At 63.5% G+C, this 57,236-nt stretch carries 49 protein-coding genes, 5 pseudogenes and 2 riboswitches (1 of these 56 running past the window's edge); of the genes and pseudogenes, 28 read left to right on the plus strand and 26 right to left on the minus strand.

Annotated elements, in window-relative coordinates:
* Positions 1-362: 362 nt before the first annotated feature.
* The 3 genes from CO664_RS26060 to CO664_RS26070 all read right to left on the minus strand — a co-directional run bounded on the left by CO664_RS26060 (position 363) and on the right by CO664_RS26070 (position 2,713).
* On the minus strand, positions 363-956 hold the full coding sequence (locus CO664_RS26060; RefSeq protein WP_272939083.1) for a dienelactone hydrolase family protein: 594 nt from the start codon (positions 954-956) through the stop codon (positions 363-365).
* A gap of 27 nt (positions 957-983) precedes the next feature.
* Complete coding sequence (locus tag CO664_RS26065; RefSeq protein ID WP_097527036.1) at positions 984-1,556, minus strand: DinB family protein; 573 nt, start codon at positions 1,554-1,556, stop codon at positions 984-986.
* A gap of 107 nt (positions 1,557-1,663) precedes the next feature.
* On the minus strand, positions 1,664-2,713 hold the full coding sequence (locus CO664_RS26070) for a helix-turn-helix domain-containing protein (RefSeq protein WP_097526977.1): 1,050 nt from the start codon (positions 2,711-2,713) through the stop codon (positions 1,664-1,666).
* A 156-nt stretch (positions 2,714-2,869) separates the two neighbouring features.
* On the opposite strand from CO664_RS26070, the gene CO664_RS26075 reads away from it, so the two are divergent.
* Together CO664_RS26075 and CO664_RS26080 are read left to right on the plus strand one after the other, a co-directional pair.
* Positions 2,870-3,946, plus strand: coding sequence for a class I SAM-dependent methyltransferase (locus CO664_RS26075; protein ID WP_037421498.1), 1,077 nt, complete (start codon positions 2,870-2,872; stop codon positions 3,944-3,946).
* 156 nt (positions 3,947-4,102) lie between these two features.
* On the plus strand, positions 4,103-5,176 hold the full coding sequence (locus tag CO664_RS26080; protein ID WP_234820012.1) for a flavodoxin family protein: 1,074 nt from the start codon (positions 4,103-4,105) through the stop codon (positions 5,174-5,176).
* Between the two features lie 54 nt (positions 5,177-5,230).
* Here the strand turns inward: CO664_RS26080 and CO664_RS26085 are convergent, their stop codons facing one another.
* Positions 5,231-6,103, minus strand: a complete 873-nt coding sequence (locus tag CO664_RS26085; protein WP_097540311.1) for an MBL fold metallo-hydrolase — start codon at positions 6,101-6,103, stop codon at positions 5,231-5,233.
* Between the two features lie 526 nt (positions 6,104-6,629).
* Complete coding sequence (locus tag CO664_RS26090) at positions 6,630-6,884, minus strand: hypothetical protein (RefSeq protein WP_097540312.1); 255 nt, start codon at positions 6,882-6,884, stop codon at positions 6,630-6,632.
* Between the two features lie 150 nt (positions 6,885-7,034).
* Positions 7,035-7,267: riboswitch (cobalamin riboswitch) on the plus strand.
* A 266-nt stretch (positions 7,268-7,533) separates the two neighbouring features.
* Between CO664_RS26090 and CO664_RS30875 the strand changes: the two are divergent.
* The 11 genes and pseudogenes from CO664_RS30875 to CO664_RS26155 form a co-directional block, all read left to right on the plus strand.
* A pseudogene (locus CO664_RS30875) lies at positions 7,534-8,484 on the plus strand (ABC transporter substrate-binding protein); the annotation flags it as partial.
* A complete protein-coding gene (locus CO664_RS26100) occupies positions 8,481-9,509 on the plus strand; it encodes an iron ABC transporter permease (protein ID WP_176536680.1) in 1,029 nt (342 codons plus the stop codon). The pseudogene CO664_RS30875 and the gene CO664_RS26100, both read left to right, overlap by 4 nt.
* On the plus strand, positions 9,506-10,309 hold the full coding sequence (locus CO664_RS26105) for an ABC transporter ATP-binding protein (RefSeq protein WP_097540315.1): 804 nt from the start codon (positions 9,506-9,508) through the stop codon (positions 10,307-10,309). Before CO664_RS26100 ends, CO664_RS26105 begins: the two co-directional genes overlap by 4 nt.
* 43 nt (positions 10,310-10,352) lie before the next feature.
* Positions 10,353-10,739, plus strand: a pseudogene (locus CO664_RS26110) (plastocyanin/azurin family copper-binding protein).
* Positions 10,740-11,345: 606 nt separating this feature from the next.
* Positions 11,346-12,371, plus strand: coding sequence for an ABC transporter substrate-binding protein (locus CO664_RS26125; protein WP_097540317.1), 1,026 nt, complete (start codon positions 11,346-11,348; stop codon positions 12,369-12,371).
* 68 nt (positions 12,372-12,439) lie between these two features.
* A complete protein-coding gene (locus CO664_RS26130) occupies positions 12,440-13,945 on the plus strand; it encodes a sugar ABC transporter ATP-binding protein (RefSeq protein ID WP_097526985.1) in 1,506 nt (501 codons plus the stop codon).
* Positions 13,945-14,937 (plus strand): ABC transporter permease, encoded by a 993-nt coding sequence (locus CO664_RS26135; protein WP_097526986.1) that lies wholly within the window; start codon positions 13,945-13,947, stop codon positions 14,935-14,937. Before CO664_RS26130 ends, CO664_RS26135 begins: the two co-directional genes overlap by 1 nt.
* A complete protein-coding gene (locus CO664_RS26140; RefSeq protein ID WP_097526987.1) occupies positions 14,934-15,890 on the plus strand; it encodes an ABC transporter permease in 957 nt (318 codons plus the stop codon). The genes CO664_RS26135 and CO664_RS26140 overlap by 4 nt, the downstream gene beginning before the upstream one ends.
* On the plus strand, positions 15,887-16,906 hold the full coding sequence (locus CO664_RS26145) for a LacI family DNA-binding transcriptional regulator (RefSeq protein ID WP_097526988.1): 1,020 nt from the start codon (positions 15,887-15,889) through the stop codon (positions 16,904-16,906). The genes CO664_RS26140 and CO664_RS26145 overlap by 4 nt, the downstream gene beginning before the upstream one ends.
* Before the next feature lie 18 nt (positions 16,907-16,924).
* Positions 16,925-18,169 carry a Gfo/Idh/MocA family oxidoreductase gene (locus tag CO664_RS26150; RefSeq protein WP_097540318.1) on the plus strand — a complete coding sequence of 415 codons (1,245 nt, stop codon included), beginning with the start codon at positions 16,925-16,927 and terminating at the stop codon, positions 18,167-18,169.
* Between the two features lie 149 nt (positions 18,170-18,318).
* The gene (locus tag CO664_RS26155; RefSeq protein ID WP_097540319.1) at positions 18,319-19,086 is read left to right on the plus strand and encodes a 3-hydroxyacyl-CoA dehydrogenase; all 768 of its coding nucleotides are present in this window, start codon (positions 18,319-18,321) and stop codon (positions 19,084-19,086) included.
* 48 nt (positions 19,087-19,134) lie between these two features.
* Here the strand turns inward: CO664_RS26155 and CO664_RS31375 are convergent.
* From CO664_RS31375 to CO664_RS26190, 7 genes and pseudogenes are all read right to left on the minus strand, one after another.
* Positions 19,135-19,271: pseudogene (locus CO664_RS31375) on the minus strand (plasmid stabilization protein); the annotation flags it as partial.
* Positions 19,272-19,374: 103 nt separating this feature from the next.
* On the minus strand, positions 19,375-19,962 hold the full coding sequence (locus CO664_RS26165) for an isochorismatase family cysteine hydrolase (RefSeq protein WP_037421540.1): 588 nt from the start codon (positions 19,960-19,962) through the stop codon (positions 19,375-19,377).
* Between the two features lie 724 nt (positions 19,963-20,686).
* Positions 20,687-21,760 (minus strand): sn-glycerol-3-phosphate ABC transporter ATP-binding protein UgpC, encoded by a 1,074-nt coding sequence (gene ugpC, locus CO664_RS26170; protein WP_097540320.1) that lies wholly within the window; start codon positions 21,758-21,760, stop codon positions 20,687-20,689.
* The gene (locus CO664_RS26175; RefSeq protein ID WP_097540432.1) at positions 21,757-24,021 is read right to left on the minus strand and encodes a glycoside hydrolase family 2 TIM barrel-domain containing protein; all 2,265 of its coding nucleotides are present in this window, start codon (positions 24,019-24,021) and stop codon (positions 21,757-21,759) included. Before CO664_RS26175 ends, ugpC begins: the two co-directional genes overlap by 4 nt.
* Positions 24,022-24,029: 8 nt before the next feature.
* On the minus strand, positions 24,030-24,851 hold the full coding sequence (locus tag CO664_RS26180) for a carbohydrate ABC transporter permease (protein ID WP_097540321.1): 822 nt from the start codon (positions 24,849-24,851) through the stop codon (positions 24,030-24,032).
* Entirely contained in the window at positions 24,848-25,747 is a 900-nt protein-coding gene (locus CO664_RS26185) for a sugar ABC transporter permease (protein WP_097540322.1), read from the minus strand. The genes CO664_RS26180 and CO664_RS26185 overlap by 4 nt, the downstream gene beginning before the upstream one ends.
* Before the next feature lie 222 nt (positions 25,748-25,969).
* The gene (locus CO664_RS26190; RefSeq protein ID WP_097540323.1) at positions 25,970-27,244 is read right to left on the minus strand and encodes an extracellular solute-binding protein; all 1,275 of its coding nucleotides are present in this window, start codon (positions 27,242-27,244) and stop codon (positions 25,970-25,972) included.
* Between the two features lie 183 nt (positions 27,245-27,427).
* On the opposite strand from CO664_RS26190, the gene CO664_RS26195 reads away from it, so the two are divergent.
* Positions 27,428-27,676 (plus strand): plasmid stabilization protein, encoded by a 249-nt coding sequence (locus CO664_RS26195; protein WP_097540324.1) that lies wholly within the window; start codon positions 27,428-27,430, stop codon positions 27,674-27,676.
* On the plus strand, positions 27,673-28,086 hold the full coding sequence (locus tag CO664_RS26200) for a type II toxin-antitoxin system VapC family toxin (protein ID WP_097540325.1): 414 nt from the start codon (positions 27,673-27,675) through the stop codon (positions 28,084-28,086). Before CO664_RS26195 ends, CO664_RS26200 begins: the two co-directional genes overlap by 4 nt.
* On the opposite strand, the gene CO664_RS26205 is transcribed toward CO664_RS26200, so the two are convergent.
* Both CO664_RS26205 and CO664_RS26210 read right to left on the minus strand, forming a co-directional pair.
* Positions 28,083-29,129: a LacI family DNA-binding transcriptional regulator gene (locus CO664_RS26205; protein ID WP_097540326.1), complete on the minus strand. Its 1,047-nt coding sequence runs from the start codon at positions 29,127-29,129 to the stop codon at positions 28,083-28,085. The genes CO664_RS26200 and CO664_RS26205 overlap by 4 nt on opposite strands.
* Positions 29,130-29,197: 68 nt before the next feature.
* A pseudogene (locus CO664_RS26210) lies at positions 29,198-30,132 on the minus strand (AraC family transcriptional regulator).
* Between the two features lie 196 nt (positions 30,133-30,328).
* Here CO664_RS26210 and CO664_RS26215 point away from each other — a divergent pair.
* The 7 genes from CO664_RS26215 to CO664_RS26245 all read left to right on the plus strand — a co-directional run bounded on the left by CO664_RS26215 (position 30,329) and on the right by CO664_RS26245 (position 39,686).
* Positions 30,329-31,801, plus strand: coding sequence for an alpha-glucosidase/alpha-galactosidase (locus CO664_RS26215; protein ID WP_097540327.1), 1,473 nt, complete (start codon positions 30,329-30,331; stop codon positions 31,799-31,801).
* Positions 31,802-31,939: 138 nt separating this feature from the next.
* Positions 31,940-34,021, plus strand: a complete 2,082-nt coding sequence (locus CO664_RS26220) for an ABC transporter substrate-binding protein (RefSeq protein WP_097540328.1) — start codon at positions 31,940-31,942, stop codon at positions 34,019-34,021.
* Between the two features lie 114 nt (positions 34,022-34,135).
* A complete protein-coding gene (locus CO664_RS26225) occupies positions 34,136-35,149 on the plus strand; it encodes an ABC transporter permease (protein WP_037421567.1) in 1,014 nt (337 codons plus the stop codon).
* Complete coding sequence (locus CO664_RS26230) at positions 35,146-36,273, plus strand: ABC transporter permease (RefSeq protein ID WP_097540329.1); 1,128 nt, start codon at positions 35,146-35,148, stop codon at positions 36,271-36,273. Before CO664_RS26225 ends, CO664_RS26230 begins: the two co-directional genes overlap by 4 nt.
* 11 nt (positions 36,274-36,284) lie before the next feature.
* Positions 36,285-37,955: an ABC transporter ATP-binding protein gene (locus CO664_RS26235; RefSeq protein ID WP_097540330.1), complete on the plus strand. Its 1,671-nt coding sequence runs from the start codon at positions 36,285-36,287 to the stop codon at positions 37,953-37,955.
* Positions 37,956-37,977: 22 nt separating this feature from the next.
* Complete coding sequence (locus CO664_RS26240; RefSeq protein ID WP_097540331.1) at positions 37,978-39,351, plus strand: alpha-glucosidase/alpha-galactosidase; 1,374 nt, start codon at positions 37,978-37,980, stop codon at positions 39,349-39,351.
* A 149-nt stretch (positions 39,352-39,500) separates the two neighbouring features.
* The gene (locus tag CO664_RS26245) at positions 39,501-39,686 is read left to right on the plus strand and encodes a hypothetical protein (protein WP_097527002.1); all 186 of its coding nucleotides are present in this window, start codon (positions 39,501-39,503) and stop codon (positions 39,684-39,686) included.
* A gap of 297 nt (positions 39,687-39,983) precedes the next feature.
* On the opposite strand, the gene CO664_RS26250 is transcribed toward CO664_RS26245, so the two are convergent.
* From CO664_RS26250 to CO664_RS26270, 5 genes are all read right to left on the minus strand, one after another.
* Complete coding sequence (locus tag CO664_RS26250) at positions 39,984-40,388, minus strand: GFA family protein (protein ID WP_037421583.1); 405 nt, start codon at positions 40,386-40,388, stop codon at positions 39,984-39,986.
* Positions 40,389-40,399: 11 nt separating this feature from the next.
* Complete coding sequence (locus CO664_RS26255; RefSeq protein ID WP_097540332.1) at positions 40,400-41,131, minus strand: hypothetical protein; 732 nt, start codon at positions 41,129-41,131, stop codon at positions 40,400-40,402.
* 118 nt (positions 41,132-41,249) lie between these two features.
* Entirely contained in the window at positions 41,250-42,596 is a 1,347-nt protein-coding gene (locus CO664_RS26260) for an SLC13 family permease (RefSeq protein ID WP_097540333.1), read from the minus strand.
* Between the two features lie 91 nt (positions 42,597-42,687).
* Positions 42,688-44,202, minus strand: coding sequence for a malonyl-CoA synthase (locus CO664_RS26265; RefSeq protein ID WP_097540334.1), 1,515 nt, complete (start codon positions 44,200-44,202; stop codon positions 42,688-42,690).
* Positions 44,199-45,617, minus strand: coding sequence for a malonyl-CoA decarboxylase (locus CO664_RS26270; RefSeq protein WP_037421590.1), 1,419 nt, complete (start codon positions 45,615-45,617; stop codon positions 44,199-44,201). Before CO664_RS26270 ends, CO664_RS26265 begins: the two co-directional genes overlap by 4 nt.
* Before the next feature lie 164 nt (positions 45,618-45,781).
* Here CO664_RS26270 and CO664_RS26275 point away from each other — a divergent pair, with 164 nt between their 5' ends.
* From CO664_RS26275 to CO664_RS26290, 3 genes and pseudogenes are all read left to right on the plus strand, one after another.
* On the plus strand, positions 45,782-46,432 hold the full coding sequence (locus CO664_RS26275; RefSeq protein ID WP_097540335.1) for a GntR family transcriptional regulator: 651 nt from the start codon (positions 45,782-45,784) through the stop codon (positions 46,430-46,432).
* Positions 46,433-46,737: 305 nt separating this feature from the next.
* Complete coding sequence (locus CO664_RS26285) at positions 46,738-47,040, plus strand: type II toxin-antitoxin system Phd/YefM family antitoxin (RefSeq protein ID WP_097540336.1); 303 nt, start codon at positions 46,738-46,740, stop codon at positions 47,038-47,040.
* A pseudogene (locus CO664_RS26290) lies at positions 47,037-47,518 on the plus strand (type II toxin-antitoxin system VapC family toxin). Before CO664_RS26285 ends, CO664_RS26290 begins: the two are co-directional and overlap by 4 nt.
* Positions 47,519-47,559: 41 nt before the next feature.
* Here the strand turns inward: CO664_RS26290 and CO664_RS26295 are convergent.
* The 6 genes from CO664_RS26295 to CO664_RS26320 form a co-directional block, all read right to left on the minus strand.
* Positions 47,560-48,165, minus strand: a complete 606-nt coding sequence (locus tag CO664_RS26295) for a thiamine phosphate synthase (protein WP_097540337.1) — start codon at positions 48,163-48,165, stop codon at positions 47,560-47,562.
* Positions 48,162-48,935 (minus strand): thiazole synthase, encoded by a 774-nt coding sequence (locus CO664_RS26300; protein ID WP_095678053.1) that lies wholly within the window; start codon positions 48,933-48,935, stop codon positions 48,162-48,164. Before CO664_RS26300 ends, CO664_RS26295 begins: the two co-directional genes overlap by 4 nt.
* 2 nt (positions 48,936-48,937) lie before the next feature.
* The gene (gene thiS, locus CO664_RS26305) at positions 48,938-49,135 is read right to left on the minus strand and encodes a sulfur carrier protein ThiS (RefSeq protein WP_037421613.1); all 198 of its coding nucleotides are present in this window, start codon (positions 49,133-49,135) and stop codon (positions 48,938-48,940) included.
* On the minus strand, positions 49,132-50,109 hold the full coding sequence (thiO, locus tag CO664_RS26310) for a glycine oxidase ThiO (RefSeq protein WP_097540338.1): 978 nt from the start codon (positions 50,107-50,109) through the stop codon (positions 49,132-49,134). Before thiO ends, thiS begins: the two co-directional genes overlap by 4 nt.
* Position 50,110: 1 nt before the next feature.
* A complete protein-coding gene (gene thiC, locus CO664_RS26315; RefSeq protein WP_097540339.1) occupies positions 50,111-51,943 on the minus strand; it encodes a phosphomethylpyrimidine synthase ThiC in 1,833 nt (610 codons plus the stop codon).
* A gap of 97 nt (positions 51,944-52,040) precedes the next feature.
* A riboswitch (TPP riboswitch) is annotated at positions 52,041-52,152 on the minus strand.
* A 773-nt stretch (positions 52,153-52,925) separates the two neighbouring features.
* Positions 52,926-54,224: a hypothetical protein gene (locus tag CO664_RS26320; RefSeq protein ID WP_234820005.1), complete on the minus strand. Its 1,299-nt coding sequence runs from the start codon at positions 54,222-54,224 to the stop codon at positions 52,926-52,928.
* Between the two features lie 74 nt (positions 54,225-54,298).
* Here CO664_RS26320 and CO664_RS30880 point away from each other — a divergent pair, with 74 nt between their 5' ends.
* Positions 54,299-54,793, plus strand: a complete 495-nt coding sequence (locus CO664_RS30880) for a hypothetical protein (RefSeq protein ID WP_158254899.1) — start codon at positions 54,299-54,301, stop codon at positions 54,791-54,793.
* Between the two features lie 53 nt (positions 54,794-54,846).
* On the opposite strand, the gene CO664_RS26330 is transcribed toward CO664_RS30880, so the two are convergent.
* The gene (locus CO664_RS26330; protein ID WP_097540341.1) at positions 54,847-55,401 is read right to left on the minus strand and encodes a hypothetical protein; all 555 of its coding nucleotides are present in this window, start codon (positions 55,399-55,401) and stop codon (positions 54,847-54,849) included.
* Between the two features lie 95 nt (positions 55,402-55,496).
* On the opposite strand from CO664_RS26330, the gene CO664_RS26335 reads away from it, so the two are divergent.
* Positions 55,497-56,129, plus strand: coding sequence for a hypothetical protein (locus CO664_RS26335; protein WP_097540343.1), 633 nt, complete (start codon positions 55,497-55,499; stop codon positions 56,127-56,129).
* Between the two features lie 18 nt (positions 56,130-56,147).
* Positions 56,148-57,236, plus strand: the beginning of a protein-coding gene (locus CO664_RS26340) for a TrlF family AAA-like ATPase (RefSeq protein ID WP_097540345.1). Its footprint extends 1,890 nt past the window's final position; only the first 1,089 of its 2,979 coding nucleotides appear in the window; the start codon lies at positions 56,148-56,150; its stop codon lies beyond the right edge, outside the window.

Here is a 57,236-nt window from a genome sequence, read left to right on the forward strand (position 1 = left end):
GAAGAGCTCGGCTGGTCGCCGAAAATCGTCGGAACAACCAGTCGTCCCGAAGGGGTGTTTTTCCGGTGCGGGGACACCGAGCTTCAACGGCACTTCGGGCTCGCGCCGCAAGTTAGCCTTAAAGACGGAATCAGGCGTTCGCTGGACGTTCTCCGTGCGCGGGCGACCCACCGATAGGGGCAGGATAAGAGCCGATCAACATCCTGCTGCGATCGAACGTATTGTAAACATGACTCAGCTCGGAATGACCTTGCCGGATCTTGCTGCCTCTGGCGCAAAGTACGACAGCTTCAGGCCGGACGCAGTCATTGGCAGTATCTGCCATCTCTCTGGCCCAAAGGGCACTCGCGTTGATCGCGATCCTACAAGCGGGCGAGGAAACGCTCGACACGATCCCATGTCAGTCTTGCGGCCACGGCGTCGTGGTCAGCGAGGGTGGGGTCGGTGTAGATATGGCCGGCACCGGGATAGGTGAAGATTTCGAGGGCGATCGGCGTTTCTGCCGCGGCAGCCCTCCAGGCAGCAACCTCCTCGGCCGGCTCGAAGGGGTCCGGATCGGCAAGGTGCAGCTGCAAAGGCACGCCGGTTCGGGCATTGGCGGGGAGTTCGGCGATGCTGTGCAGGAAGAGCAGTCCGGCGGTTTTGGGACGCTTTGCCCAGAGGGTTGCGGCGACGGCTGCGCCCATAGAAAATCCGCCGAGCACTGCCGTTGCCGGCAGGTCGGCGACTGCCCGTTCGGCTCGCTCGAAAAGCGTTCGCCAGCCGATCCCGTCCCTCAGGGCGACAGCCTCGCCGATCGAGCCGGCAACGCGGCCATCGTAAAGATCCGGCGTTACCACCTGGTGACCGGCCGCGGCCAGGCGCTCGGCAGCATCGCGCTCGAGCGGGCGCAGACCGTAGGCAGAATGGAAGAGGATTACGGTCGCCATTCTCATATCTCTCGTGCTGGTGGCAATGTCGGTGCAGCAAACCGGGCGGTCAGCCTATCGCATCAGTAGGGTCTCGCTCCAGTCCAGCGCGGCGAGGTCCTCCACCCGCGCTTCAGCATTGTCCGCCAGGATGAATTCGTCGATCTGCGGCGGCGGAACGCTGGTGCCGGAGAGCATCGAATGGATTTGGCCGCGATGGTGCTGGCCGTGCAGGAAGACGTGCAGCAGGGTGTCGGCGACGGTCTCGGTCAGCGTCCGGTCCGGCCAAGGGATACTTATCTTCCGCGACAGTACCTCGAGGGTCAGCGTCTCGCAGAAATCGACCAGCCAGTCGTCGACCTCCGCCCGCTCGGCCGCGAATTCGGCGGGGGTGGCGCGGCTGCCGGGCGGGTTCGGCGGGCCCGCCAGATCGCCCCGCAGCGTGTCGATATAGTAGCGATCGGCATTCAGGAGGTGCACCATGGTTTCCTTCAGCGAAGGAAAGAAGGAGGTCCGCGCCGCCTCCCATTCGCCGGGCTGCAGTGCCATGCAGGCGCGGTCGAGGCGCGCATTGGCAAGGCGCGCATTGCGGGCCAGCTGGCGATAGGGCCGGCAGACGAGATCCGGTGAGAAGGTCGTTCTGTCCATGATTGCCTCGTTTTCATGCGTCGACACTTTTGTGGCGGCTGCTGCGGTCGAGGTCAACGAGAAGATGCGGGCAAGGGCTTCATGCAAGCTCAGGAGTCCGATGCGCCTCAGCTCTCCCGGCGCGGCTGCGCGAATTCCGGGATCTTGAAGCGGCGGCGATAGCTTCCCGGCGTCACCCCCGTCAGCCGCTTGAAAAGACGGCGGAAGAAGGCCGGTTCCTCATAGCCCACCTGCCAGCTGATCTCGTCGACCGGGGCCTCCGTCCGCTCGAGCCGGCGCTTGGCTTCCTCGATCCTCAGCCGCTGCACATAGGAGATCGGGCTCAAGCCCGTCGCGCCGGTGAACCTGCGCTTGAAGGTGCGCTCGCTCAGCCCGGTGAGGCGGATCATCTCTTCCAGCGGATTGGCGACCGGGAAATGCGTGGCAAGCCAATCCTGCGCGGCGCTGATGGCGAGATCGTGATGGTCCTTGCGTCCCTCGAAGGTCATATAGGGGGCGAGCCCGTCTTGGTGCCATTGCAGCGCGAAGAGCCGCGCAACGGCCTGCGCTGCGGTCGCGCCGGCATGGCGGGCGATCAGATAGAGTACCAGATCGTGCCAGGTCATCGAGGCGCCCGAGCTGATCAGTTCCTCGCGTTTGCCGGAGACGACCAGCACCTGTTCGGGCCGAATCGGCACCCTGGGAAAGGCAGACTCGAAGGCGCGTGCGTAGCCGAAATGCACCGTTGCGTCGACGCCGTCGAAGAGCCCGGTTTCGGCGAGCAGAAAGATGCCGGAGCAGGCGGAGCAGAGAAGCGCGCCGCGCCGGTGCATCGCCTGGAGCCAGTCGACCAGCTCTGTGTGCAGGCCCTTTTTCCAGCCTTCCGGTCCGAGCAGGACCGAGGGGACAATGACGATATCAGTCGCCACGAGCGAGGCGACGCTGCGCTGGACGGAAATCGGCACGTGGCTGGCGAGCTGCAGCGGTCCCTGCTCCAGTCCGACGATCTCGACCCGGAAGGGCGGCGGGTCGAGCGGTGCATGGCCGAGCGGCGCCATCACAGCGAAGGCGTTCATAACGTCAAAGATGCCGGTCAGCGTCGAGACCACCGCCTCGGGGATGGCGACGAGGCTGACGTGGATGGGCTGCGTGCCGGTCTCGGCTCTCTGGCCTGGCATCTCGAATTCCCCGGTTGGTTAACGACGACGCGCAAACAGACGGCCTGTGGCGCAAACGGCCCGATTGTGGACCGATCGGCTCTGCCGCTCAACCGCGATTGCTGCGATCCTCGACCATCGCCGAAATTCATCGGCGCCCATGGAGGAGAGACGAATATGCAACAGACCCGGAAAGGAAGCGTGGACGCCGCCAAGCTCGACGCGTTCGTCGCCCGCGCGATCGGCGACCTCTCGGCTGGCTATGGCGGCGTGATGGTGAGTCTCGGCCACCGGCTCGGCCTATACAAGGCGATGGCGGAAGCCGGCCCGCTCACCTCGCGGGAGCTCGCGGGCCGCGCCGGCTGCGCCGAGCGCTATGTGCGCGAATGGCTGGGCTCGCAGCTTGCCGGCGGCTATGTCGGCTATCATGCGGTGAGTGATACCTATGAGCTGGCGCCGGAGCAGGCGCTTGTGCTGGCCGACGAGGACAGTCCCTACTTCATCCCGAACGCCTGGGCGGTGCCAGCGTCCATGTGGACGGACGAGGAGAAGGCGCTCGAGGCCTTCCGAACCGGCAGGGGCATTGCCTGGGGCGACCATGACGGGAAGCTCTTCTGCGGGGTCGCGGCCTTCTACCGCAATGCCTACAAGGCGAGCCTGGTTTCCGAATGGCTGCCGGCGCTCGACGGCGTCGTCGAGAAGCTCAAAGCCGGCGCACGCGTCGCCGATGTTGGCTGCGGCCACGGCCACTCGACGGTGCTGATGGCCGAGGCGTTCCCGGCCTCCGAGTTCCGCGGTTTCGACAACCACCTGGATTCGGTGGCGGAGGCCTGGAAGATCGCGGCGTTGGCAGGCGTTGCCGAGCGGACAAGCTTTGCGACCGCCTGCGCCGACGATTACCCGGCTACCGGCTACGATCTCATCTGCTTCTTTGATTGCCTGCACGATATGGGCGATCCGGTCGCCGCGGCCTCGCATGCCGCGAAAGCCATCGCACCGGGCGGCACCGTGATGCTGGTCGAGCCCTTCGCCAAGGACCGGGTCGAGGACAATGTCTCGCCGGTGGCGCGAATCTACTATGCCGCCTCGACGACGATCTGCTGCGCCCATGCGATCGCCGACGGCGGCCGCCTGGTGCTCGGCGCCCAGGCCGGCGAAGCGCGCCTTGAGGACGTGTTCCGCAAGGCCGGCTTCAGCCGCTTCAGGCGCGCGCTGGAAACGCCGTTCAACCTGATCCTTGAGGCGCGTCTCTAGAGCGGCGTGCTCCGTGATCCATCAACCTGAATATCCGGGCAGTACCTTACTGCCCGGAACAATCGTTGCCGAGCTCGATTACAGATTGCAGGTATAAAGAGAACGAACCGCAGCTGGACGTGCGCCATGACGAAAAGCCCTGAGACAAAACCGACGATGATTGAGCCGCGCAAGGGCACGCCAAGCCCGAGGCTCCTGGAGAGCGAATTTCGCCGCCGCTTTCTCAACCGGTTCCAGGACAAGGCCTTCGACGCGCTTCGCCCGGAACTGGACAGGATCGCTGCCGCGGCATGGGATGCCTACGAGCATCAGCGAAAGGCGCCGCGTACCCGCAAGGCCGGAGCCGCCTTCAAGGATCCGAACTACGAACTGTCGGTCGATTGGCTCGCCGCGCGCGATGCGATACATGCGGCGCAGATGCGCCACGACGACCCGGACGGGCCGGCGCGTATCCTGTTGATCAGCGGCTCGTCGCGCAGCGAGCACACCTGTCCGGGCGAGATGTCGAAGTCCTATAGACTGACGCGGATCGCGCAGGACGCTTTGGACCGAACGGACGGGGTGAAGACGACCGTTCTCGAACTGCATCGCCTCGCTTCCGAATATGGTCGCGTGATTCATCCGTGCAAGGCCTGCTTTTCCACCTCGCCGGCTCTGTGCCATTGGCCGTGTTCCTGCTACCCCAACTATTCGCTCGGCCAGGTCGACGACTGGATGAACGAGATCTATCCGATGTGGGTCGAGGCGCATGGCATCATGATCGTCACGCCGGTCAACTGGTATCAGGTGAGCTCCCCGATCAAGCTGATGATGGACCGGCTCGTCTGCGCCGATGGCGGCAATGCCGATCCGACCTTGACGAAGGGCAAGGATGCTGCACTTGCCAAGGCACTCGAACTCGAGGGCTGGAGCTATCCGCGGCATCTTGCCGGGCGGCTCTTTTCCGTCATCGTGCATGGAGACGTGGAAGGGGTCGAGAACGTTCGGCGCAGCCTGTCGGACTGGCTCTGCTACATGCATCTCGAACCGGCTGGCGCCTTGGCGGAACTGGATCGCTATATCGGCTATTGGAAGCCCTATGCGCTGAGCCATGCGGAGCTCGATGCCGACGAGGCGGTGCAGGAAGAGGTCCGCAACGCGGCGCGGACTCTCTTGGAGGCAGTGATGCTCAAGCGAAACGGACAGTGGGTCTCTGCCGGCAAGGAGCTCTCGCAGCCACGCCAGAAGTGATCGAAGCTCACGGCAAGCGATGCCCGTAAACCACGGTCGAGGCGGTGGACAAGCTCATAGCGCGGAGAGGGCGGCGATGTTCTTCCGATGCACGGCCTCATAGGGCTCGAAATACGAGACGGCCCCCGTTGCCAGGTCCTCGGCGATAAAGTCCTTGAGGGATGCGGCTCGGCCCTGTTTGACCGCCTGCATCAACTGCTCGAGGTAGCGCCGGTTGGCGTCGATGAGCCACGCTTCATATCCGCCTGCCGCGATCCGATCCGGATCGCCGTGGTTCGGCAGGATGCGATTGATCGGCCAGGTCGCCAGGCGCGCGAGCTCGCGAATGTGTTTCTCGGTGTTCTCCGCTTCGGAAACATAGGTGACGGTGTCTTCGAGCGTATCGCCGGCCAGAAGAATTTTCTCGTCCGGCAACCAGAGGATGGTCCCGTCGGCGCTGTGGATGTCGAAATGGTGGAGCTCGACACGGCGACTTCCGACCTCAAGGTCCCGCCTCGTTTCAAAGAGACGATTGGGCATGACGAGCGGGCTGATGGGCGGGACGCGTGTGGCGAGTTGATCGCGATTGGCATGAAGCAGATGGGCGGTCAGCTTCAGCGCGATGATTTCGCAATCGGCAAAGACCGCATTGCCGGCGACATGGTCATTGTGCCAATGGCTGAGGACGACCCGGATGGTCCTTGCGCCGAGCCCCTCGAGATGGCGCCTGATGGCTTGCGCATGGGCAAGCGAGATATGCGTGTCGTAGACGATCGCCTCGCCTGCATTAAAGACCGCATAGGAGGCGACCCCCAAGCAGTAGGCACCGTCATCGAGCCAATTCGGCTCCGCGCCATGAAGTCTCCGCCCCTCGATGCGGCCGTCGTAGTAGGCAAAGACGCCGTGATGCGGTTCAAGGATTCTCAGTGTCGAGGTCATGTCTGGCATGCGAGGCTCTCGAGCAAATTGGCTTCAATCTCTGCCGCGGCGGTCGGCGGGCTCGGCAGCGCAGAACTATCACACCCTGACCGCCGCTCACATCGGTTTGCGCATGATTTGGCTCTAGCCCTGCGTGGCCGGAATTAGGAAACCCGCGTTGTGGTGCCATAAATCATTGAAAGGTTGTATTTTTGTCAATTCATTAACAAATCCCTACATTCCTGCGTCTTTCGGGATCGGCCGGCTGTTGTCGGCAGGCGAACCGCAGCCAGCAGGAGTTTGCCCGATGGCTGGAAGAGGGCCGGGCGAGGGGACTGCTCGACATCGGCGAGCCGCTGCCCACCGCGCGCATCCTCATGGACCTGATCTTCGGCGCCGCGGCGCTTGAGACCGGCCAGGGACCCGAATGGCCGGGCTGACCGGAATGGCCGGGCTGACCGGACAGGCCGGGCTTCATGCGCAGCTGCATCCGCCTGATCGTCAACGGCATTGCGCAGGGGCCCGCGCAAGGCGATTGATCGTCTTCTGCGGATCGTCAGGTCATCATGCGAACCACCCAGAGAGACCGGCCCGCATGGGCTATACCCGAGACGAGCCGCAGGCGAGGGTCGTCCTTGAGCCGCTCGGCCTCGGCCGCATCGAGAAGCAGCGCCTGCCGATCGGTCTCGTTAGCGTTCGGCGTAATCCAGCAGCGCCGGTCCTCGCAGCAGAGGCCTGCTTCCGGATGCTCCTGCAGGTATTCGATCGCGTATCCGGCCTCGACTTTTTGCAGTTCCGCGTCGATCGACATCGTCCTTCCTCCCGACCTGAAATCGCTCGGGATTATACCTGATTGTGGCGGCCCAGGGAGCGGCGGCCTTGGCATCGGGGTCCGCACTGTGTGGAGGCATCGCCGAAATGTTGGTAGGCAGCACTGGCCTTGACCAGTCAAGATCAACGACTTAAGGAAGCCAGCGACGGTTCCCCTACGATGAAGCGAAGGGGATTAATAGGGAACACGGTGCGGACGACCCAACAGGGACCAAGACCGTGGCTGCCCCCGCAACTGTAAGCGGATTGCCGCCCATCCTCGTGACGCGAGAAGCGTCATGCCACTGCGAAATTGTCGCGGGAAGGCAGGTGGACGGCAGATATCCGCAAGCCAGGAGACCTGCCGTCATGCGTTCACTCCAATCACGGGCGGGGATGCCCGGAACAGGACACAGCATGACCTCTCCTTGCGCCGACCCGCGCCTTGCCTCTGGTCTTTCCCGTTCCGCGACGCCGCCGAACTGTCGGCAGGCGGGCTGACTCCGTCCGTTCGCGCCGCGACCGGCCGCATCCTTTCGGCCGTTTCATCGAATCCGGGAAATAGACTTATGAAAATCCTGTTTGCGAAATCGAAACACGGCATCCTGTGCGCAGCCGCCGGTCTTATGGCTATCGGCATGGAGGCGAAAGCCGCCGAAACCAGCTATCCGCTGATGCTCACCAATTGCGGCCGTCAGGTCACCTTTCAGAAGGCGCCCGAACGGGCCGTCTCGATCGGCCAGAGCAGCACCGAAATCCTTTACCTGCTCGGCCTCCAGGATCGGATGGTCGGCACCGCCGTTTGGATCGGGCCGGCCATCAAGGGCTACGAGGAGGTGAATGCCAAGGTCGAACGGCTCGCCGACAACGATCCGAGCTTCGAAAGCGTCGTCGCCAAGAAGCCGGATCTCGTGACCGCTCAGTTCCAGTGGCATGTCGGCCCGGAGGGCATCGTCGCCAAGCCGGAGCAGTTCGAGGAGCTCGGAATACCGGTCTATACGTCGCCGGCCGATTGCGTCGGCAAGGACAATACCGGCGGCGGCGACGGCGTTCGCCATTCGGTGTTCACGATGGACCTGATCTATCAGGAAATCACCGAACTCGCGCAGATCTTCAACGTCCAGGAGCGCGGCGAGACGCTGGTTGCCGAACTGAAGACGCGTGAGGAAGCGGCGAAGAAGAAGATCGCTTCGGCGGACGGCAAGCTTTCCGCAGTGTTCTGGTTCTCGAGCGCCGAGCTCGACATCGATCCCTATGTCGCCGGCAAGAACGGCGCGCCGGGTTACATCATGCGCTCGCTCGGCATCAGGAATGTCATCGACAGCGAAGAGGAATGGCCGACGGTGGGGTGGGAAACCATCGCCAAGTCCGGCCCGACGCTGATCGTCGCGGGCAAGATGGAGCGCCGTCGTTTCCCCGCCGACGACGTCGCCGTCAAGCACAAGTTCCTCGAGTCCGATCCGGTCACGAGCCTGATGCCTGCGGTGAAGGACGGCCATGTGGTCGAGATGGACGCCCAGGCGATGAACCCGACGATCCGGACCATCGAGGGCATCGAGGTGCTTGCCGATGCCGTCGAGAAATCCGGCCTGAACAAGTGATCGGCAGCGCACCATCCCTGTCCCGGACGAGCGCCAGCCTGCTGGCGCTCGTCGTGCTGTTCGTCGCGCTCTGGCTGGGTGCGGCGATCGGCGAGACGGCCATACCCATGAGCGTGGTGGCCAAGACGGTCGCCAACCGCCTGTGGGATGCCGGCTACGGCGTCGATGCGCTCGACGAGGGCATCATCTGGAACTACCGGGTGAGCCGCGCCATCGCTGCTGCCAGCTGCGGTGCGGCGCTGGCGCTTTCCGGCGTCGTGCTGCAGTCGCTGCTGCGCAATCCGCTGGCCGACCCCTATATCCTCGGCATCTCCGCGGGCGCATCGACCGGCGCTGTCGGCGTCGCCGTCCTCGGCATCGGCGCCGGGCTGTTGACGCTGCCGGTCGGCGCCTTCGGCGGGGCGCTACTTGCCTTCGGGCTCGTCAGCCTGCTGGCGGTGCGGGCGGGCAGGGGTCATGGCGCGATCGTTCTGGCCGGCGTCGCCGGCTCGCAGCTCTTCAACGCGCTCACTTCCTTGATCGTCACCAAGGCGGCGAATGCGGAACAGGCGCGGGCAATCATGTTCTGGCTGCTCGGCAATCTCTCCGGCGTCCGCTGGCCGGATGTCTGGCTCGCAGTGCCTGTTGCCCTGGTCGGCCTCATTGTCTGTCTCTGGCACGCACGCGCCCTCGACGCATTCACCTTCGGCTCCGAATCCGCCGCCTCGCTCGGCATCCCGGTTCGCCGGGTCTATGCCGTGCTGATCGGCGTATCGGCGATGATGACGGCGACCATGGTCAGCATGGTCGGGTCGATCGGCTTCGTCGGCCTCGTCATCCCCCATATCGCCCGTATGATCGTCGGCGTCCGGCACGGGCTGCTACTGCCGGTCTCCGCCTTGGTGGGAGCGGTGTTCATGATCGCCGCCGACATCGTATCGCGCATCATCATTCCCGGGCAGGTGCTGCCGATCGGCGTCGTCACCGCGCTGGTCGGCGCGCCCGCCTTCGCCGCCATTCTCAGCCAGCGCAGGACGGTTCGATGACGCTTTCGGCTTGCAACGTCTCATGGTCGGCCGGCGGCGCCTCGATCCTCGAGGACGTCTCGCTCGACGTCGTCGCGGGCGAGTTTCTCGGCATCGTCGGTCCGAACGGTTCCGGCAAGACCAGCCTGATGGCGCTACTGGCCGGCCTCAGGCGGCCGCGAATCGGCCGGGTTCTGCTCGACGGAGAGAGCGTCGACAGCCTGAGCCGGAAGGAGATCGCCAAGCGCATCGCGCTGGTCGAGCAGCAGGCGGAAACGGGCGAGCGCATCTCGGCGCGCCAGGCGGTGGAACTCGGCCGCACGCCGCATCTCGGGCCGTTCAGCCCGTGGTCGGCCCTGGATGAGGCCATCGTCGACGAGGCAATCCACCATGTCGGCATGGCGCAGCTCGCCGCGCGGATGTGGCACACGCTGTCGGGCGGCGAGCGGCAGCGCCTGCACATCGCCCGGGCGCTGGCACAGCAGCCGCAAATCCTCCTCCTCGACGAGCCGACCAACCATCTCGACGTCGGCCATCAGATCGGTCTCCTGCACCTGGTGCGCCAGCAGCAGCTGACGGCGGTCGCGGCACTGCACGATCTCAACCATGCCGCCACGTTCTGCGACCGGATCGCGCTGATGAGCGGCGGCCGCATCGCCGCCTTGGGACGCCCGTACGAGGTCCTCACCGAAGAGCGGATCCGCACCGTCTTCGGTGTCGACGTCGACGTCGAGCACCGAAGCGAGGGCCGCTGTCATATCCGTTACCGCGCGCCCGGGTTACCGGCTACCGGAAAGCCGATGCTGAAGAGGATTTCATGATCAATCTTACCAGGCGCTGCTCTTCGCCCTGATCGTGATCTCGATGCCCGCCATGGCCAGCGCCGAGACCGGCGAGGTCAATGCTGAACCGCGGCGAAAAGGTTTCGATGGTCTTCGAACCGGATTTCCTGGCGCTGCAGCCCGCCGACAGCGTCAAGTACATCGCCGCCAACAAAAGCCACAATGCCGCGACGATCGACTGCATGCTCCCGGACGGCAGATCAACGAGGAGATCGTCGTCACCTTCGATCGGCCGGGATTCTACGGCATCAAATGCTCGCCGGACTACGGCATGGGCATGGTGATGCTGATCAAGGTCGGAGACGTCGAGCTTCCGCAGAATTATCGTGCGATCGAGGTTCCTGCCCGGGCGATGCCGCGCTTCGAGGCGCTCTTCGCCCAGGCCGAGGCAGAGCTGGCGGGGAAATAGCGGTCGGGGCAACCCGTCGCTGGAACAGGATCGAATTGACTGACGACGGCACCCCCTCTGCCCTGCCGGGCATCTTCCCCACAAGGAGGGAGATTGGACAGAAGCGAAGCCCCGCCCCAATCAAAGCTTGCGAATTCCGAAAACACCGAGTGTCGAGAAAGGCGCCGCCGCTTCCCGATCTCCCCCTTGCGGGGAGATGCTCGGCAGGGCAGAGGGGGCGGCACTCCGATCGGCTTTTAGTTCAACCTGAAGCCATTGCCTTGCGGAATGCCATTGCGCTCACACCGGGCGGGGCCAGATCGCACAATGGCGAGACGCGAAGGCGGCGCGGTACTCCTGGAAAAACCGGCCGAGATGCACGAAGCCCAGCGTTGTGCGATTTCGGCGACCGTCGCCGATGGCTCCGCTCGATGATTTTGCGGCGGGTGCCCTCGTGCCTACCTGGCGCAGATAGCTAATCGGCGTCGTGTTGAGGAAACGGCGGAAATTCACGTGGCGCCCGGGCACTGACGCCTGCGGCGGCTGTCGCGATTCAACTTTATACTCGCCATTGAAATCGATTACATTTTCTGGCTTCATAACGCTCGCACGATTTGGGAGGATCTCATGAGGAAGTTCATTGCTTTTGCGCTCGGCACGGTTGCATCCCTCGTTGTCTCCGCATCGGCGGTCAATGCGGAAACCTTCAAGATTGGTCTTTCGAACGGCTGGGTCGGCAGCGAGTGGCGCACCCAGATGATCGACGAGGCCAAGGAAGCCGCGGCGAAATGGAAGGACAAGGGGGTCGACGTCGAGGTTTCGGTGCAGAGCGCCAATGTCGACGTGCCCGGGCAGATCGCCCATATTCGCAACTTCATCGCCGAAGGCGTCAATGCCATCATCGTCAATCCGAACAGCCCGACGGCCTTCGATCCGATCTTCGCGCAGGCGAAGGAGGCCGGCATCCTGGTGATCGCGACGGACGCGGAAGTCTCCTCGCCCGATGCGATCTATGTCGGCATCGACCAAACCGCCTGGGGTGCCGCTGGCGCCAAGTGGCTCGCCGAGACGCTCGACGGCAAGGGCAAGGTGGTGGCAATCAACGGCGTTGCCGGGCATCCCGCCAACGAGATGCGCGTCGCCGGCTATAAGTCGGTCTTCAAGGAGTTTCCGGATATCCAGATCGTCAACGAAGTGAACGCCAACTGGGACCAGGCCCAGGGTCAGCAGGCGATGCAGAACATTCTCGCCACCTATCCGGACATCAACGGCGTGGTGGTGCAGGACGGCATGGCGGCCGGCGCTTGGAAGTCGATCATGGATGCCGGCAAAAAGGACCAGATTGCCGCGACCGGCGAGATCCGCAAGGACTTCATAGACCTCTGGATCAAGGAGAAGCTAAACTCCGGCGCCACCGTCAACCCGCCCGGCGTCATGGCGAGCGCGCTGAATGTGGCGGTCCTGATGCTGCAGGGCAAGGAGCTGAAGGAACCGGCCAAGGCCGGCCAATACGGCAACGCCCTCTATCTGCCGATCCCGTTCATCGACTCGAAGAATGTCGAGGAGGCGGCAAAGCAGCTCGAAGGCAAGCCCGGCTACTATTCCTATACGAGCTCGCTGACGATCGAAGAGGCGGAAGCGCTCTTCAAGTAAGCCTTTCGACGTCAGGCGCGGGCTCTGTTGGCCCGTGCTCGACCACCGGATCGGAACGGACGCAGTCCATGTCGAAATTGAAACTGAACGGCGTGAGCAAGGCTTACGGCGCGACCTTGGCGCTCCGCCGCGGCGACCTCGAAGTCCTGGCCGGCGAGGTCCATGTGCTGATGGGTTCGAACGGCTCGGGCAAGAGCACGCTCTGCAAGATCATCGCCGGCAGTGTGCGGCCGGACGAGGGCCGGATCCTGATCGACGACACGCCGGTGACGATCACCGGCCCGCGTTCGGCCCGGGCGCAGGGGATCGGCATCTTCTATCAGGAGCTCAGCCTCGCCGCCCACCGCAGCGTCGAGGAGAATATCTGCCTTGCCGCGATGCCGGCCATGGCCGGGCTCTTCGTCGATCGGTCGGCGCTGAAAGAGCGGGCGGCGCGCTACATAGCGCTCTTCGACGGCGTCTCCGGCGATGGCTTTTCCGCCGATGCGCTGGTCGGCAACCTTCGCCCCGACCAGCGCCAGCTCGTCGAGATCATGAAGGCGCTCGCCAGCGAGGCGCCGCTCGTCATCTTCGACGAGCCGACCTCGGCGCTCGACCGCGCCCAGGTCGAGCGCTTCTTCGAAATCCTGCGCGACCTGAAGCGGCGCGGCCGCGGCATCATCTTCATCTCGCACCGCATGGACGAAATCAAGGCGATCGGCGACCGGGTGACGATCATCCGCGACGGCGAGACGATCACCACGCTCAACCTCAATGAAACCGATGCGGGTACGGTTATCCGCCTCATGGTCGGGGGCGCCGGCGACATGCCGGCCTCGCAGTCCTCGGCCCCGGCCGCCGTCGACGCCAAGGACGGGGCGGCCCTCACGGTCCGCAATCTTTCCGGCGCCGGCTTCCGAAATATCAGCTTCGAAGTGGCGCGCGGCGAAATCCTCGGCTTTGGCGGCCTGCACGGCCAGGGCCAGTCGGCGCTGCTCCGGGCGATCTTCGGCGCTGGCTCGATTTCGTCGGGCGAAATCCTGATCGGCGGCGACCGCTTCGATGCGGCAAGTCCTCGCGACGCCATCCGGCGCGGCTGCGCCTATGTTTCCGGCGATCGCGGCCGCGACGGCGTCATCAGTGGCCGGCCGATCATCGAAAACGTCACGCCCATCCATTATCTGCGCGACCGGCTGATGATCGCCAGGCCATCGAAGCTCAGCGAGCGGGTCGCGCCGGCGCTCGAAAGCATGCATACGAAATTTGCCAGCCTCTTCCATCCGATCAATTCGCTCTCCGGCGGCAATCAGCAGAAGGTGATCATCGCCCGCTGGCTGATCGACCGGCCGGTCGTGCTCCTGCTCGACGATCCGACCAAGGGCATCGACCTCTCGGCCAAGGCCGATCTCTTCGCGCTGATCCGCCAACTGGCGGCCGAGGGGCTCGGCATCCTCCTCTATTCCTCGGAGGATGCCGAGCTGCTCGGCAATGCCAACCGCATCCTGGTCTTCAACGGCGGCTCGGTCAGCCGGGAACTCACCGGTCCGGAGCGCACCCGCTACAACCTCTATCAAGCCGCTTACGAGGCCGCCTGATGGCAGAGATCGCAACCAGCTCGACATATCGGCGCGCCGGCGGCCTGCGCAGACTGCTCGAGCGCTATCCTTTCCTGCCGGCGCTCGCCATCGTCCTGGTGCTGCTTGCCTTGAACGGCGTCTTTTCGCCGAACAGCCTCAGCTACCGCTCACTGACCGGGCTTTTGAGCACCTATATGGCGCTGATCCTGCTGGCGATCGCCCAGACCTATGTGGTCTATGCCGGCGACATCGATCTTTCCGCCGGCTCGATCCTGTCGCTCGTCAATGTCGCGATCGTCGTTTTAATGGAGCGCTGGGGGGGAGGCGCCGGCGCGGTGCTGCTGGCGCTTGCCATCGGTCTCTTGCTGGGGCTTGCCTGCGGCCTTGTCAACGGGCTCGTCGTCGCGGCGCTGCGGCTCCAGGCGATCGTCGCCACCTTCGCGACCAGCATCTTCTTTACCGGCCTGGCGCTCTACATCCTGCCGGTCGCCGGCACGCCGGCGCCGACGATCTTCTGGCGCACCTATGGCGGCCTGCTGCTCGGGCTGCCCTTCGTCTTCTATATCCTCGTGGGCCTGGTCGTGCTGCTTGCGGTGTTGAGCCGCACGCGCCTTGCGACGCAATTGCTCGCCGTCGGCGACGACCGGCAGGCGGCCTACCAGACCGGACTGCCGGTGGTGGCTATCCGGATCCGCGGCTATCTGCTCTGCGGCCTGTTCTCCGCCCTTGCCGCCTTCTGCATCACCGGCGACACGGCAAGCGGCGATCCGTTGGTCGGCGGCAAGATGACGCTTTTCAGCGTCGCCGCGGTGGTGCTCGGTGGCAGCGCCCTTTCTGGCGGATGGGGGACCGTGGTCGGCTCGCTCCTCGGCGCGCTGACGATCGGCCTCATCAGTTCGGTGGTCTTCTTCATGGGCACGCCTTCGGAGTGGCAGAATTTCGTCCAGGGCCTGGCGATCCTCATCGTCCTGATGGCCGGCGTGCTTGCCGGACGGAGGTCGCGGCCATGAGCAGGGTGATGTCTTTCCTCCGCCGGCCAATCGTCGTCGCGCTCGCGCTGATCGTCCTGCTCCTCTATCTCGGCGAACTTTTGTCTCCGGGCTTTGCCAGCGGGGCGCAGATCCTGCGGCTCCTGATCGTCGCCTCGCTGCTCGGCATCGTCGCGGCCGGCCAGAATGTCGTCATCCTCGGCGGGCGCGAGGGCATCGATCTCTCGGTCGGCGGCGTCGTATCGCTGTCGGCGATCATCGCCGGCAACGTAATGGACGGTGCCGATATCGGCATCCTACCGGCGATCGCCGCCTGCCTGGTGGCCGGCGCCTTCTTCGGGCTGCTGAACGGCCTCGGCATCACGCTGCTGCGCATCCCGCCGCTGGTGATGACCCTCGGAATGCTCGGCGTTTTACAGGGTCTCCTCGTCGTCATCCGCATGGGCATTCCCTCCGGTCAGGCCGCACCCGCTCTGTCGCGCTTCGTCACCCAGCCGCTTTTTCTCAGTGTGCCTGGGATCATCTGGTTGTGGGTGGCGATCGGCATCCTAATGGCCTTCATGCTCAACCGCACCGTCTTCGGCCATCGCATCTATGCGATCGGCTCCAACGAGCACGCGGCCTATATGGCCGGCGTCCCAGTGAGGCTGATGCGCGTTGCGCTCTTCATGATTTCCGGCATGTTCGCGGCCGTCGCCGGGCTATGCCTGCTCGGCTATTCCGGCTCGTCCTTCGCCAATGTGGGCGAGCAATACACGCTGACCTCGATCATCGCCGTCGTCTTCGGCGGCACTTCGCTTGCCGGCGGCAAGGGCGGCTATACCGGCACCATGGCCGGCGCCTTCCTGCTCGTCATCCTGCAGGGAATTCTCACCACCGTGAACATCGACGAATCCGGCCGGCAGATGGTGTTCGGGGCGACGCTTCTTCTCCTCATGATGTTCTATGGCCGGGGCCGGGCGATGCGCGTATGAGGGACCGGCCGAAGATCAAGGACATTGCCGAGAAGGCCGGAGTGTCGGTCGCCACGGTCTCGCGCGCGCTTTCCGACTCGGCGCTGGTGACGGCGAAGACCCGTCAGCGCATCCATGATCTGGCACGCGAGCTCAACTATCGCCCCAATGTCACCGCCCGCAATTTGAGGACCCGCAAATCGATGGCGGTGCTGCTTGTCGTGCGCGACGTCGGCAACCCTTTCTATCTCGACATCCTGAAAGGCGTCGAGGCAACGGCGCGCGAAGCCGGCTATGCAGTGCTGATGGGCAATACTGAGAACGATCCGGTGCGCGAGATCGAATATTTCGACATGCTGCGCGACGGCCATGCCGATGGCATGATCCTGATGACCGGCAAGCTGCCGCCGCCGGGCGGAAATCGCACGGGCAGCTGGAGCCACCTGCCGGTGGTGGTAGCGCTGGAAATGATCGAGGGTTCGGGACTGCCGCATGTGCAGGTCGACAATGTCGGGGCCGCGCGCGAGGCGGTCGAGCATCTGATTTCCCTCGGGCACCGGCGGATCGCCCATATCAGCGGGCCGGTTCCCGAGCCGATGAGCCTCTACCGCCGCGAGGGCTACCGGCTTGCCATGCGCGAAGCCGGCCTCGCGATCCCGGACGGCTACGAGGTGCGCGGCAACTTTCTGCTCGAAAGCGGCCAGGACTGCTGCCGCTCGCTTTTTGCCCTGCCGGAGCCGCCGACGGCGCTCTTCGTCGCCAATGACGAAATGGCCTATGGCGCCGCCCACGAACTGAGGCGGATGGGGCGCGACGTGCCCGGCGAGGTCTCGGTCGTCGGTTTCGACGATCTCTATCTGAGCAAGGCCTTCTATCCGCCGCTGACGACCGTCGGACAGCCGCGTGCCGAGATCGGCCGCACGGCGATGGGCCTTTTGCTCAGCATCCTTTCGGGCGGTAGCCTCGACGGCGGCGAACCGATCGTGCTGCCGACGGCGCTCAATATCAGAGGCAGCACGGCACCGCCGCACGCATAGCGATTTGGGGAGGGAAGAATGACCACACTACCGAAAGAGACCCTGCGCGTCGGCTTTGTCGGAACCGGCTTCATTGCCCGCTTCCATCTGCAATCGCTCCTCGGCGTGCGCCATGTGGAGGTGACCGGCGTCTACAGCCGCAAGGCCGAAAACCGCGAGCGCTTCGCCGAGGAGGTCAGGGCGCTGGAGCTCGGCAGCTGCCGCACCCATGGGAGCCTCGACCATCTCCTCTCGGCCGAGGATGTCGATGCAATTTGGATCCTCTCGCCCAACTATACGCGGCTCGAGGTGATGCGGGCGCTTCACGCGGAGATTAAGGCGGGCCGCAGCCGCGTCTTCGCGGTCGCCTGCGAGAAGCCGCTGGCGCGCACCGTCGCCGAGGCCCGCGAGATGCTGCGTCTCGCCGAGGACGCCGGCCTTAACCACGGCTATCTCGAAAACCAGGTGTTCTGCACCCCGGTGCTGCGCGGCAAGGAGATCATCTGGCGCCGCGCCGCTTCGACAACGGGCCGACCCTATTTGGCGCGCGCCGCCGAAGAGCATTCGGGCCCGCACGAGCCATGGTTCTGGCAGGGCGACAAGCAGGGCGGCGGCGTGCTGTCCGACATGATGTGCCACAGTGTCGAGGTGGCGCGCCATCTGCTGACGGCGCCGGGCGCGCCGCGCAATTCCCTCACAGTGAAGTCGGTCAACGGAACCGTCGCGAACCTGAAATGGACCCGACCGAACTATGCCGATCAGCTGCGGCAGCGATACGGGAGCGAGGTCGATTACCGCAACCGCCCCTCGGAGGACTTCGCCCGGGCGACCGTGACGCTCGAGGACGAGGCGGGCAATGAGCTGATGATCGAGGCGACAACCTCCTGGGCCTACGTCGGCGCCGGATTACGCATCCAGCTTGAGCTGCTTGGCCCCGAATATGCGCTGGAATACAATTCGCTCGGCACGGGGCTGAAGATCTTCCTGTCGCGGGCGGTCCAAGGCTCCGAGGGCGAGGACCTTGTCGAGAAGCAGAACGCCGAACAGGGGCTGATGCCGGTGCTCGAGGATGAAGCCGGCGTCTATGGCTATACGGACGAGAACCGGCACATGGTCGAGTGTTTCCGCAAGGGCGTCCAGCCGCTTGAAACCTTCGAGGACGGCCTTGCAGTCGTCGAGATCCTGATGGGGCTCTACCGCTCGGCCGAAATCGGCGCGACCCTGCATTTCCCGGCGCCGGAGCTTGAGAATTACGTGCCGCTGGTGGCGCGCACGGGGGCATAAAGGCATCCTCCCATTCGGGGTCGCCTGCGCTGGTGCGTCTGGCTATAGTCCCTGCAGAGGATTCGGCCGGCGGAGAATGACCAGCCAAAGCGACGGGAGGATAAGAGGATGCAGACAAACTCGGCTAACCGAGGGGGCGGAGCGCGGCCATGCTGATCCTCGACAAGGTTTTCCTGGTCACCGGCGGCGGCTCCGGACTTGGGGCGGCGGTGGCGCGGATGTTCGTTGCCGAAGGCGCTCAGGCGGTTATTGCCGACGTCAATGAGGAGGCAGGCGCCGCGATCGCCGCGGAACTTGGTGACCGCGCCTGCTTCGTGCGCACCGACGTGACGAGCGAGACGGACGGCGCCGCCGCGGTGCAGGCGGCGCTCGACGGCTTCGGGCATGTGCACGGGCTCATCAACTGCGCCGGCATCGCGCCCGGTGAAAAGGTGCTCGGCCGCGACGGGCCGCACCGGCTCGACAGTTTCGCCCGCGCGATAAGCATCAATCTCATCGGCACGTTCAACATGATCCGGCTTGCCGCCGCGGCGATCGCGAGGGAAGAGCCGGATCTCGAAGGCGGCCGCGGCGTGATCGTCAATACCGCTTCGGTTGCCGCTTTCGACGGGCAGATCGGCCAGGCGGCTTACGCGGCATCGAAGGGCGGCGTCGTGGCGATGACGCTGCCGATCGCCCGGGAACTCGCCCGTTCCGGCATCCGCGTCGTCTCGATCGCGCCCGGGATCTTCGAAACGCCAATGATGGCCGGCATGCCGCAGGAGGTGCAGGACTCGCTCGGCAAGAGCGTGCCCTTCCCGCCGCGCCTCGGCCGGCCGGGCGAATATGCGTCACTGGTGCGGCATATCTGCGAGAACGACATGCTGAACGGCGAGGTCATCCGCCTCGACGGGGCGCTGAGGATGGGGGCGCGGTAGGTCACGGTGAAGTCGCCGAGGTTACGGGTCGCCAGATCGGCTCCGCGGACGCTCTTCAACGGTCGACAGCGTAGCGCGCAGGATGTCGCAAGCCTCATCCTCCATGGACCGCCCATGTGCCGCCGCGCGAAGCTTAAACCTTGCATCAACGCGTCATCGAGATTGCGTATCGTCATGCTGGCCACGGATCGCTCCTATCATCAATGACTGCAGTTTAGTCGGAAGATGCTGCAGAAGGAACGGAGGTGCAGCCTCCTCGTTTCGCCCCGACTTGGCATAGTCCGATAGCTAGACTTCGCCGCCCGACGACAACCATTCTTCGGTGTTCACGACCTTCACTTGAACCGAGAAGCGGTTGCCCAGAAGTTCGAGCGATGCATCGTGCGTTTCATCGGTGGTACTGCACACCGCGTCCTTCAGCAGAACGACCTTGTAGCCGAGATCGACGGCTCCGAGGGTCGCGGCGAGGACGCAGATGTCCGTCTCTCCTCCCGTCACGACCAGCGTCCCGATGTCCTGATCAGTGAGGGCGCGATGCAGCCGGCCGCTTGTCCAGGGGGAATAGGTGGCCTTGTCGAAGATGCGTCCGGGCGGGACCAATCTCTTCAGGTCCGGAACCAGATCCACGAGTTCTGGGTCCAGTTGGGTGGTCGTCATCATCGGCCATTTTTCGTAATAGGCCCGCCACATGCCGGGCATCTGCTCCGGGGCGGGTGGCGGCACGAACCGCGTGAAAATCGTGCGCTCCGGAAAACGAGCGGCAACCTCGACGACTTGGTCGAACACCTTGGGCATCCACGCCACGTGCCAAGGGGTGTTCTCGGCGAACATCCGCTGCACGTCTATGCACAGGTGGATCCATTTCTCCTGGTTCATGTCGTTCTCCGCGCTCCTTCTGACGGCAGGCACCGAGCGATGTGCTTAAGAACTCGAAGAGTGAAGTGCAGTTCCACAAGAGTTTGGAGATCCGTTGCTTGGCGGTCGGCTGATGGCGCCGATACAGCAGCTTCGTCATCGAAGCTTGACTGCGCTATTTGCCGTCGTCGTTTTCGGTCTCCGCGAAAGCGCCGGCCGTGAGGGCTGACCATTCTCGCTGTTCTCGCCCTCATCGGCGGTCACGCCCTGGGCGAGCCCCATCAACACATACTCGCGGCGCTGGTGAGCTCGCTTTCCGGTGCGGCGCGATCTGCCGCCGTCACCGACACATTCGCCTGCATTGGTCGCGGGGGTGCTGTCCGTGCCGCCTCTGCCGTCGTCTTTGGCTTCGGCCTTCGCGAGCGCAGCTTTCAGCTTGGCAAGCTCGGAATTGATCTTCGACTTCTCATCGTCGGTTTTCGCGCGCGAACTCGTCCTGCTTGGCCGCCAGTTGGGCCTTGAGCTCCAAGACGGTGCTGCTTGTGCTGGACGTCGAGATCGCGCTTGTCGTCCCCGCCGAAACTGCCTCTACCATTCTGATCCCCGTTGGTGACTCGCATGGAGGAGCAGTAGCGCAAGGTAATTAAGGTAACCGACCCCCCGGCCGGGTACCCATTTGCGGATGTCGGGCAAGGCGCCGGGCCGGCGCCGGCGAGCGGAGAGGAGTAGCGCTCCCCCAAAACCGCTATCTCAACCGCTTGCCATTTTCGTCGAACACCAGGGCGCAGGCCGGATCGAAGCGGGCGGCGATGCGGTCTCCGGATTTGAGGCCGCGGCCGTTCTTTGTTTCGATCACCACGAGCTCGCCATTGCCGTGGCGGGCATAGGCAAAGGTCTCGCCGCCGAGATGCTCCAGCATGTCGATCGCCAGGTCGAGGCTTGCCGAGCCCTGCTCCTTGAAGTGTTCGGGACGGATGCCGACCGTCACGGGCGTTCCGGGCGCCACGCGCGTGAGAGCGACCGGAACTTTCGTGTCGGCATAATCCGGCAGCCGCGCATAGATTTCGCCATCGTCAGTCTCGATCACCCCCTTCAGGAAATTCATCTTCGGCGAGCCGATGAAGCCGGCGACGAAGAGGTTGGCGGGATCGTCGTAGAGGTCGAGCGGCGAGCCGACCTGCTCGACGACGCCGGCGCGCATGACGACGATCTTGTCGGCGAGCGTCATCGCCTCGACCTGGTCATGCGTCACATAGATGATCGTGGCGGCGAGCTGCTTGTGCAGCCGCGCGATCTCGATGCGCATGTGGACGCGCAGCTCCGCGTCGAGATTCGACAGCGGTTCGTCGAACAGGAAGATCTTCGGGTGGCGGACGATCGCCCGGCCGATTGCCACGCGCTGGCGCTGGCCGCCGGAAAGCTGCTTCGGCTTGCGCTCGAGCAGCGGTCCGAGCTCGAGGATGTTTGCCGCCTCCATCACCCGCTTTTCGATCTCGACCTTGGAGACGCCGGCGAAGCGCAGGGCAAAGCCCATGTTCTCGCGGACGGTCATATGCGGATAGAGCGCATAGGACTGGAACACCATGGCAATGCCGCGCTTAGACGGATCGACATCGTTCATCAGCATGTCGTCGATCGTCAGGTCGCCGGAGGTGATTTCCTCGAGACCGGCGATCATCCGGAGCAGGGTCGACTTGCCGCAGCCGGACGGGCCGACGAAGACGACGAACTCGCCGGACTTGATGTCGAGATCGACGCCCTTGATGACTTCCAGGCCGCCATAGGACTTGCGGACGTTGCTGAGTTGAAGTTCACTCATGCGCGCTGCGCTCCTTCGGGCGTGGCGGCGAGCTCGAGCTTCGCGGTACCGAGGCGCGAAGAGCTCACGCTTACCGATATGTCGCCGGCAGCTCCCGTCGATTCCAGCCAGAAGCCGGTCGAGCCGCCCTGGAAGATCACTTTGCCCGGCCCGAGAAGCCGCGCCGGCCCCTTGACCTCGATGTCGATCGCGTCATTGAGGAAGGGGAGGATGTTGCCGACCTGGTCGAGGGCGCGGACGATGACGCGCACGCTGTCGCGCCCCTCGGCCCGGATCGTTTTGCTGTCGGCCTCGATTGCCAGCGTCGTCGGCAGCGGATCGGCGACCATTTGCAGATGGGCAACAGCCTTGCCGCCGATAAAGCCGGTGAACTCGGCGCTTTCCCACTTCATGCCCCAGACGCCGAGCTCGTCCTTGGTGAAGTGGCGATGGTCGATGACCACGGGCGCATGCGGCAAATGCGGGAAGGTCTCGCGGTCTGGGCCGACGCGCTTGGTAAGCGAGCCATACTTCAGTTCGATCTCGTCGCAGTTGGTGAGCACGATCAAGGGCAGCACGCCTCCGATATTGCGCTCGCCGCGGGCCCAAAAGGTGACCGGCTTCATCACCACTTCTTCCGAAGGGTCGCATTGGCTCGCGTAAACGTAAGCGGCGAATTTCGGATCGCGGAACATGTCCATGACGCCGTGATAGCAGATCCGGTCGCCGGAGCCGAAATCCTTGTGGGTGTTGTAGTCGAACATGCACCAGCCGATCGCGCCGGAAATGCTCGGATCGCCGTGCGCCGCGTTCAGCACCTCGAGATGTCGGCGGACATGCTCGGCCTGCCGCTGCTCCTGGTCGTAGATCTTCGTCGGGTACATGTGGCCGCCGAACTCGGTGATGAGATAAGGCACCTTGCGCGAAAGCCCGGTGCATTCCTGCTGCGGGCGCAGCGGTGTGCGCGGCCGGTTCGAGCCGGGCAGTTCCTCGTTGCCGAGGATGAAGTCGTTCATCGTGTATACGTCTTCCAAAAACTCGCTGTCGGTGATGTAGCGCACGCCGCCGGTTTGCCGGGTCGGGTCGAGCTCGCGGGCGAGGCGGTTCGTCTCGACGTAAAAATCATGCGAATCCTGCGACTCGTTGATCCTGACACCCCAGATGACGATCGACGGGTGGTTCCAGTCGCGCTCGATCATACGGCGAACGTTCCGGATCGACTCCTGTTTCCATTCCTCGCCGCCGATATGCTGCCAGCCGGGAATTTCCTCGAAGACGAGCAGGCCGATGCGGTCGCAATGGTCGAGGAACCATTTCGACTGCGGATAATGCGAGGTGCGGACGAGATTGCAGTGAAGCTTGTGCTTAAGGAGTTCCGCGTCGCGTTCCTGCGCCGTGCGCCCCATGGCATAGCCGACATAGGGGAAGGCCTGGTGGCGGTTGAGGCCGCGGATCTTCAGCGGCCGGCCGTTCAGCCGGAAGCCCTCGACCGTGAACTCGGCGGTGCGGAAGCCGAAATGCGAGGCGACGAGGTCGCGGCCGTGATCGGTCCTGAGCTGCACTTCAGCCTGGTAGAGCACCGGATGGTCGATGTCCCAGAGCGACAGGCCCTTGAGTCCGGTCATTTCCAGCGTGACGCTCTCGCCCCGGGTCTCGCCGATGGCTTCGGCCAGAAGCTCGCCATTGGCATCCCTCAGGAGCGCCGTCACGGTACCGGCGAAGGCGAGGCCTTGCGGATTGGCGAGATCGCAGCGGATGGTGACGGACTTCGCGTCGGAGAGCACGTCGCCGGTTTCGATCTTGATATTGCCGATCGCGACCGGGTCGGTGAGCTTCAGCCATGTGTCGCGATAGATGCCGGCATAGGTGAGATAATCGATCCGCCCGCCGAAGGGCGGGATTTCCGGGTTCTCGCTGCCGTCGATCTTGACGGTGATCAGGTTGTCGCCCTTGCGGAGCCTGCCGGTCAGCCGCGCTTCGAAGGGCGTATAGCCGTCCTTGTGGGCGATGATCTCCTCGCCGTTCAGATAGACGACCGCATCGGCCATCGCCGCGTCGAAGACGATCGAAACCTCGCGGCCTTCGAATTCCGGGCTCCAGGCAAGCATCTTCTGATAGGTGAAGGCGCGTTGATAGCAGGTCTCGTCGAAATAGTTGAACGGCAGCTCGACGGCGTTGTGCGGCAGGCTGACGGGCTCGCCCGCCTTGAGCTTGCCGGCATCGGCGGCATTGAAGCCTTCGAAAAAGACCCATGAATCGTTGAATGAGGTGACGGAGCGCATCATGATTCCTATTTGATTGAGCCCAGCATGCCCTGGACGAACTGGCGTTGCATGAAGAAGAAGACGGCGAGGGTGGGTAGCGTCGCAAGAATCGTGCCGACCATGACTACGCCGTAGTCGGGGTAATAGGCGGAGGCGAGCGACGAGATCACCAGCGTGATTGTCTTCGTCTCGTTCGACTGCAGGACGATCAGCGGCCAGAGATAGTTGTTCCAGGCGGTCATGAAGACGATGATGAAGGCGGCCGCATAGGTCGAGCGCATCACCGGCACATAGATATAGAAGAAGATCTGCCATTCCTTCAGGCCGTCGACTTTCGCCGCGTCGCGCAGCTCCGAGGGGAAGGCCTTGGTGCTCTGACGAAAATAGAAGACGATGAAGGCCGAGCCGATCGTCGGCAGCACGACGGCGATGTGGGTGTTGATGAGGCCCATCTTGCCCATCATGATGAAGAGCGGGATCATCAGCGCCGCAAACGGGATCATCAGCGTCAGCAGCATGGCCCGATAGAGGCGCTCGCGGTGACGCGAGCGGAAGATCTCGAAGCCGTAGCCGGCAAGCGACGAGACGGCCAGCGTGAGCACGGTCGCGAAGATGGTCACCTTCGCCGAATTCCAGAAGACCAGCGGCACGTTCACCAGGGTGAAGAAGTTGGCGATGTTGGTCGCCAGCGCCTCACCCGGCGCGAGCTTGCCCTTGATGATGTCGATCGAGGAATTGGTGGCGCCGAGCGCCATCCAGATGAAGGGGAAGACGGAGAGGAAGGCCATCAGCCCGACGAAGCCATAGGTCAGGATGGCAGAGGCGATGTTGGCGGGCCTGGTTCTCATTTGTCGCGCTCCCTTGCCAGGAAGAACTGCAGGAAAGCGAGGAGGGCGACGAGAACGACGATGACGTAGGAAACCGTCGCCGCATAGCCGAAATTCGGCATGAAGCGGAAGGTCAGGTTGTAGATATAGAGCGACAGGGTGAGCGTCGCATTCGACGGGCCGCCCTTGCCTTCGGTGAGGTTATAGACCTCGTCGAAGAGCTGCAGCGTGCCGATCGTCGAGATCACCGTGGTGAACAGGATGACCGGCTTCAACAGCGGTATGGTAATGTGGGTGAAACGCGCCCAGGCGGGGACGCCGTCGATCCGGGCGACCTCGTAGATCGACCTGTCGATGTTCTGCAGCGCCGCGAGATAGAAGATCATGTTGTAGCCGGTCCAGCGCCAGGTGATGGCGATGATGACGAGCGCCTTCGCCCAGAAGGGGTGCGTCTGCCACGGAATGGGCGAGGCGATGATGCCGAGCGCCTGAAGCGTCGAATTGACGATGCCGTCGAATGCGAACATGCCCTTGAAGAGAACCGAATAGGCGACGAGCGAGGTGACGCAGGGGAGGAAGATGGCGGTGCGGAAGAACGCCCGGCCGACGAGCCGCGGATTGTTGAGGAGCGACGCCAGGATCAGAGCGAGCATGATCATGATCGGTACCTGCACGATGAAATAGGTCATCGTGTTGGTCAGCGCCTTGATGAAGACCGGATCGTTCCACAGACGGATGATGTTGGCGAAGCCTGCGAACTTCATCATCATGCCGCGGCCGGCCTGGAAGGACATCCAGAGCGACCAGAAGATCGGATAGACCATGAACAGGCCGATCAGCCCGAGCGCCGGCGCGACGAAGAGCCAGCCATTGACGTCGTAATATCGGCCGATGCCGCCGCGGCGCGCCAAAGCCATCGTCAACCTCATGAAGAAAAGGGGTCACTACAGGGCCGTGCGTCTTCCAGACGCACAAAAGGTCGCTGTAGCAATACTAACTGCTGCATAATTTTCTCCTCAGATCAGTTCCGATCTGAGGAACCATGCAGTGGCCGTGGCTGGTGCGCCACGGCCGGCGGGCGGTAGACAGGGCAGCCTGCCGTCGAGATGCACGGATCGGCTGCCGAATACCACGCTCGGCTATTGGATATGGCCGCTGATCTCGGCTTCTATCGCCTTCAGTGCGTCATCGACCGGCATGCCCTGGGTCAGCGCCGGCAGCTGCGCTGTGACCGCGAGATCCGCCTCGTTGGTGAAGACGCCGTAGTTCACCGACGGCACCTTGGCGAGCCAGTCGGAGAAGTTCTGCCAGACCTTCTCACCGCCGAAGAACGGATCGGCCGCCTCATAGGTCGCGCCGCTACGGGCGGCGAGCAGCGAACCGACGGCGCCGCGATCCTGGAGGATCTTCTGGTAGAAATCGATGTCCTTGCCGTATATCTCGTTCAAGAAGTCGATTGCCTCCGCCTTTTCCGCCGAGCTTTCAAGCACGTACCAGCTCGATCCGCCGAGATTCGACGCATGCGTCGCGCCGTCGATCGAGAGCGCCGGGATCGGCGCCACACCCCATTTGCCGGCCTGGTCCGGCTGCGCCTTGACGGTGCCGGTGATCCACACGCCAGTCACGACAGACGCGACATCACCCGAGGTGAAAGTTCCAACCCAGTCGGACCAGCCGTTGGCTGGTTTGTAGATATTGGCGGACATGATCTTGCCGACGGTCTCGACCGCTGCCTTCAGCGCCGCGTTGCCGGTGATGTTCGCCTTGCCTTCCTTATCGAAATACCATTGGCCGGCCGATTGCATGATGATACGGACGAGACCGGCATCGTTCGGGTCGAGACCCATCATCTTCTTGCCGGTCTTCGCCTCGACTTCCTTGCCGATCTCGATGAACCGATCCCAGGTGAGGTTCTGCATGTCTTCCGGCTTAAAGCCGGCCTGCTCGAGGTAGTCCTTGCGATAATAGAGCCCGGTGACGCCCGAATCGAAGGGCATGCCGTAGACCTGGCCGTCGACGGTCATCACCTCGACCTTGTAGGGAGCGAAACCGGAATAATCGACGGTGCCGGAAAGGGCCGCGAAGGCGCCGGGGAAGGATTGCAGGTATTTCTGCGCGCCATAGTCCTCGATGAGCACAATATCGGGCAACGCGTCGGCGGTGCCGGAGGCAAGGCCGGTCTGCAGCTTCTGCTCGACGTCGGTCTTGGCGAAATCGACGACGTTGAAGGTGACGTCCGGATGCGTCTTGGTATAGCGAGCGCCGGCTTCCTTCATGATCGCGACGTTGAAGTTCGGATCCCAGCACCAGATGGTGATTTCCTTCGCCTCGGCGGCGGTGACCGCGAGCAAGCTGGCGCTTGCGAGCGCAAGAGCGGCGATCCGCGACAGATGGCCGCGCGCGAAAATATCCATGAATTTCCTCCCTCAAGGTTCGTTCCCCGAGACAGTTCCTCCCTGTCTCCGGAGGCGGAGTATTTCCTAAAATCGAGAGCGATGCAAGATTTTCAGTAAATATTTACTTGGAAGATTTGAAGTGCCTAAGAGGTGCTTGTCTAAGACACCAAGGCAGCACCTGCCATCTTGATGGGAGGTGCGATGGCCGCTCCGCAGCTTTCGGTACGCAGTGCAAAGGCGCGTGATCTGGCGCACCGCCTCGCACGCCGAGAAAACCGCTCGATCGCCGACATTGTCGAGCGTGCTCTCGAATTATATGAAATCAGAGAGGCGGGCCGAGAGCCTGCAGGTGCCTTCTATGCGCGCTTGTCCAAGAACTACGGTAGAGACCTCGACCTCGAGGCCGTGATCAAGGACGGGCGCAAGCCTCACACGGGTCTCGAGCTTTGATCCTCGTAGACACAAACGTCATCTCGGAAACGCTGCGCAAAACCCCCTCCGAGGCGGTGATCGCCTGGCTCGTCCGCTACGATGCGGAGTTGGCTCTCCCGACCGTGACGATCGCCGAAATCGCCTACGGAATTCAAAAGATAATGCCGGATCAACGCGCTGAGCGCCTGCAGCAAGGCCTCGCCGACTGGCGGCAGCGCTTCGCCGACCGGATATTCGGCCTGACGGAGGAGGCGGCAATGGCCTACGGCGAGATCATGGGTACGGCGTCGAGGCAAGGTCGCGTTATGTCCGCGCCTGACGGGTTGATCGCCGCTATCGCCAGGGTGAATGGCGGCCGCTTGGTGACGCGCAATCTCGCGAATTTTGCGACGACCGGACTGGATCTGATTTCCCCCTGGGACTTTTAGAGCGCGCCGACCGCCATCCGGGCCTCGACCGGCGCCGGCGTGCTGCCGCGCCAGACGATCTCGGTGCCGAGGACCACCTTCTTGGCGACCTCACGTCCGGACAGCCGCTCGAGGAGCAGGTCGACGGCGGTTTCGCCGATCAGTTCAGCCGGAATCTTGACGGTGGTCAGCGGCGGCCCGAGGAACTGCGCCACCGGAATATCGTTGAAACTCGCGACCGCCACATCCTCGGGGATTCTCAGGCCCATCTCGTGAATGGCTCGGTAGGCGCCGAGCGCCATGTTGTCGTTGCAGGTGATCAGCACCTTCGGCGGGTTGGGGTTCGATAGCATCGCCCTGGCGAGCCCATAGCCGCTGTCGGGTGTCATCCGTTCGACGAGGCACAGATCCGGATCGTAGAGCCCGGCTTTGGTCATCCACTCGATATAGGTGCGGCAGCGACGCTCAGAATAAATGTTCTCAGGCTCGTGAAACGCGTCGATCCAGCCGATGAAGCCGATCCGGCGATAGCCCATGGCGTGCACCGCGCCGAGCAGCCGGGTCATGGACATCGCGACGTCGCTCAGGACGCTGTCGTCGGTGTCGCCCGCCGGCGCGTAGTCGGCAAAGACGAGATGGCGGCTGTGGCGGCGCAGCCATTCGAGCGCCTCGCCATAGTAGTGGCCGACGGCAACAACGCCGGAGGCCGCCTCAAGGATCGCCGCTTCCGGAGGGCTTCCCGTGTGGACGATCTTGACGATCTCGCTTTTAAGGGCCTGGCAGCGGCTCTCGATGCCGAGCCGCACGCCGACATAATAGGGGTCGGCCAGTTCCTGGGCCGGTTCGAGGAAATGCACGAGCGCAATCTTCAACCCGACGCCGAAGCCTTGAGCGGCTGCCCGGCTGCGGTTGCGCGGCGTCGCATAGTTCAGCGCTTCGGCGGTTTCGATGATCGCCTGTCGTTTCCGGGTGGAGATCGACAAGGTCGGATCGTAGTTCAGGACCCGCGACACGGTCGCCGACGACACGCCAACGGCCGCCGCGATTTCCTTGATTGTCACCATTCTCTTACGTCCCGCCAGTCAGCCGCGTTTTTGCACATCTTGTTTAGTAAAATTTTATCGCGGAGATTTCAATCGCAAGCAGCAGCGAGCGTCGTCACCTGCCCACTTGTCTTCTGGGTTTTGGCGGGCACGCTCGCATACATGCCGGTGGTGCGGAACTCGGTCGGGCTCGCGCCGAAGACGCGCCGGAAGACCTTGGCGAAGTAATTGGGGTCGTCGAAGCCGGAGAGGATGGCCACCTCCTTGACCGGCAGGTCGGCGGTCTTGGTCAGCAGCTTCACTGCCCTTTGCAGCCGCTTCTGCAGCACGAATTCGGCGGGCGGCATGCCTTCGCTTGCGGCGAAGACGCGCGAGAAATGGGCGCGGCTCAAGCCGGAGACGCGGGCGAGTTCCTCTACTGGCAGCGGCTTTTCGAGGTTCGCCATGATGTGATCGATGACGTGATGCATCGTCCGGTATTCCTCGCTGAAGACCGGATGCGAGCCGAACACGTCGTCATAAAGCGCCATTGCCGCCTCATAGGCGATCGCCGAGGCGCGGCCTGGTGTCTCGCCGCCGGTGATCAGGCGCAGGCTGCAGTCGGCGAGGTGCTCGATGGTCTCCGGCTGCAGCTTCAGGACCGGCCCGGTGACCGTTAGGATGGAACGATGGATGCGCAATGCCTCCTCGCCGTTCATCGAGATCCAGAAGAATTCCCAACGCCCCCCGTCCTCCAGCCAGTAGCGGTGATTGTGCGGCACCAGCAGGAGCAGCGTTTCGCCCTCCCGCACGCGATAGGTGCGGTTTTCGTAGCGCAAGTTTCCGGCGCCGCGATCGTGTGCTGCAGCACCGTGAACGGCGTCTGGCCACGCTTTCGGCCATCCCAGTCGTAGCTGCCGTCGGTCCTGGTCTCGTAGCCGGTGCTCGTCGGCATGGTGTGCAGGCTCTGCCTTCCCCGCGGCAGCGAAACGGTCCGCATCACCGGCCCCCGGACGATCAACTGCTGCAGCACAGAATTACCCATGAAAGCACAATCCCTCTCTAGTCGCGCTTCGGATTATACACATAATGGCCACAGATCGCGCAAGACGCCAGGGCAACCGGCGTTCGAAGAAGGGTTTTCGGTGAGGACGGCACGCTGATCGCGGTTGAATCAATTCGATGAATTGATTTTACCCTTATTGCGCGAAGATCGCCATTGCGAGGAGGCATAAACGAAAATGGGCAGCTTCAAGATCGCCATTATCGGAGCCGGCAGCGTCGGTTTCACCAAGAAGCTTTTCACCGACATCCTGTCCGTGCCGGAGCTCCGCGACGTCGAGTTCGCCTTGACGGATCTGAGCGAGCACAACCTCGGCATGATCAAGACGATCCTCGACCGGATCGTCGAAGCGAACCGACTGCCGACGAGGGTCACCGCAACCACCGATCGTCGCAAGGCGCTGGAAGGCGCCCGCTACATCATCAGCTGCGTCCGGGTCGGCGGGCTCGAGGCCTATGCGGACGATATCCGCATTCCTCTGAAATACGGCGTCGACCAATGCGTCGGCGACACGATCTGTGCCGGCGGCATCCTCTACGGCCAGCGCAACATTCCGGTGATCCTCGACTTCTGCAAGGACATCCGCGAGGTGGCCGAGCCGGGCGCCAAGTTTCTGAACTATGCCAACCCGATGGCGATGAACACCTGGGCGGCGATCGAATACGGCAAGGTCGATACCGTCGGCCTCTGCCACGGCGTCCAGCACGGCGCCGAGCAGATTGCCGAAATCCTCGGCGCCAAGGAGGGCGAACTCGACTATGTCTGCTCCGGCATCAATCACCAGACCTGGTTCATCGACGTTCGTTTGAACGGCCGCAAGATCGGCAAGGACGAGCTCGTCGCCGCCTTCGAGGCGCATCCGGTCTTCTCCAAGCAGGAAAAGCTCAGGATCGACGTGTTGAAGCGCTTCGGCGTCTATTCGACGGAAAGCAACGGCCATCTCTCCGAATACCTGCCCTGGTACCGCAAGCGTCCGGACGAGATCACCAGATGGATCGACATGTCGGACTGGATCCACGGCGAGACCGGCGGCTATCTTCGCTATTCGACCGAGACCCGCAACTGGTTCGAGACCGAATATCCCCGCTTCCTCGAGGAGGCAGGCAAGCCGCTCGATACGGTCAAGCGGTCGAACGAACATGCAAGCCATATCCTGGAAGCGCTCGAGACGGGTCGTGTCTATCGCGGCCATTTCAACGTCAAGAACAACGGCGTGATTACCAATCTGCCTGCCGATGCGATCATCGAATCTCCTGGCTTCGTCGATCGGTTCGGCATTAACATGGTGTCCGGCATCACGCTGCCCGAGGCCTGTGCCGCCACCTGCATCTCGTCGATCAATGTCCAGCGCATGTCCGTCCATGCGGCGATCACCGGCGACATCGATCTTCTGAAGCTGGCGGTGCTGCACGACCCGCTGGTCGGCGCGATCTGCACGCCGGAGGAGGTCTGGCAGATGGTCGACGAAATGGTCGTCGCCCAGGCTGAGTGGTTGCCGCAATACGCCCATGCCGTCGAGGCGGCAAAGGATCGGCTTGCCCGGTCGACGGTGAAGACCCGCGAGTGGACGGGTGCCGCCCGGCGCGAGGTGCGCTCCATCGAGGAAATCCGCGCCGAGAAGGAGGCCGCGAAGCTGCGCGTCGCCGGCTGACGGCGGCGGTACTAAAGGCCCCCCGCGTGAGGAGACGTGGGGTGCCGTTCCTGCGGGCGCACGTCGCCACGTCGGAGATCGTTAGGAGGAGCGCCACCCGTCCCGGCGTGGCGAACACAGGAGGGAGAACCTGAGGCAATGAAAACGCATCGACTGACAACAACGGCAAGCCTGTTGATCGGCATATCCGCCTTCGCCGTGCAGGCCTTCGCATCCGAACCGACCGTGGTGCCCGAGCAGCCGCCCGTGCCGGCGCAGGGCAAGATTACCTATGTGGCGCGCGACTCCATTCTCGAGTTCAAGGCTTTGCCCGAATACAAAGAGCCGGAATGGGTAACCGAGAAATTCGTCAAGACCGGCAAGCTGCCGCCCGTCGCCGAGCGCCTGCCGAAGGAGCCGATGGTCTTCAAGGCCGGCAACATGCCGGACGGCACGGGGATCTATGGCGACGTCATGCGCCACGTCATCGGCGGCCGTCCCGAGGGCTGGAACTACAGCGCCGGCCAGACCCAGGGCTGGGGCGGCATCGACATCGGCATGTCGGAATGCCTGACGCGCACCGCGCCGCTTTACCAGGTGGAAGCCAGCGACGTCGAGCCGCTGCCGAACCTCGCCAGAAGCTGGGAGTGGTCTGAGGATGGCCACAAGCTTACCATGCACCTGATCGAAGGTGCGAAATGGTCGGACGGCGATCCCTTTGACGCCGACGACGTGATGTTCTACTGGGATGACAATGTCGTCGATCCGAATGTATCGCCGCTGAACGGCGCGACGCCCGAGACCTTCGGCGAAGGAACGACGCTCAAGAAAATCGACCAGTACACGGTCGAATGGACCTTCAAGGATGCCTTCCCGCGCCAGCATCTCTACGCCATGGCCTATGGCACCTTCTGCCCCGGCCCGTCGCATATCCTGAAGACGAAGCATCCGAAATATGCCGGCACGACCTACGACCAGTACAAGAACGGCTTCCCGCCGGAATATATGAACATTCCGGTGATGGGCGCCTGGGTCCCGGTCGCCTACCGGCCGGACGACATCATCGTGCTGCGCCGAAATCCCTACTATTGGAAGGTCGACGAGGCCGGCAACCAGCTACCCTATCTCAACGAAGTGCACTACAAGCTGTCGACCTGGGCCGACCGCGACGTGCAGGCGATCGCTGGATCCGGCGATTTCTCCAACCTAGAGCAGCCGGAAAACTTCGTCGAATCGCTGAAGCGCGCCGCAGATGAAAAGGCACCGGCTCGGCTCGCCTTCGGCCCCCGTGTCATCGGCTACAATCTGCGCATGAACTACTCGGCCAATGGCTGGGGAGAACCGGACGAACGTGCCCAGGCGGTCCGCGAACTCAACCGTAACCTAGATTTCCGCAAGGCCGTCACCATGGCGGTTGATCGCAAGAAGCTCGGCGAAGCGCTGGTGAAGGGCCCCTTCACGGCGATCTATCCGGGCGGGCTTTCCTCCGGCACGAGCTTCTATGACCGGAACTCGACCATTTACTATCCTTTCGACCTCGAAGGCGCCAAGGCGCTCCTTGAAAAGGTCGGTCTCAAGGACACGGACGGTAACGGCTTCGTCAACTTCCCTGAAGGCACCGCCGGCGGCGCCGACGTGCAGATCGTGATGCTCGTCAACTCCGACTACGGCACCGACCGCAACCTTGCGGAAGGCCTGATCGGTCAGATGGAGCAGCTCGGGCTCAAGGTGGTCCTGAACTCGGTCGACGGCACCAAGCGTGACGCGACACAGTATGCGGGCAAATTCGACTGGCTGATCCGCCGCAACGACCAGGAGCTGACCTCCGTCGTGCAGAACACGACGCAGCTCGCTCCGACCGGCCCGCGCACCAGCTGGCACCACCGCGCGCCGGAAAGCGGCAAGGTCGACCTCATGCCCTACGAGCAGGAACTCGTCGACATCGTCAACAAGTTCATCGCGAGCAACGACAACGAGGCGCGCGCCGATCTGATGAAGCAGTTCCAGAAGGTCTCGACGGAGAATGTCGATACCGTCGGGCTCACCGAATATCCGGGGGCGCTGATCATCAACAAGCGGTTCTCGAACATTCCTCCTGGCGCGCCGATCTTCATGTTCAACTGGGCCGAGGACACGATCATCCGCGAGCGGGTCTTCGTACCGGCCGACAAGCAGGGCGACTACGAGCTCTATGCCGAGCAGCTTCCCGGCAAGCCCGGCGAAAGCGGCCCGAGCAACTGAACGTGATCGTCTCTCCCGGCGCTGACCTTATGGGCCGGGAGGATAGCCCTTCACTCCCTGGCGTGTCCGGCCGTGCCGGCACCGCCAATGGAAAACCGACAGAAGGAAACGGCCATGTTCAGATTTCTGCTGGTCCGCGTCGCCTCTGCCATTCCGGTGCTGTTCGTCCTGAGCGTGGTGACCTTCGCCATCATCCAGGCGCCACCCGGCGACTATAGCGACTATATCCGCTCGCAGCTGATCAACCAGGGCGGCGCCTCCTTCGAAGAAGCCGACGCCCAGGCGCAGGCCTATCGCAAGGAGCACGGCCTCGATAAGCCGCTGCCGCTCCAATACGTCAACTGGGTGACCGGTATCGTGACGCGCGGCGATTTCGGCCACAGCCTCTACTACAACAAGCCGGTTGCCGACGTCGTCGGCGAGCGCCTGCCGCGTACGCTAGCGCTGGCGCTCGTCTGCCACATTCTTGCGTCGGTGATCGGCATCGGCTTCGGCATTCTCGCCGCGACGAGGCAATATTCATGGGTCGACAGCCTGCTTTCGACCGTCTCCTTCCTCGGCATGACGGTGCCGCGCTTCCTAATGGCGCTGATCATCGTCTATATCCTCGTCTTCCATTTCAATGTGAGCGAGATCAACAGCTTCCATTCGGCCCGCTATGGCGGCGCGCCCTGGTCCTGGGACAAGTTCGTCGACCTGGTGAAGCATGTCTGGCCGGTCGTGGCGATCGCCACCTTCGGCGGGCTCGCCTACAACATGCGCGTCATGCGCGGCAACCTGCTCGACACGCTGAACGCGCAATATGTCGAGACGGCCCGCGCGAAAGGCCTGAGCGAAGGCGCCGTCGTCATGCGGCACGCCGTTCCGAACGCGCTGCATCCGCTCATCATGTATCAGGGCGTCGTGCTTCCCTACATGCTGACCGGCGAGATCGAGACGGCGATCATCTTCGCGCTGCCGACCGTCGGGCCGGCGATCGTCGGCTCCATGTGGGTGGGCGACGTCTATGTTACCGCGACCTTCATGCTGGTGCTCTCGGCAACGCTGATCGTCGGCAACATCATCGCCGACATGCTGCTCGCCGCGCTCGATCCGCGCGTGCGCATGGGAGGAGGGGCCTACGCATGACCATCGAAGCCCACAGCACCGTACCGGTCGCCATGCACCCGGAGGAGAAGCATCACCACGAGAGCTATACCGCCCTCGTCTGGCGGCGGCTGAAGCGCTCCTGGACCGGCCTGCTCGGCCTGATCCTCGTCAGCCTGCTGGTCCTCATGGCGATCTTTGCCGATTTCCTGTCGCCGGTCGATCCGAAGGCGACCGGGGTCGCCTTCGCGCCGCCGCAGGCGATCAGCTTCCGCGACAAGGACGGCAACTTCGTTTTCCCGCCGAGGAGCTATCCACTTCGGGAGGGGGAAGAGCTCGACCCGATCACCTTCCAGCCGATGATCGGTCCCGACTTCGACAATCCGCAGCTCCTCGGCTTCTTTGTGAAGGGCGCCCCCTACAGGCTCTTCGGGCTGATTCCGGCCGAGCGCCATCTCTTCGGCGCCGTCGACGGCACGCCGGTGCATCTGCTTGGCACCGACAAGTTCGGCCGCGACGTGCTGTCGCGCATCCTCTACGGCTCGCGCATCTCGCTGATCATCGCGCTGACGGTGGTCTCGATCGTCACCGTGGTCGGCACCACGGTCGGCATGGTGTCGGGCTATTTCGGCGGGCGTTTCGATGCCTGGGTGCAGCGCTTCGTCGAGCTGGTGCTAGCCTTCCCGCAACTGCCGCTCTATCTGGCGCTCGCCTCGCTGATCCCGGTGACGGCACCGACCAATGTCTTCCTCGCCTTCGTCATTATCGTCATGTCGGCGCTCGGCTGGGCGCAGATGTCGCGCGAGGTGCGCGGCAAGACGCTGGCTCTGGCACGGATCGACTATGTGCGGGCGGCGATCGCCATCGGCGCAACCGACCGGCGGATCATCTTCCAGCACATTTTCCCGAACGTGATGAGCCATGTGATCGTCGCCGTGACGCTCGCCATTCCGCAGGTGGTGCTGCTCGAGTCCTTTCTCGGCTTCCTCGGCTTCGCGGTCAAGCCGCCGCTCATTTCCTGGGGGCTGATGCTGCAGGATACGGCGAACTATTCGGCGATCGGCTCCTATCCGTGGATCCTCTCGCCCGTCGCCTTCGTGCTCGTCACCGTCTTCGCCTTCAATGCGCTCGGCGACGGCCTGCGCGACGCAATCGACCCCTATTGAGGAGCACGCCGATGGCAACAGTCGAATCCATTGTGCCGGCACCGGAAGAACGGCGCGACCGCCATACCAAGGACGCGCGGCCGGTCATCGATGCCCGCAAGGTGGCCGTCACCTTCAAGGTCGAGAACGGCACGGTCGAGGCGGTGAAGGACGTCTCCTTCCAGCTCTATCGAGGCGAGACGGTGGCAATCGTCGGGGAATCCGGTTCGGGCAAGTCGGTGACGGCGCGCACCATCATGGGGCTTCTTTCCAAGCGCGCCACGATCGCCTCGCATTCGCGCATCGACTATGACGGCAAGGACGTGCTGAAATTCTCGAAGCGGCAGCGCCGGGCGCTGCGCGGCGACCGCATCTCGATGATCTTCCAGGAGCCGATGAGCTCGCTAAACCCGGTCTATACGATCGGCAGCCAGATCATCGAAGCGATCCGGGCGCATCGCCGCATGAGCCGCCGCGCCGCCGCCGAGCGGGCGCTCGAACTGCTGCGCCACGTGCAGATCCCCGACCCGGAGGCGCGGCTCAACCAGTATCCGCACCAGCTTTCCGGCGGCCAGCGCCAGCGCGTGATGATCGCCATGGCGCTTGCTAACGATCCGGATGTCTTGATCGCCGACGAGCCGACGACGGCGCTCGACGTTACCGTGCAGGCGCAGATCCTCAACCTGATCCGCAAGCTGCAGCAGGAACTCGGCATGGCGGTGATCCTCATCACCCACGATCTGACGGTGGTCAGGCAATTCTCCGACTATGTCTATGTGATGCAGCTCGGCGAGGTGAAGGAGCACAACACCACGGAGGCGCTCTTCGCCAACCCGCAGCATGCCTATACGCGGCGGCTGCTTGCCTCGGAGCCGACGGGATTGGCCAAGCCGCTGCCGGACAATGCGCCGATCATGCTCGACGGGCGGAACGTTCGGGTCTCCTTCATGCTGAAGAAGGGCGGCTTCTTCAAGCCGGAGCTGAAGGAGCTGGTCGCGGTCGACAGCCTCAGCCTCAATTTGCGACGGCACGAGACGCTCGGCCTCGTCGGGGAGTCGGGCTCCGGCAAGACGACCTTTGGCCAGGCGCTGATCCGGCTGATCAACACCGACGGCGGCGAGATCTATTTCGACGGTCAGCCGATCCACGGCAAGAACCGCAAGGGCATGCGGCCGCTGCGTTCGCGCATCCAGATCGTCTTCCAGGACCCCTTCGCCTCGCTCAATCCGCGCATGTCGATCGGCCAGATCATCGAGGAAGGACTGATCGTCAACGGCCTCGGCGAGAATCGCAGGGATAGGCTTGCGCGTGTCCAGGACGCGCTCGTCAGCGCCGGCATGCCCCCCAACATCCTGTCGCGCTTCCCGCACGAATTTTCCGGCGGCCAGCGCCAGCGCATCGCGATTGCCCGGGCGATCGCGCTCGAGCCGGAATTCATCCTGCTTGACGAACCGACTTCTGCTCTCGACCTCTCGGTGCAGGCCCAGATCATCGAGCTCCTGCGCAAGCTGCAGGACGAGCGGGGCTTGAGCTATCTCTTCATCTCCCACGACCTGAAGGTCGTGCGCGCGCTCTGCCACCGGGTGGTGGTCATGCAGCACGGCAAGATCGTCGAGGAGGGGCCGGTGAACGAAATTCTTTCCAATCCCAAGACTGCCTATACGGAGCGGCTCGTCAGAGCCGCCTTCGAAGTGGCCGCGTGACTTTCAAGAACAGAGGCTTTCCATGACCAGACAACCCAAGATCACCTTCATCGGCGCCGGCTCGACCGTCTTCATGAAGAACATCATCGGCGACGTATTGCAGCGGCCGGCGCTTTCTGCCGCGACCATCGGGCTGATGGATTTGAATCCGGAACGCCTTGCCGAAAGCGAGATCGTGGCCGGCAAGCTGGTGCGCACCCTCGGCGTCAAGGCGAAGATCGAAACCTATTCCAACCAGCTGAAGGCGCTCGAAGGGGCCGATTTCGTCGTCGTCGCCTTCCAGATCGGCGGCTACGAGCCCTGCACGGTCACCGATTTCGAGGTGCCGAAGAAATACGGGCTGCGCCAGACGATCGCCGACACGCTCGGCGTCGGCGGCATCATGCGCGGGCTTCGAACCGTGCCGCATCTGTGGAAGATCTGCGAGGACATGCTTGCCGTCTGCCCGGAGGCGATCCTCTTGCAATATGTCAACCCGATGGCGATCAACACCTGGGCGATCGCCGAAAAATACCCGACGATCAAGCAGGTCGGCCTCTGCCATTCAGTGCAGGGAACGGCGTTCGAGCTTGCCCGCGACCTGGACATTCCGCTCGAGGAAATCCGCTATCGTGCCGCCGGCATCAACCACATGGCGTTTTATCTCAAGTTCGAGCATCGCCAGAAGGACGGCAGCTATCGCGACCTCTATCCGGAGCTGATCCGCGGCTATCGCGAAGGCCGTTTCCCGAAACCCAGCCATTGGAACCCGCGCTGCCCCAACAAGGTGCGCTACGAGATGCTGACCCGGCTCGGCTATTTCGTCACCGAGAGCTCGGAGCACTTCGCCGAATACACGCCCTATTTCATCAAGGACGGCCGCCCCGACCTCATTGAGAAATTCGGCATTCCGCTCGACGAATATCCGAAGCGCTGCATCGAACAGATCGAGCGCTGGAAAGGCCAGGCTGCCGCCTTCAAGGAGGCCGAGACGATCGAGGTGGCCGAAAGCCACGAATACGCCTCGTCGATAATGAACTCGGTCTGGACCGGCGAGCCTTCGGTGATCTACGGCAACCTCAGGAACAACGGCTGCATCACCTCGCTGCCGGAGAACTGCGCCGCGGAGGTGCCGTGCCTGGTGGACGCCTCCGGCATCCAGCCGACCTATATCGGCGCGCTGCCGCCGCAGCTCACCGCGTTGATCCGCACCAACATCAACGTCCAGGAGCTGACTGTCCAGGCGCTCGTCACCGAGAACCGTGAACATCTCTACCATGCGGCGATGATGGATCCGCATACGGCGGCCGAGCTCGACCTCGACCAGATCTGGTCACTCGTCGACGATCTGCTCGTCGCCCATCGCGACTGGATCCCGGAATGGGCGCGCATTCCGAAAAAAGTAGCGGCCGCCTGATTTCTTTCTCCCGGTCAGGCGACCAGATGGCCCCGGAACGCCCGGCGTTCCGGGGCTTTTCTTCGCGTGTGGCAAGTCCGGCAACGCCGGAACCGATCGGCCGCTCGACGGTTCGGGGCGAATACCAGAGACAATGGATGGAGCCTCGAATGGAAAAGAAACCGGATCGCCCGAAGAACAAGGGAGAAAGCGGCACCGCCAAGAAAAGCCAGCCTGGCAAGACGGGCGGGGATCAGGCCCGCAAGACGCAGGAGTGGGGTGGCGGCTCCAAGGCCTCGAAAGGTCCCGTCACCGAAAAGGACAAGCACAATCCGAATTCGAGCGCCAAGACCTGACCTCGGTAGAGAGCAATCCGCTCAGATTGGAGCGTCGAAACTCGGGAGAACGGGTGTGATACCCCCTCTGCCCTGCCGGGCATCTCCCAACAAGGGTGGAGGTCGGCTGGAAACGCCGCTCTGCCCACGCTCAACCTGTGCATGCCGAAATCGAGGCACCCGTTAGTCCATGCGTTGGATATGCGAGGGGGCGGGACATTGCCACCTGCCGATCTCCACCCTTGTGGGGGAGATGCCCGGCAGGGCAGAGGGGGGTGCTCCTGATCGCAGCAAAACGATTCACCAGATAGGCCTCGCTTAAAACCGCTGCTTGGTTTCTTCGCCCGGCAAGCCGCGGCCGCTGTCGTCCCAGGCAAGCCGGCTCTCAATGCCGTAGTGCCCGCTCGGGGCAAGCTCCTCCGGGCGATCGAAGGAACCGAGGGTGAAATGGACGCTCGCACGGCCGTCGTATTTCAGGAACAGGGGACTGCCGCAATCCGGGCAGAAGCCTCTCACTGCGATCGGCGATGAACGGTAGACTGCCGGCGGGGTGCTCCATTCGATTTCAGCATCGTGGGCTCGTACCAGCACGGCGGATGGACCGCCGGTCGCCCGGCGGCACATGGAGCAATGGCAATATCCGATATGCGAGGGCGGGCCCTTGAAGGCATAGCGCCGCTTGCCGCAGAGGCAGCCGCCAGTCAGCATTTCTTCCTTCGGCATGGTTCGAGCCCTCAGCTTCCGCTCTTCTGGCTTTGCGACCAGCCGGAGCCGAGCTGCTGGCTTTGGCTCTGCCCGTCCTGGTCCTGGCGAAGGCTGCCGGGAGTGTCGCGTTCGGGCTGAGACCAGGAGCCGGCATCGGCCGAGCGCGGCCCTGGTTCGTGCATGGCGGCCGCCGGGCTGTCGTGATCGCTCACCGTCGATGTGGAAGCGCTCTCCGTCCGATAGGTCCGAATGGTCCCGGAGCTTCGGGCGTGGTCTCTTTTCGCCGTCGCCGGCCGGGGTGCGTCGAAAGTGTCTTCCGTGTAGCCGGTCGCCGGCGTGCTCGGCACATCGCGCTGCCAGCCGCTCCAGCCCTCGCTTCTCCAGAGGTCGGCGCGCTCGTCGAGATCGATCGTGCCTTCGTCGTCGAGAATGTCGCGGATGGCTTCGTAGCTCCGGTCGTCGATGCCGCTCACCGTCACCAGATAGCCGCCGCGGCTGAGACCCTCGGCATAGATCTCGCGGTCCTCCTGGGGGAAGAGATAGTTCTCGAGCGCCGACCAGATGCCGGCCGGTTCCACATCGGCGCTTCCTTCGCCTCTGCCGAGGACGAGCTGGATCGAGACGGCGCCGAGCTCCGCGAGCTGCAGCCGTTCCACGGCCGCTTCCGCGTCGCGCCGATTGTCGAAGAAGGCCGTCATCGTGCTGGTTTGCTGCGGTCCGTCGTGAGGGACCAATCGATCGTCGCTGCCAAAGTCGGTCATGGGATCTCCTCCTGTCGCGGGGAGGCAAACCAGCGCCAACGGCGAATGTTCCGCATGACGCGGGAAGGCGGAGGAGAGCTCCGCCTTCCCAGGGAAGGAGATGTCGGCGCCGGCGCGCTCAGACTAGGCCGGGCACGACGAAGACCAGCCAGGCGACGACCGGCCCGATGATGGCGATCAGCGCGCTGTAGATGAGCAATTGCCGCAGCACGCGCTCGCGCTTCTCGTCCGGCGCATTGGCGACGACGAGGGCGCCGTTGGTCGAAAACGGGCTGGTATCGACGATCGTCGTCGAGATGGCGATCGCCGCGACGACGCCGACGGCGCTGATCTGCCCCTGCAGCAGAAACGGCACTGCGAGCGGAATGATGGCGCCGAGCAATGCGGTCGAGGAGGCGAAGGCCGAAACGATCGCGCCGGTGAAGCACAGGAGCAGCGCCACCAGGAGCGGCATTCCCAAGCTCGAAATGCCGCTCGCCACATAGTCGATCGTCCCGGCCTTCTCCATGACGCCGACATAGGTGATGATGCCGGTGATCAGCAGCACGGTCGACCAGCTGACCTTGTCGATCGCCGCCTTCTGGGTCTTCGGCGAGATGAGCGCCAGCACGACGGCGACGGTGATCGCCACCAGGCCGACATTGAATTTGAAGACCAGGGCGCCGACGCCGAGCGCCGTCAGGCCCATCAGGGTGGCGATCATTTCCGGGGTCAGGCGCAACGTCGCAGCGGTGTCGGCCGCGGTGCCGTAAGTGTGCTGCCGTATCGGCTTAGCGGGCGTGCCGCCATGGCCGCGGATCGACGCGGATACGCCTTCGCGGTGGAGTTCGGGCAACGGACCGGACATTGCCGCTTTCTGCTTCATCACCCGCGCACCGCCGAAGACGAAGAACACCAGCACGGCGATCGCCAGGTTGAAGAAGAAGCTGGAGAGGAACAGGGACGTCGGCGCGAAGGGCAGGCCGGCCTTGACGACGATCTGGTTGGTGATGCCGCCATAGACGCTGGTCGGCGAGAAGCCGCCGGCCTGCGCGCCATGGATGACCATCAGCCCCATCATCGCCGGGTGGATGCGGTATTGGACGGCGAAGCTCAGCGCCACCGGCGCCAGGATGGCGACCGCCGCCGGCCCGAGCGCGCCGAACCCGGTGATCACCGCGGCGACCAGGAACATCACCCAGGGGATCCAGGCGACATGCCCGCGCACCAGCCGCACGGCGCATTCGACGAGCCAGTCGATGGTGCCGTTGATCTGGGCGATGGCGAAGAGATAGGTGACGGCGACGAGAGTCAGGAACAGGTCGCTCGGGAAGCCGGCGAAGATGTCATTGGCCTTCATGCCGATGATCAGCGATCCGAGCAAGAAGGTGCAGCCGAAGGCCAGCGCACCCATGTTGATCGGCTGGATCGTCGCGATGATGAACATCCCGACCAATAGCAGTATGGATAGAATTTCGATGCCCATGATTCCCCTCCCTCCGGCGCCTTGAGCGCCGTAGCTGTCGTTTTCGAGAATGAGATGATGTCCGTGCGCCTTCCTCCCAGAGGGCGCGCGGTCACGCCCTGGCGTATAGGTCGGCGTATTGCTGCCGCAGAAGGTTCTTCTGGACCTTGCCCATCGTGTTGCGCGGCAGGTCGTCGGCGAAGATGATGCGTTTCGGCTGCTTATAGCGCGCCAGCCGGTCCTTGAGCGCGCCGAGGATGGCGCTTTCGTCGAGAGCCGCCTCGGGCTTGCGCACGACGATGGCGGTGACGCCCTCGCCGAAATCGGGATGCGGGACGCCGATCACGGCGCTTTCGGCGACGCCTTCGAGCTGGTCGATCTCGCCCTCGACCTCCTTCGGGTAGATGTTGTAGCCGCCCGAAATCACCAGATCCTTGCTGCGGCCGACGATGTGGACATAGCCGCGCCTGTCGATCTTGCCGAGGTCGCCGCTGATGAAGAACCCGTCGGCGGTGAATTCCGCAGCGGTCTTTTCCGGCATCCGCCAATAGCCCTTGAAGACGTTCGGACCCTTGATCTCGATCATGCCGGTTTCCTCCGCCGGCAGGGCGGCGCCGGTGGTGGTATCGGTGACGCGCACCGTCACGCCCGGCAGCGGGAAGCCGACGGTTCCGGCGATCCGTTCGCCGTCATAGGGGTTCGAGGTGTTCATGTTGGTCTCGGTCATTCCGTAGCGCTCGAGGATCGCGTGGCCGGTGCGTTTCCTGAACTCGACATGAGTCTCGGCGAGGAGCGGCGCGGAGCCGGAAATGAAGAGCCGCATGTCGGCAACCGCCTGCCGGTCGAGCCGCGGGCTCTGTAGGAGGCGCACGTAGAAGGTCGGCACGCCCATCAGCAGCGTCGCCTGAGGCATCAGCGAGAGCACCTCGTCCGGATCGAACTTCGGCAGCAGGAACATCGAGGCGCCGGCGAGCAGTGTGACGTTCGTGGCGACGAACAGCCCGTGCGTATGGAAGAGCGGCAGCGCATGGATCAGCCGATCGCCGGCGGTGACGCGCCAGCAGTCGCGCAAGCTCATGGCATTCGAGAGCAGGTTTCTGTGGGTGAGCATCGCACCCTTGGACCGGCCCGTCGTTCCCGAGGTGTAGAGGATCGCAGCCAGGTCATCGGCCGCGCAGGATGCATCGACGAAGTCGGACGGCTCGTTGTGGGCGAGGTCGAGAAGCGAGCCCGTGCCGTCGGTGCCGAGCGTTTCGACGATGGCACCATGCGGCTCGGCGATTTTTCGGACGCTTTCCCGCGCCGCCGGGGAAACGACCACCAGCCGCGGTTCGGCGTCGCCGATGAAATAGTCGAGCTCGGCGAGCGTATAGGCGGTGTTGAGCGGCAGGTAGACCGCGCCGCTGCGCAGGCAGGCGAGATAGAGGATCAGCGCTTCGGCGCTCTTTTCCACCTGGACGGCGACCCGGTCGCCCGGTCGGATGCCAAGCGTGTCAATCGCGCTGGCGATGCGGCCCGAAAACGCGAGCGCGTCGCCATAGGTCCAGGACCGGCCGCCGTTGATCCGGATGAACGGCGCATCGCCGGAAGCGGCTGCCCGAATGGCGTCAAACAGATGGTTGCTCACGTGCGCCCTCCTCCAGTCTTGCCGTTCATGACTTGCGCGAACGGTCGTGAAATTTCGCCCTTGCCGCCGCGGCGGCTTTCGCCGGTTCGGCTGAGCAGGCTCTTGACGGCCGGCGAGGCGGTGACCTCGCCTCGCTGTGCCAGGGCCTCGTGGTTCGCCTCGATATCCTCGAGCTTGTAGAGGTAGTTGACCATCATCCCGTGCGCCTGGCGCATGGCCTTGGCCGAGCGGTCGCCGAGGAAGTTCAGCCGCTCCAGCCGGGCGCCGTTGCCGAGATGGAAGCGGGCGACCGGATCGACCGGCCGGCCCTCCGGCGTGCGCTCGATCAGGAAATAACGGGCGGCGAGCGGCAAAAGCAGGCGCTCCACTTCGCTTGCTGCGCTCTCGTCGCCGGCCCAGGCCGGGTCGTCGAGGAGCGCCAGAACCTTGCGGTCTTCGTCGGAAAACAGCGGCTCGGCTTTCGATGTGCGCGCCTTGGCAAGCCAGCGGGCAAAGCCCGGAACCGGCGAAAGCGTGACGAAATTCTTCAGGCCGGGCAGGTCCCTGCGCAGGTCCTCGACGACCTGCTTGATGAGGAAGTTGCCGAAGGAGATGCCGCGGAGCCCCTCCTGGCAGTTGGAGATCGAATAGAAGACCGCGGTCGTCGCCTGGTCGGGATCGATCTGCTCCCGGCTCTCGTCGAGCACGTCCCTGATGGCGCTCGGCACGGATCGGGTCAGCGCCACCTCGACGAAGACGAGCGGCTCGTCGGTGAGCCGCGGGTGGAAGAAGGCGAAGCAGCGCCGGTCGGCAGGCGCCAGGCGCCGGCGCAGTTCCTCCCAGCCGGCGATCTCGTGCACCGCCTCGTATTTTATGATTTTTTCCAGGATGTGCGCCGGCGTCGACCAGTCGATCGGACGCAGCGTCAGGAAGCCACGATTGAACCAGGAGCCGAACAGATGGGTGAAATCGGCATCGAGGGCGCGATATTCGTCCGACCGATCGGTGGAGGCGAGCAGCTGATGGCGCATCCGGACGAGCTTGGCCGTGCCGCTCGGCGCATGATTCAACCTGCGCAGCAGTTCCTGGCGGCGGGGTTCCGCCGCCTTGTGGAGCGCTATGATCGCGGCGGGGCTCTTCTCGCTGCGGTACCTCTCGACAGCCTTGTCGAGCTTCTCCATATCGGCGCCGAATTTTTCAGACAGCATCTGCAGGAACTGCTCGACGCCGGCCTCGTCGAGCTTGCTCCAGCGACCGAGGATTTCGGCGGCAATGGCCATGCCAGAGGCTTCGCCGCGGCTCGACAGCAGCATTTCGCAAAGCGTCTCGAGATCTGCTTCGACGGCGTCCGTGCTGCGTGAGGCGGCAAACAGCAGCTTGCGGCCGCGCTCGGTGATGCCCTGCAGCATGTCGCTGAAAAAAGAGGTTCCGGGCATGCCACTCTCCTCCTGCTGAATGGGCGGCCAATCGCCTCGGCTATTCTACCGGGGTTCTCATTTTTTTAAGCCGGCTGTATAGTATATAAGGTGCCACGTTAGGTGTGCGTCGTCAACCATCGTGTATACAAGAAGAACGATTTTGCATTATTGAGGCAGAACAAATGTCCGAGAATGTTGGCCGGTGGCTCCGGGACGAAATTGAAAATGCCATCCTTTCCAACGAGTTCGGTCCGGGGGAACGGCTGGATGAAACGGTTCTTGCCAGCCGCTTCGGCGTATCGAGGACGCCGGTTCGCGAGGCGCTGATGCAGCTGAATGCGATCGGCCTCATCGAAATTCGTCCGCGCAGGGGTGCCGTCGTCATCGATCCGGGGCCGCACCGCATCTACGAAATGTTCGAGGTCATGGCCGAGCTCGAGGGCCTGGCCGGATCGCTCGCCGCCCGCCGCCTCGACGAAGCCGCGCGTCAGGCGATCACCGCCGCCCACAGGCGCTGCGAGCTCTCCGCCAAGGCCGGCGACAGCGACGCCTACTATTACGACAACGAGGAATTCCATAAGGCGATCTATGCGGCGAGCCGCAGCGAGTTCCTCGAGGAGCAATGTGCGCGATTGCATCGGCGGCTACGCCCCTATCGCCGCCTGCAGCTGCGGGTGCGTAATCGCCTCACAACATCCTTCTCGGAACATTGCGGCATCGTCGACGCGATCTTCGCCGGCGACGGTGAGGAGGCCCGCCGGCTGCTGCGATCCCATGTCGGCATCCAAGGCGAGAGGTTCAGCGATCTGGTGGCCAGCATGGCGACCAGATAAGCGGAATGGTGTCCGGCTGATCGTCATGGGGTCGCAACGAAGTGGAGGTCGGCGAAGCCATTGCGCGCACCGCCGGCCGCCTACAGCGCCGCGCGTCTTATCAGACGCGCAAAGGTCGCTGTAGCACTTTGACTTGCTGCACGTCTTTGTCCTTTAATCGAGGTCGATTTAGGGAGACATGCAGTGGCAGGGCCGCAGCCCGGAAAGGAACTGGCGTCGATTGCTCCTGACGGCGCCGCCGCCGCAATCTGGAAAATCTGTGAGAGACGTGCTACATATCTGACTATCTGACTAGGTAATCGACGATGGGCAAGAATGCGGAACTGACCAAGTTGAAAAAAGCGCGCGGACAAAACGCTGCCGGATGGTGGAAGCTCGAGGACGCGAAGGCGCGCTTCAGCGAGGTGGTACGGCACGCGCGCGAGGACGGGCCGCAGCGCGTGACAGTGCGGGGCAGGGATGCGGTTGTAATTATGTCCGCCGAGGAGTTCGATCGGCTCATCCCCGAGAAACCGCGAGCACCGTTCGTCGAGTTCATGGAAAGTCTCCATCTTGGCGGGCTCGATGTTGAACGCGAGATGGATCGCGGCCGGGATATCGAGCTTTGAAGGGTTGGTTGCTCGACACAAATGTCGTGGCCGCACTGATCAATCCGAAGGGTGCGCGTTCGGTAAAGACGTGGGCAGCCGATCAGCATGAGGAAGCCTTCTACATCAGCGTCCTGACACTTGCCGAGTACGACAAGGGCATTCACAATCTCCCAGAGGACCATGCCGACCGGCCGCGCTACATGGCGGCGCGCGACGCGCTCGCCGAGCGTTTTGGCCGGCGGGTTCTCTCGCTTGACGACGTCATCGTGCGGCAATGGGGACGTATTTCTGGGAAGTGAAACGCGACAGCGGTCACGCCCCGCCAGTGATAGACACGATGCTCGCAGCGACGGCGATCAAACACGACCTCTATTTTGTCACGCGCAATGTGAAGGACGCTCGGCCATTCGGCGCAATGATCTTCGATCCGTGGAATGACGATGCGGAGAAATTCCCGCTGAGCCCGCGCGGCGCTAAGCGTCCGCGACAGAAATAGGAGCCGGGCTCATTGGAGACCGGCCCCTTGAGGTCGGGTAGCTAACGCCATGCTGCCGTTCTGCGGATCCATTCCTTCGTCCTCGTTTCCGGGTCGGCGTTGAGCGTGATGTCGGTAACGACGGCGGCGCTGTCGGCGCCATGGGCAAAGACGCCGTCGATCCGATCCGGATTGAGCCCGCCGATAGCGACGAGCGGCAGGGAGCGGACGCGCTCACGCCAAACGGAAAGCCGCGTCAGCCCCTGCGGCGTCCACTTCATCTTCTTGAGGATCGTCGGGTAGATCGGCCCGAGCGCCACATAGTCCGGTTCGGCGGCAAGCGCCGTTTCGAGCTCCGCCTCGTCATGGGTGCTCACCCCGAGCTTCAGCCCTGCGGCGCGGATCGCGCCGAGATCGGCATCGGCGAGATCCTCCTGGCCGAGATGGACGAAGTCGCAGCCTTCCTCGATTGCCAACTGCCAGTAATCGTTGACGATCAACTGGCACCGATGCACCGCGCAGATTGCCTTGGCCCTGCGGATCTCGCCGCGAAGGTTTTCGTCGCTCCGCTCCTTGATCCTGAGCTGCACCAGCCTGACGCCGAGCGGGACCAACCGTTCGATCCATTGGGCGCTGTCGACGATGAGATAGAACGGGTCGAGCTTCACGAGAAAACCGCCTTTCCGATGACGGGGGTGGAGGGAACGGCCATGTCGCGCGGCTCCAGCAGTCCGGCGTGAAAGGCCATATGCCCGGCCTCGATCGCCTTGGCGAAAGCCTCGGCCATGGCAGCCGGGTCGGCGGCGCCGGCGACCGCGGTGTTGAGGAGCACCGCGTCGTAGCCGAGTTCCATCACGGTTGCCGCATGCGAGGGTCGGCCGATGCCGGCGTCGACGATCAGCGGCACGTCGGGAAATTCGGCGCGCATGGCGCGTAAGCCCTGCAGGTTCTGCGGACCCATGGCGCTGCCGATCGGCGCGCACCAGGGCATCAGCACCTTGCAGCCGGCCTCGAGCAGCCGTTCGGCAACGACCAGATCGTCGGTCGTGTAGGGGAACACCTCGAACCCCTCGCCGGTGAGGATACGCGCCGCCTCGACGAGACCGAAGACGTCCGGCTGCAGCGTATCGTGGTGGCCGATGACTTCGAGCTTGATCCAGTCGGTCGAAAACACCTCGCGCGCCATCTTCGCGGTCAGCACCGCCTCCGAGACGGAATGGCAGCCCGCGGTGTTCGGCAGGACGCGGACGCCGAGCTCGCGGACCAGTTCGAAAAAGGCGCCGCCGGAGCGCCCGCCGGCGGTCTCGCGGCGAAGCGAGACCGTGACGATATCGGTGCCCGACCGCCGCACCGCCTCGGCAAGACTGGCCGGCGAAGGATAACGCGCCGTGCCGAGCAGCAGCCGCGAGCGCAGTTCGGTTCCATAGAATTGCGGCATGATCAGCCTCCCTGCATCGGCGACAGGACCTCGATCCGGTCGCGGTCCCTGAGATGGTGATTTGCTCGGTCGGCCCTGTGGACGAGCTCGCCATTGACCGCGGTCGCGAGCCAGTCGTCCTCGTATTCGAGGAGCGCCAGCGCTTCGGCCAAAGTGGCGGCCGGGAGCTCGTGCTCCTCGCCGTTGATGGTCAGCTTCATCGGGCATTTCCTCTCTTCAATTCTGCGCCAAGCGCCAGCGCAGCCACCTCCTCAGCGAGCGCCGGCGACAGCAGGAAGCCGTGGCGGTAGAGGCCGTTGACGGTGATGGCGTTGTTCTGCCGGGTGACGCGCGGCAGGTTGTCGGCAAAGGCGGGTCGCACGCCGGTGCCGGTCTCGACCAGGCGGGCCTCGGCAAGGGCCGGGTGCAGCGTATAGGCGGCGTTCAGGAGCTCCATCAGCGAGCGGGCGGTGATCGGGCCGTCGTCGTCGCTTTCGATCATCGTCGCCCCGCACATGAAGAGTCCGCCGCCGCGCGGCACGATATAGAGCGGAATGCGCGGATGCAGCAGGCGCACCGGACGGGAAAGGCTGACCTCGTCGGTCTGGAGGTAGAGCATTTCGCCGCGAACGCCGCGCAGTCCCTTGAACTCGCCGATTCTTGCGGCGCCGGTGCAGTCGATGGTCAGGTCGAAGCGGCTTTCCTCGATCCCGCCGCCGCTGAAAACCACGCCTTGCGCTTCGAGCCCCTGTCTGAGAGCTGAAAGTGCGCGGCGCGGATCGAGATGCGCTTCCTCAGGAAAGAACAGAGCCTCGCGAAACCGCCCGGCGAGCGCCGGCTCCAGCGCTCCGATTTCTTCCGCGCCGATCCAGCGGTAGCCGGAGGTGCGCGAGGCGAAGCGCCTGAGTTCGGCCGCGTCGCGCAGTGGGGCGACGACCAGCGTGCCGTTGCGATGGACCGAACCGGCGGGTAGCGCGGCCTCCCACCAGCCGGCGGCAGCGGTGCCGCGGATAAGTACGGCCTCCTCGGCGCTTTCCCGCTCGCACCAGGGGGCGAGCATGCCGCCGGCGTACCACGAGGCGGCAGTCGCAAAGCCATGTGTTCGTTCCGCGACCATGACCGCCGCGCCGCGCGCAACGAGTTCATGGGCGGCCGTGAGGCCGGCGACGCCAGCCCCCTTGATCAACACGTGCATCTCATTCTCCGGCGGTCGTGGCTGCGCCTTCGCCGACCGGCATGTAGAGGTCGCCGCCCTCGCGATACTTCGCCGCCATGGCCTCGAGCCCCTCCTTCTGCGCCTCGGCGCGGATGTCGTGGGAAATCCGCATCGAGCAGAATTTCGGGCCGCACATGGAGCAGAAATGCGCGACCTTGTGTGCCTCCTTCGGCAAGGTTTCGTCGTGGAAATTGCGGGCGGTTTCCGGATCGAGCGACAGGTTGAACTGATCTTCCCAGCGGAATTCGAAACGGGCTCGCGACAGCGCGTCGTCGCGGATGCGGGCGGCCGGATGGCCCTTGGCAAGGTCGGCGGCGTGCGCGGCGATCTTGTAGGTGATGACGCCGACCTTGACGTCGTTGCGGTCCGGCAGGCCCAAATGCTCCTTCGGCGTGACGTAGCAGAGCATGGCGGTGCCGAACCAGCCAATCATCGCCGCGCCGATGCCTGAGGTGATGTGGTCGTAGCCGGGCGCGATGTCGGTCGTCAGCGGCCCGAGCGTATAGAAGGGGGCCTCGCCGCAGGTTTTGAGCTGCTTGTCCATGTTCTCCTTGATCTTGTGCATCGGCACGTGGCCGGGGCCCTCGATCATCACTTGGCAATCCTTCGCCCAGGCGATCTTCGTCAGCTCACCGAGCGTTTCGAGTTCCGCGAACTGCGCCGCGTCATTGGCGTCGGCGATCGAGCCGGGACGCAGGCCGTCGCCGAGCGAGAAGGAGACGTCATAGGCGCGGCAGATGTCGCAGATTTCCTCGAAATGTTCGTAGAGGAAGCTTTCGCGGTGGTGGTGCAGGCACCACTTGGCCATGATCGAGCCGCCGCGCGAGACGATGCCGGTGACGCGATCGACGGTGAGCGGGATATAGTGGAGCCGCACGCCGGCATGGATGGTGAAATAGTCGACACCCTGCTCGGCCTGCTCGATCAGCGTGTCGCGGAAGACCGCCCAACTGAGATCCTCGGCGATGCCGCCGACCTTCTCCAGCGCCTGATAGAGCGGCACCGTGCCGATCGGTACCGGCGAATTGCGGATGATCCATTCGCGGATGTTGTGGATGTTGCGGCCGGTCGAAAGGTCCATGACCGTATCGGCGCCCCAGCGGGTTGCCCAGACCATCTTCTCGACCTCTTCTGCCATAGACGAGGTGACGGCGGAGTTGCCGATATTGGCGTTGATCTTTACCAGGAAATTGCGGCCGATGATCATCGGTTCCGATTCTGGATGGTTGATGTTGGCGGGGATGATCGCCCGGCCGCTGGCGACCTCCTGGCGGACGAAATCCGGGGTGACAAAATCGGGAACCGCGGCGCCGAAACTCTCGCCGTCGCGGGCGAGCGCCTCCTTGGCGGCCTTGCGGCCGAGGTTTTCGCGTATGGCGATGAACTCCATTTCCGGCGTGATGATGCCGGCGCGCGCATAGGCAAGCTGGGTGATCGCCTGACCGGGCTTGGCCCTCAGCGGCCGGTGGCGGACGGGGAATTCCGGCGTCAGCCGCTCGCCAGATGCAAAGCCGTTGTCCTCCGCCTTGACGGTTCGGCCCTCATAGCTTTCGACATCGCCGCGCGCCAGAATCCAGTCGCGGCGCAGCCGCGGCAGGCCCTCGTCGATATGGATATCGGCGCCCTCGAGGGTATAGGGGCCGGAGGCATCATAGACGGTGACCGGCGGCTCGCCGGAGGTCGGATGCAGCGCGATCTCCCGCATCGGCACGCGGATGCCGGCATGGATCTCGCCCGGCTTGTAGACCTTGCGGGAGGCCGGAAGCGGCCCCTGCGTGACCGAGGGTGCTGCGAGAGGCTTGAAAACATTCATCTTGAGGCTCCAAAGTTTTCGCGTTGGAGACCCAGTTCTGAAGCCGGAAGGATGAAAAGACGCATCGCCGATGGATCGCGGGAATACGGAATCCTGGCATCAAGCGTCTGCACCGTCCCTACGCCAGTATGAACTGGATCAGGTTCAACGGGTCACTGCGCGCTCTAGCAGTATCTCAGCCCCTTGCCGGGACCCCCCTGGTGAATGGACGCCAATAGTCACTGTTATCGCCGCGGCGTCAAGACTGTTTAGAGGAGGTTAGGAACCGAGTGCGACGTGCGGGCATTCCGTCGCACTATCGATATCTGAATACTATCGATAGTGATGGGGAGCCGAATTGGGTGTCCGAATGACGGAAAGATAGGCCAAGTTAGCTTCCGTTTCGTGGGATTCCGACGCTAATTCATATGGTTAATCTTTTGCGAATTCAGTCGAGCGGCGCGAGAGCCGGGGTACGTGGGGCAGATTGGGTGTGGCTTTTACTTACCGATTTCAATTGCAGCGCTAAGCTGAAATTCCGCCACTCGATTTTCACCTTACGGTTTCAGCGCGATGCGGGGGAGGGCGCTTTAAAGCCCGGGTCCTATAGGAAATTGCACCGGAAGCGGCGGCCGACCCCGTGGCTTTGGGCCGCGCTGGCACGCCCGGGTTCCAGAACGAACGCTCCTGGACGGCCGCTGGTTGCAAACTGCCTAGGTTGCCGTTGATGTTCGATGTTGCAATGGCCTAGCAAAAAGGGACGCGCTGAAATCGTTAGCGGAAAATCGTCCGGCGTTTAACGTCTAAACCCAACGGACATAAGAAAATTTTCGGTTTGAAACGGTAAAGCAAAACCCACAGCAGCGAAGATCGTCGACGGCTCGAAATTTGGACCTCCTTCGAGCGAAAGGGTACAGCTCGAAATTGCCGCTGGCTGACGGGCTTGATCAGCAGAGACTCGTTTTCCATGACCATCGCCGATCTGTCCGTTCTGCCAAAGTGCCTACAGATACTGCACGCCCTGATCGAGGAGATCGCCCAGTGCGTCCGTGCGCGGCCGGGCTCCCCTCAAGGCGACATCGACCAGCCCGCTCGCAACGCCGCGTGCCAAGCCTCGCGCCATGACACGTTGCGCGGTCGATACTTTTTGGAGACCGGCACGTCCGTGGACGAAGGCGCTGCGCAGCTCGAAAAGGTCCTTATACGCCTGCACACTTGCGCGGTCGTTCAAAATAGCGGCGACCCGTGCCGCGATACGCTCGGTTGCGGATGAGACCTTTTTGTGAGGATCAGGCTTGGGACGAAGCCACTTCTTGTGGTCCATCTCCAGGCCGACGGCAGCCTCGATTGCCGTCATGTGCGCCATGACCTCGTCCATGCCGTCCGCGAGGAAGCCGCGAACGAGAAAGTGGGCGATTGGTGTCTCAAAAAGAGCGGACGACCGCGCAGATTCGAGCTGCCTCCATGCGCTGTCCGTAAAGAGGGCCAGCCCCGACTGGGCCTCGTCCTCAAGTCGCAACGCGGTCGGCCGTTCGAGTTCGACGTCCTCGCCCCAATTGTCCTGGACGATCCAAGGCTCGAGGGTCAGGCTATCGGCGCTCGGTGGCGGTGACGGCCTGATGAAAAGGTCGTCGTCCACTGTATGGATCCAGGGCACGCGAAAGCCCCTCCAGTCGACTTCCTGCATCGTCGACCACCGTTCCCACGGCGCGAGCAGCAGGAAGAAGAGCGCGGCTTCGACTGCCGGCGGGAAGCGGCCAAGATGCGGATCAATCTCGCCGAAGTCCCGGTCGAAGTTGATGTACATGAAGGGCGAGCTGCGGGCCTCTGGTCGAGCATCGATTTCGATCTCTTCTTCGACAACCAGCCAGTGAAATTGCGCCAGGCGCCGTGCTTCAAAGGGCTGGTTGTGAAAGTTCCGGGCAAGCCGTGGCGCGTCGAACAGATTCGTCAGCTCGTCGGTGCTGAATTGCGCGACGCGCGCGCTACCGAAATTCATCGCCGGGAGATCGTCAGCCAGATCGAGTGGGCACATATGCCGTCGCAAGGTCGTCTTGCGCCTGTAGGTCTCATCGATCGCGTGCGCTGCGGTCACAGGGTCCAGGCTTAGGCCGGCCCTGTCTGCCGGGAGATGACACGGCAGCCCGAGCGAGCGCAGCGCGGTGCTGAGGGCGAATGTGGGCTTCCCGCCACCATAGTCGGCTTGGCACACCTCACTCAGCGCGACAAAGGCAGGAGCGGCCAGCAGGTTGTCCGGGCCCGGTCGCGGAACGCGCCAAAGGGCTTCGACCGCTGCGATCATCGACGGACTTGCTGCCATCAGCTTCGTCCCGCCGACGTGGTCAGCACGCGCAAATTCTCTGCCTCGGCGATATAGTGCCGGTACGCGAAATTGATGAGGTCTCGTACGAGCTCGAGGAGACCGCCAGTTGGCAGGACTTCGAAAGGTTCGCCATGTGCGAGCGTGTTTCGACGCTCGGCGAGGGTTGGACGGATTTCGCCCGTCAACTGACCTACGACAGTTCCGCCGCAGCGCGCCACCAAAGGGATCTGGGCGTCCGTCAGACCACCAGAGGCGACCCTATGTTTGAGGAGCGTCGCGAAGGTTCGTTTCCCCTTCGAGATGTACCCACCGTATCGATCCATCAGTGCCAACTCCAAGGCGATCAAGGCGGCGAGTTCGCCCGCTTTCACCACACTGAAATCCGCCTAGCCCAACAGGTAGAGCGTTTGCGCACGTTGGAATTTCGCGCGAACGATATCCGGAATCCGCGGGTCGATGCCGAGCCCATCGCCGAAGTGCCGCCAATCAGCGGCCTTCTCGAACTGGAGAAAACCTCCCGGATTGCCCGGCGTCGGCCAGGCGACTAGCAGCGGCTGGTTACGATCGGTTAGCTCGATGTGCGATGGATCGGTCATCGAAATCAGGCGCGGCGGAGCATTCGTTCGATGCGGAGTCGCTGGAAGCCATGAGCATGCACATGCGTGCGAAGCTTGCGGATATCGCGTACGCCAAAGGCCACGGCCGCCTTCAACGGGCTGGCAAAGGTAGCGTAGTAGGACCAGCGCGCGTCGGACGGGAGCGGCGCATTCTGACGACGATCGGTGATGACGACATCACGCGGATCGCTGCTGTTGCGGAAAGCGTAGAAAGTGATCCAGTCGGGGCGACGATAGCGCGCGGCCTTGCTGAACGGCACGGACTGCACCTTTACGTCGGTCTGATCTAGCACCCAGTCGCGCTGCTCCAGGATTTGGCGAACCATGTGGCCGACCATCTGCTTGACGCGATCGGCGAGAATATCCTCGCGGAACTCCTCAAGGAGCTGCTCCTCGATGCCTTCCACCGCGGGCTTGCTCAACTGCGAGGCTGTCTCCAGCCGTGCGACGTTCTCGGGCTGCGTGAGGAACGCCCAGATGCGTTGTCCCAGCTCGGTCTCATAGAGCGACGCGAATTTATCGGGATTGTAGGCATACATGACAGGGTCTCCTTTACCGGTCAAATATGACCGGTTCTATTGACCTGTCAATGGGTGTCGGATAGTTTCGCGGGTGATGCGATAGGAGGTGGGCTGTGGACTTTGAGGATCTGGTGACGGTGCTTGCACCGCCTCCGAATCGCGTCGGCAAAGCCGATGGCGACCATGAGCAGCATCTGTATGAGGGCGCAGTGATGATTGCGTACGCGATGCATCTCCTTCGCACGGAGGGCGCGCAGCATGTGCGCATTCACCCAGACGGCGAGCACGGCAAGCAGTTCGACTTCGCTGGTTGGCTGGAGCGCCGGCAGTTTCGGAAGGTCTCCACAATCGGCACCACGGCCTATGGCGGCACGTATGAGAATTCCGCCGGACAGACGATCACCGTGAATCCAAGATCGGGGCTCGGTGATGTCGTCACCGAGGTCAGAAACCTCATCATCTCTGCTGAATGCAAAGGCGGCATCATCAACACGAAGCATCCCGGCCAGGTTTCGCGGCTCTACAAGGGTCTCTGTGAGACGGTTGGCATGCTCATGGCAACGCCGACGCAGGGGCGGCAAGTCGCGGTGGTGCCGTTGACGGCCAGCACGTTGCGTCTTGCAGAGCGCCTTGCGCCGCGGTGCGCTTTGGCTGGGATCGAAATTGCTCTGGTCGGAAGTCGCGGCGAGGTCATGGACGTGAAGTCGCCGCGAGGAGCGGAGCACGCTACAAGTGTGTTGAAGTAAGAAGGAAAGTTGGGGGGCATGCTAAGTCGGGGATCTGAGTGGCGGCGATGGGAACCGCATATCCATGCGCCTGGAACGGCAATGAACAATCAGTTCAGCGGGCCAACGGCATGGGAGGACTACTTAACCGCACTCGAGCAGGCGACACCTGTGATCGAGGCGATCGCGGTTACCGACTACTATGTGACTGACACCTATGAGGAGGTGCTGCGTCACCGGGCAAACGGCCGTCTGGCGCGCGCTAAGCTCGTCTTCCCCAATGTCGAACTTAGACTGGATGTGGCGACGGCCAAGGGTGGATTCGTCAATCTGCATCTCTTCGTGAGCCCTGAAGACCCAAACCATATCGAGGAGCTGCGGCGGCTGCTTTCGCGGTTGCAGTTCAACGTCATGCAAGATCGTTTCGACTGCACCAGGGACGACCTCATTCGCCTCGGTAAAAAAGCCGACCCGACCATCACAGATGATCGTGCGGCACTGTCCTACGGGGCCAACCAGTTCAAGGTGAATTTCCAGAAGCTGCGCGAAGTGTTTTCCGAGAGCGGCTGGGCGAAGAAAAACATCCTGTTCGCCGTTGCGGGCGGGGCAAATGACGGAACCTCGGGCGTACGCGAGGCCGCCGATCAGACCCTGCGGCGCGAGATCGAGGGATGTGCGGATGTGATTTTCGCGAGCAGCGAAGCGCAGCGTGAATTCTGGCTCGGTAAGCGAGATCTGGGGCCGGCGGAGATTCGTGCCCGATACGGCGGATTGAAGCCCTGCTTGCACGGCAGCGACGCCCACAAACTGGAGGACGTCGCCACCCCGTTTGGCGATCGCTTCTCTTGGATCAAGGGTGCGCTTGAGTTCGACGCGCTGCGCCAGGCCTGCATTGACCCGGGCGGTCGGGCGCACGTTGGCGCCGAACCGCCCGCATCGGCCACGCCTTCGCAGGTCATCGCGCAGATTGAAATCCTCAACGCGCCGTGGGTGACCACGCCGATCATCCCACTGAACCCAGGTTTGGTGGCGATCATTGGCGCCCGTGGGTCAGGCAAGACCGCGTTGGCCGACATGATCGCCGCGGGGTGCGACTCGATCTCCGCCGAATCCTGGAATGCCGACGAA

Source organism: Sinorhizobium sp. NG07B, assembly GCF_002532005.1.
In the GTDB taxonomy this organism is placed as follows: domain Bacteria; phylum Pseudomonadota; class Alphaproteobacteria; order Rhizobiales; family Rhizobiaceae; genus Sinorhizobium; species Sinorhizobium fredii_C.

Bases quoted from the DNA above. Each gene is read 5' to 3' on its own strand.
- CO664_RS26065 (WP_097527036.1), bottom strand. From the start codon at position 1,556: ATGGACAGAACGACCTTCTCACCGGATCTCGTCTGCCGGCCCTATCGC.
- CO664_RS26070 (WP_097526977.1), bottom strand. From the start codon at position 2,713: ATGCCAGGCCAGAGAGCCGAGACCGGCACGCAGCCCATCCACGTCAGC.
- CO664_RS26075 (WP_037421498.1), top strand. From the start codon at position 2,870: ATGCAACAGACCCGGAAAGGAAGCGTGGACGCCGCCAAGCTCGACGCG.
- CO664_RS26080 (WP_234820012.1), top strand. From the start codon at position 4,103: ATGATTGAGCCGCGCAAGGGCACGCCAAGCCCGAGGCTCCTGGAGAGC.
- CO664_RS26085 (WP_097540311.1), bottom strand. From the start codon at position 6,103: ATGCCAGACATGACCTCGACACTGAGAATCCTTGAACCGCATCACGGC.
- CO664_RS26090 (WP_097540312.1), bottom strand. From the start codon at position 6,884: ATGTCGATCGACGCGGAACTGCAAAAAGTCGAGGCCGGATACGCGATC.
- CO664_RS26105 (WP_097540315.1), top strand. From the start codon at position 9,506: ATGACGCTTTCGGCTTGCAACGTCTCATGGTCGGCCGGCGGCGCCTCG.
- CO664_RS26125 (WP_097540317.1), top strand. From the start codon at position 11,346: ATGAGGAAGTTCATTGCTTTTGCGCTCGGCACGGTTGCATCCCTCGTT.
- CO664_RS26130 (WP_097526985.1), top strand. From the start codon at position 12,440: ATGTCGAAATTGAAACTGAACGGCGTGAGCAAGGCTTACGGCGCGACC.
- CO664_RS26135 (WP_097526986.1), top strand. From the start codon at position 13,945: ATGGCAGAGATCGCAACCAGCTCGACATATCGGCGCGCCGGCGGCCTG.
- CO664_RS26140 (WP_097526987.1), top strand. From the start codon at position 14,934: ATGAGCAGGGTGATGTCTTTCCTCCGCCGGCCAATCGTCGTCGCGCTC.
- CO664_RS26145 (WP_097526988.1), top strand. From the start codon at position 15,887: ATGAGGGACCGGCCGAAGATCAAGGACATTGCCGAGAAGGCCGGAGTG.
- CO664_RS26150 (WP_097540318.1), top strand. From the start codon at position 16,925: ATGACCACACTACCGAAAGAGACCCTGCGCGTCGGCTTTGTCGGAACC.
- CO664_RS26155 (WP_097540319.1), top strand. From the start codon at position 18,319: ATGCTGATCCTCGACAAGGTTTTCCTGGTCACCGGCGGCGGCTCCGGA.
- CO664_RS26165 (WP_037421540.1), bottom strand. From the start codon at position 19,962: ATGAACCAGGAGAAATGGATCCACCTGTGCATAGACGTGCAGCGGATG.
- ugpC (WP_097540320.1), bottom strand. From the start codon at position 21,760: ATGAGTGAACTTCAACTCAGCAACGTCCGCAAGTCCTATGGCGGCCTG.
- CO664_RS26175 (WP_097540432.1), bottom strand. From the start codon at position 24,021: ATGCGCTCCGTCACCTCATTCAACGATTCATGGGTCTTTTTCGAAGGC.
- CO664_RS26180 (WP_097540321.1), bottom strand. From the start codon at position 24,851: ATGAGAACCAGGCCCGCCAACATCGCCTCTGCCATCCTGACCTATGGC.
- CO664_RS26185 (WP_097540322.1), bottom strand. From the start codon at position 25,747: ATGGCTTTGGCGCGCCGCGGCGGCATCGGCCGATATTACGACGTCAAT.
- CO664_RS26190 (WP_097540323.1), bottom strand. From the start codon at position 27,244: ATGGATATTTTCGCGCGCGGCCATCTGTCGCGGATCGCCGCTCTTGCG.
- CO664_RS26195 (WP_097540324.1), top strand. From the start codon at position 27,428: ATGGCCGCTCCGCAGCTTTCGGTACGCAGTGCAAAGGCGCGTGATCTG.
- CO664_RS26205 (WP_097540326.1), bottom strand. From the start codon at position 29,129: ATGGTGACAATCAAGGAAATCGCGGCGGCCGTTGGCGTGTCGTCGGCG.
- CO664_RS26215 (WP_097540327.1), top strand. From the start codon at position 30,329: ATGGGCAGCTTCAAGATCGCCATTATCGGAGCCGGCAGCGTCGGTTTC.
- CO664_RS26220 (WP_097540328.1), top strand. From the start codon at position 31,940: ATGAAAACGCATCGACTGACAACAACGGCAAGCCTGTTGATCGGCATA.
- CO664_RS26225 (WP_037421567.1), top strand. From the start codon at position 34,136: ATGTTCAGATTTCTGCTGGTCCGCGTCGCCTCTGCCATTCCGGTGCTG.
- CO664_RS26230 (WP_097540329.1), top strand. From the start codon at position 35,146: ATGACCATCGAAGCCCACAGCACCGTACCGGTCGCCATGCACCCGGAG.
- CO664_RS26235 (WP_097540330.1), top strand. From the start codon at position 36,285: ATGGCAACAGTCGAATCCATTGTGCCGGCACCGGAAGAACGGCGCGAC.
- CO664_RS26240 (WP_097540331.1), top strand. From the start codon at position 37,978: ATGACCAGACAACCCAAGATCACCTTCATCGGCGCCGGCTCGACCGTC.
- CO664_RS26245 (WP_097527002.1), top strand. From the start codon at position 39,501: ATGGAAAAGAAACCGGATCGCCCGAAGAACAAGGGAGAAAGCGGCACC.
- CO664_RS26250 (WP_037421583.1), bottom strand. From the start codon at position 40,388: ATGCCGAAGGAAGAAATGCTGACTGGCGGCTGCCTCTGCGGCAAGCGG.
- CO664_RS26255 (WP_097540332.1), bottom strand. From the start codon at position 41,131: ATGACCGACTTTGGCAGCGACGATCGATTGGTCCCTCACGACGGACCG.
- CO664_RS26260 (WP_097540333.1), bottom strand. From the start codon at position 42,596: ATGGGCATCGAAATTCTATCCATACTGCTATTGGTCGGGATGTTCATC.
- CO664_RS26270 (WP_037421590.1), bottom strand. From the start codon at position 45,617: ATGCCCGGAACCTCTTTTTTCAGCGACATGCTGCAGGGCATCACCGAG.
- CO664_RS26275 (WP_097540335.1), top strand. From the start codon at position 45,782: ATGTCCGAGAATGTTGGCCGGTGGCTCCGGGACGAAATTGAAAATGCC.
- CO664_RS26285 (WP_097540336.1), top strand. From the start codon at position 46,738: ATGGGCAAGAATGCGGAACTGACCAAGTTGAAAAAAGCGCGCGGACAA.
- CO664_RS26300 (WP_095678053.1), bottom strand. From the start codon at position 48,935: ATGCCGCAATTCTATGGAACCGAACTGCGCTCGCGGCTGCTGCTCGGC.
- thiS (WP_037421613.1), bottom strand. From the start codon at position 49,135: ATGAAGCTGACCATCAACGGCGAGGAGCACGAGCTCCCGGCCGCCACT.
- thiO (WP_097540338.1), bottom strand. From the start codon at position 50,109: ATGCACGTGTTGATCAAGGGGGCTGGCGTCGCCGGCCTCACGGCCGCC.
- thiC (WP_097540339.1), bottom strand. From the start codon at position 51,943: ATGAATGTTTTCAAGCCTCTCGCAGCACCCTCGGTCACGCAGGGGCCG.
- CO664_RS26320 (WP_234820005.1), bottom strand. From the start codon at position 54,224: ATGATCGCAGCGGTCGAAGCCCTTTGGCGCGTTCCGCGACCGGGCCCG.
- CO664_RS26330 (WP_097540341.1), bottom strand. From the start codon at position 55,401: ATGTATGCCTACAATCCCGATAAATTCGCGTCGCTCTATGAGACCGAG.